The sequence below is a fragment of the Mycobacterium sp. PS03-16 genome (assembly GCF_004570325.1).
In the GTDB taxonomy this organism is placed as follows: domain Bacteria; phylum Actinomycetota; class Actinomycetes; order Mycobacteriales; family Mycobacteriaceae; genus Mycobacterium.
Window position 1 is genome coordinate 165,562 of the sequence record NZ_SPQO01000001.1, and the last position, 57,671, is coordinate 223,232.

Below are 57,671 nucleotides of genomic sequence, written 5' to 3' on the forward strand. Positions count from 1 at the left end.
CGGCGAGCGGCTGTTCCGGATTCCGGTCGGCGCCGACGGCGCGCTGGGGGAGTCGGCACCGCTGTTCGTCGGGCAGTTCGGGCGGCTGCGCACGGTCGTGGCGGCGCCGGACGGGTCGCTGTGGTTCACCACCAGCAACCGCGACGGGCGTGGGGATGCGCGGGACGGGGATGATCGGATTCTGCAGTTCCGGCCGTGATCAGTCCTCCAGCGCACGCCCCACGATCAGCGGATCCGGCTCGCCGACGACGTCGCAGTCTTTGTCGTCGTACTCAAACTTCGACAGCAGGAACCGCATCGCGTTGAGGCGGCCGCGCTTCTTGTCATTGCTCTTGACGACGATCCACGGCGCGTGGTCGGTGTCGGTGGCGAGGAACATCTGTTCCTTGGCCTCGGTGTAGTCGTCCCACCGCCGTGCCGACTCGAGGTCCATGTCGGAGAACTTCCAGTGCCGCAGCGGGTCGATCAGCCGGATCGCGAACCGGGTGCGCTGCTCGGCCGGGGACACCGAGAACCAGAACTTTGTCAGGTGGATGCCCTCGTTGACCAGCATCTGCTCGAAAAGCGGTGCCTGGCGCATGAATTCGGCGTGCTGCTCGCGGGTGGCGAAGCCCATCACCTTCTCCACACCGGCACGGTTGTACCAGGACCGGTCGAACAGCACCATCTCACCGGCGGTGGGCAGGTGCCGGACGTAGCGCTGGAAGTACCACTGCGACTTCTCCTCCTCGCTCGGCTTCTCCAGCGCCACGACGCGGGCGCCGCGCGGGTTGAGGTGTTCGGTGAAACGCCGGATCGTGCCGCCCTTGCCGGCGGCGTCGCGTCCCTCGAAAACAATGACGTGCCGGGCGCCGGTGCGTTTGCTCCAACGCTGCAGCTTGAGCAGTTCGATCTGTAGCTTGCGCTTGCACTTCTCGTACTCGACGCGCGGCATCCGCTCGTCGTACGGGTAGTGCTCGCGCCAGGTTTGGGTCGGCTGGCCGTTGTGGTCGAGCAGGACCGGGTCGTCGTCGTCATCGTCGTCGACGGTGTAGCCATGCCCGTCCACCGCCAGGGCATCAAGATCAATCTCATTCTCGCTCACAGTATTCGGTCTAGCAGACAAAAATGAGCGACCGGCTTAGATCTGCGCGGGCCACAATCACCGGGTGAGTGATCGGCCCGGCCGGGCCCGCCGACTGCTGCAGGCGATCGCGGCGATGGAGCTGGCCAGCGCGCAGGTGATCAGCGGGGCCAGCCGGCTGATCGACGGCGTCGCACAATTGGCGCTGCTGGTGTTTGGGGTCGGGCTCGGCGTGCACATCGCGGGCCGGTTGGCGCCGCAGCCGCCGTCGCCGCAATTGGGGTCGTGGTCGCTGTACGTCGCGGTGGTGGTCATCGGGGTCGGGCTCTACATCTACCTGTCGGCGCCGAAGGGGTCGCTGCTGTGGCTGGTCGCGGCGATCGGGGTGGCGCTGATCGGGCAGAAGGTGGGCGGGCTGGTGCTGTCGCCGACGCACGCCGGTGCGGTGGGCGCGTTCCTGGTCGTGCCCTTCGCGATGCTGGGGGCGCGGATCAAGACGTCGCCGCCGGCAATCGTGATGATGCTGGCGGCGTTCTGGGCGCTGGTGCCAGGCGCGCTGAGTTCCGAGTCGCTGGGGGAGGCGGCGGCCGGAACGGGAACGACATCGCGACGCCCGGGGTGACGGTCGCGGCGATCTTCTCGATTGCGCTGCGCACGCTGATCGGCTGGAGTGTGTTCGCGACGATCCGGGCGCGGATGGAGCGTTAGATCTCCGGGGTGAGCCGGATGGCGGCGATCTTGAGGCGTTTCGCGGCTTCGGTGAAGTCGGCCAGCGACGGGACGGTGTCGCCGCCGAACCGGAAGCCCATCATGCGCTGCGCCTTCTTGGCGCCGTAGCCCTGCGCGGCGCGGTGCACGAGGTCGGCGACGGTGTCCGGGTCGGAGATCAACTGGCCTTGCATGGACGCGGTCTTGCCGCGGTAGGTGATCTCGGCGGGCGCGCCGTCGCGGAAGTTGTGCTTCCACCCGGCCTCGAGGATGACGTGCAGATTGCCGTCGATCAGGTGCGCGCTGACCGGAACCGCGAAGCGGCGACCGGTCTTGCGGCCGGTGAAGCCGACGACCATGAAGTCCTTGAGCGCACCACCGAGCGGCGTGCGCAGGGCGAGGCGCAGTGTGGGGTTGATGGCGCTGAGGAGGGCTTGCGGCGGGTGGGCGACCTCGATGGTGGGCACCTATTTACGGTAGTGGAAATTGCGGGTGGACGGGTTCCGAGGCGTTGTCGAGACGGCGGCGCGCGCCGCCGAAGTCATCGAGCTGATTCACGTCGGAATGATTGACCGGTTGCCAGTATCGGAGCCGCAGATCGCAAAGTGCCCGTCCCAGCCGTCGACACAGAATCAGCGTCTTTCGAGGTTCGTGGCCTGAGTGAGAATCGAAGAGCCATCAAGAGCGCGTGAGGGAGGACGACATGCTGGTTGATCCGGAGATTCTGCGCGCGTTTGCCGCCCAGGTCGAGATCGCGGCGGGACACATCAGCGCAGCAGACCTCGAAGGAAAGACGTCGGCAGCCGGTGATGCGCTTCCGGGGTCGACCACACAGTGGGCGGTGACGGCAGTGGGCGAGCACTTCAACCGGATGGCCGATGAGCTATCGCAGAACGTCGCGAAGATGGGGACTGCTGTGCGCGGCGCAGGCGATGCCTTCGAGGTCGCGGACGATTCGTTGGCCAGCCAGTTCGACGGGCTGTTTTGAGCGATGCTTCCAGCGAGGCCCACTTTGAGGGGCTGGAACCCCGATGTGATGACCGCCGCGGCCCCGGCGGTCAAAAGTGCCGCCGACTCGGTCGCCGGTGCGGTGAACGGTGTCGACCAGGCCTGCGCGAACATGCCGGAAACCGAGGCTTGGTCCGGCCGCTCACACGACGCGGCGAGTGCGATGTTCGGACGAGCTAACCGCAACGCCTCCAACGTGCAGGCATACGCGAAGTCCGTCGCCTCAGCACTCGACACGGGAAGTGACGCCATCGGAGCTGCCCGGTCATCGCTTCTCAACAAGGCGGATCACGTCGATGCCGGTCCCCTCACTGTCACAGATCAGTGGGTTGTGTTGATCGACCCGGTGCGGATGTCGGCCGACGATCTCGCTGAGTTGAAGAAGCTGGCAGCCGCGGAACAAGCCGAGATCAATAAGCTCCTGACGGTGCTCGGCGATGCCGACGAGGACACAGCGAATGCCGTTGCCGCTGCGGGTGCCCAGTTTGGATTCGTCGAAGCCAAGCCCTCCAGTGCCCCATTTGCCATACCGGAAGGGCCGCTACGACCTCGAGATCAGGTGCCCGATCCTCGGGACCCGGTTGGCCTCCTCGACCAACAGGCGCTGCGCAACGGAGACATGGCGATCACCATCCGTGAGGTCATCGAGTCGGAGAACTCCTACGGGGAAGAGGTCACAACGGTGATCATGCAGGACGGCAGTAAGCAGGTGATCACCAAGAAAGACCCCTTCCAGTGGCCAAGCAAGCAGAATTTCGTCTCCGTGGAGCAGTACGACAAGGACGGGAATGAGATCTCACGGTCAAGCTCCTGGCACGACCTCAGTAACAACTGTGACTACACGTCGGTCACGTGGCCGGACGGTTCGAACTTCTCGATGTCGATGGACCCGACGGGGCATCGCAGCGCGGGGTTCACAACGGCGGGCGGCCGCCACCAGGCAGTACCAGTCCAGCTGATCGACAACATGTCGCTCGGCGCAGGCTCAGCGCTGTCCGGGCTGGAGAAGCATGCTGTGAACGGTGGAAGCCTGCCCATGCTGACGGCCGACTCTGTAGACAACATCGGTAAGGCTGCGAAATTCGGTGGTCCGGCGCTTGGAGTGGCCACGACGGTGTTCGACATGGTGATGGCTGAGTCCGGCAGGGATGCGTGTATTGCAGCTTTCGGTGGTGGCGGCGGTGGGCTCGGCGGATGGGCGCTCGCTGAGGGTGGGGCGGTAGCAGGAGCGGCGACGGGTCCGTTGGCGCCCGTGATGGTTCCTACGCTGGCGGCGGGCGGCGCGCTGCTCGGTGGATGGGGATTCGCGGAGCTCGGCAAGAAGATCGGAGACGTCGTTTGTCCGTACTGAAATTGCCGGAGCCTCCAGGCTGGGTGTCAGGTGACAGGCGGCTGACCTGGGTCAGCGTCGCAGGCCTTGCGCCGGCGGTGGCAGCGCTTGTCTTTGGGTTGCGGTCGTTGTTCCGGGCCAGCTACTTGACCGCGTTCGTGGCGTTGACGCTTGCAGCGAGTTTCGTACTGGTGGTGGTCGCACTTCAACTTGTTCGCCGGAGCCAAACGTCGATGCGCGCGGAGAATGACTCGGCAGGGACGACGCTCCTACCGGACCGACGGTTCGCTGTACTGGGTGTGTTGAGTCTGCTGCTGGGAATCTGCAGCATGTTGGCGATCGCTATCGCTCTGCCCTTGGGCGCACTCGATATTTCGATGTCGGGCGGTATGCGACTCTTCTCGCCCATTGTTGCGGGATTCGCGGCACTGGTGGGAATAGTCGGGTTGGTCAGAGGCTGGCGGCGTGGAGGCATTGGCTACGTCGACTTCACCGCCGATGGAATCGACATCGCGAACATCGCGTACACCGAGTCGGTCGACTGGGACGACATCGCAGACGTGCGGGACACCGCGCAATCCAAGAAAACGCGCAAAGCCATCGTGCTTGTGCTGCGAGACGGCGACGAGAAGGTCATCGACGGCGCGGACATCTACCTGCCCGGAGGGGCCGGCTTGTACTGGATGGTGCGGCACTACTGGCAGCTACCTGAGAATCGACCCGAACTGAATGACGGACGGGCTCTGAAGCGACTCCGTGAAGGGCGGTTTTCGACAACATAGGCGTCGCCGGGAATCCCCCGTGGAAATGCTCGCGCATCCTCAGCATTCCGCCCCGCGACGCAGCAGCGCCATCGCGCGGTGCATCGTGGCGCGGGTGCGCGCCTCGTCTCCCACGTGCACGTGTTCGAGCACGGCCATCGCGAAGATGCCGTAGTAGGCCTGGTCGAGGGCGGCCGCATCGGCGTCCGCGTGCAGCGAGCCGTCGGCCTCGGCGTCACGCAGGATGCGGCGCAGGCGCGCCCGCAGCTCCACCACCTCGGGGAACTTCGTCGTCGGATAGCGCAGCAGCAGAGCGTAATACGCGCCGATGTTGTCGACGTCGGCGAAGAACATCGTCAGGCAGTCGTCGTAGAACGCCTCCACCCGCCGCAGCGGCGATTCACCCTCCGACGCCCGCAGGAAGCCGTCCCACCGCGCGGCCAGCCGCTCCCCGAAGACCTGCAACAGCAGTTCGTCTTTGTTCGCCGCGTAGAGGAAGATCGTGCCCAGCGCGACCCCGGCCCGCTCGGCGACCTGCCGCATCGTGACCGCCGAGAAGCCGTCCGCCGCGACGATCTCCCACGTCGCGGCGAACACCGCCGCGCGCCGGCGTCGGCTCTCCTCCTCGCGTGCCCCCACGGTGGGTGAGCCTAGACGTGGTTGACCGGGTAGTGCGGCGCCTCCCCGCGCAGCACGCGGGCCACCTCGGCGAAGCTCTTGACCATCGTCTCGCCGAGCGACTCCCGGCTCCAGTGCGCGGCGTGCGGGGACAGCAGGATGCCGTCCACCCCGAGCAGCGGGCTGTCCGCGGGCAGCGGCTCGGTCTCGAACGTGTCCAGCCCGGCGCCGCCGAGGTGCTTGGACGCGATCGCCTCGGCCAGCGCCGCCTCGTCGATCAGCCCGCCGCGCGACACGTTCACCACGACCGCGCCGCGCTTCATCCGCGACAGCGCCGCCGCGTCGAGCAGATGGTGCGTGGTGTCGGTCAGCGGCACGTGCAGCGACAGCACGTCGGCGGCGGCGATCACCTCCTCGAGGCCCATCAGCGTCACGTCCAGCGCCGCGGCATCCTCGGCCGAGACCGCCGGGTCGTGCGCGACTACGGTGAAGCCGATCGCCCGCGCGGCGACCGCCACCCGGCGGCCGATCCGGCCCAGCCCGATCAGCCCGACCGTCTGAACATCGGGGCGATGCAACGACATTCCGAGCCGCCCGTCCCCGAACTTGCCCGCGCGCACGCCGGCGTCCCACGCGGTGAGCTTGCGGGTCAGGGCGAGGATGAACGCCATCGCGTGCGCGGCGACCTCGTGGAAGTTCGCGTCCGGGACGTTGGTGACCTGGATGCCCCTGGCCGTCGCGGCCTCGACGTCGACCACGTCGACGCCGATGCCGCAGCGGTGGATCACCTTGCAGCGGGTGAGATCGTCGATCAGCGGCGCCCGGATGGGTTCGACGGCGACGATCAGCGCGTCGGCGTCGCAGGCGTGCTCGCGCAGCGCCTCGGCGGAAGCATCGGGCACGGTGACGATCTCGGCGATCTCGCGCAGCGGCGCGGTGATCGCGTCCGGCGGCGACATCGTGGGGTTGGTGATCAGCGCCTTCACTGGCCGGCCTCCGTGATCAGTTCGTCGGTGAGCGCGCGGGCGGCCTTGGCGCCGGCGGCCAGCCACTGCCCGTCGGAGCCGTACACCTGCAGCCGCACCCCAGCGCGGGTCATCGCGCGGGCGTGGTCGGGGGTGAAGACGGCGCCGGCCAGCACCTTGTCGTGCGCGCGGGCCGCGGCGGCGATCGTGCCCACCGCCTCCAGGGTGGCGTCGGCGCCGATGCCCTTGAGCACCTTGCCGTCCGGCACGGCGCCGATTCCGAGCGCCAGGTCGATGGGCCCTATGAACAGCCCGTCGACGCCAGGGGTCGCTGCGACGGCGTCGACCTCGGCCAGCCCGCGCGCGGTCTCGATCATGACGAGCAGCAGGGGACCGTCGCCGGGGGTGAAGCCGGCGCCGGGGGTGGGCCGCACCGGGCCGTAGGAGCGTTCGCCGTGCGGGGGATAGCGCATCGCCGACGCGGCCGCGGCGGCCTCGGCCGGGGTGTTGACCATCGGGACGATCACCCCGGCCGCGCCGAGGTCGAGGGCGCGCATGATCTGCCACGGCTGGTTGGCGGGGACGCGGATGAGGACGGGCTTGTCGTGCAGGGCGGCCGCGCGCAGCATCGGCAGCACCGTGGCGAGGTCGGCCGAGCCGTGCTGGCAGTCGATGACGAGGTAGTCGAGGTCGAGGCGGGCGAGTGCCTCGACGGCGTGGGGATCGGTGAACGTGACCCACGGCCCGGTGGTGATGGGGCGCTCGGCCAGCGCGCGCCGGAGGGGCGACTTGGGTTGTGGCTCAGTGGTGGTCACGGCGCTCCTTGGGGACGGCTGCCAGCAGGCGGGCCGGGGTGTCGACGAGAATCTGATGGAGGTGGGCGTCGGAGATGCCGGCCTCGCGCATCGCGGGCGCGACGGTGGTGGGGAGGTAGGTGGGGTCCCAGTGCGGGAACCGCGCGGTGTAGTCGGCGTCGAGCCAGTCAGTGTGCAGCATCGCGTCGTGGGAGACCACGATGCGGTCGGCGTAGCCCTGGGCGCAGAGCTCGGCGATCACCGCGACGCGCTCCTGGGTGGTCGGGGCGCCGTCGATGTCGTAGCCGAACCGGTCGGAGGCCATCGTGGCGCCGGTGTCCATGAGGGCCTTGAGGTAGTCGGTGTCGGTCGTGTCGCCGCTGTGGCCGATGATCACGCGGGTGAGGTCGACGCCCTCGGCGGCGAACAAGTCGAGCTGCTCGATCCCGCCCTTGGTGTGGGGGTCGGAGTGGGTGGTGATCGGGACGCCGGTCTCCTTGGCGGCGATCGCCGAGGCGCGCAGCAGGCTCTTGGCGCCGCGGGTCAGGCCGTGGGGACCGGTGACGCACTTGATGATCCCGGCGTGGACACCGGTGGCGCCGATGCCGTCGACGATGTCGGCGACGAACACGTCGACGAAGAAGTTGCCGCCGCGCTGGCGAGCCAGACCCTGACGAATCTCGAACGTCTTGGACGGCGAGTCCTCGGTGTAGAAGCCGGTGGCGACGACGATGTTGAGGTCGACGCGGTCGTTGATCTCGACGAGGCTGGGGATGTCGCGGTCGTGGCCGAAGACGGTGACGTCGACGATCGTGTCGATGCCGGCGTCCTTGACCCGTTGCAGGCGCTCGACGGTGACGTCGATCGCGGCCGGTTTGCCGTCGGGAAAGGCGATTTCGGGGCGGTCGTTGGCCAGCGCCGCGGACACCGCGAACACGTGCTCGTGCATGAGCGTGCGCCCGAGGCCGGCTGTCCTGCGCTCGCCTTTGACGGTGGCGACGGTGCCCTCGGTCACGTCAGTCCTGCAGTTCGAGCGCGCGTTTGGGGCAGTTGCGGACGGCGTTCTCGACCGGTTCGCGCTGATCTTCGGTGGGTTCTTCCTGCAGGACGAGGAGGTTGTCGTCCTCGTCGAGGTCGAACACGTCGGGGGCGTCGGCGACGCAGATGCCGTTGCCTTCGCAGAGGTGCCAGTGCACGTTGACCTTCACAGTGCTCCTTCGGTGGCGGCGCCGGGGGCTGGGGCGCTCAGTGAGTGGATGCGGACGGGCAGGTGGTCCCAGCCCTTCTGGAAGCTGGAGGCGCTGTGCACGGCGGCGGTCTCGTCAAAGTCGAATTCGGCGACGGCGGAAAGGAACTCCTGCAGAATGACGCGGCCCTCCATCTTGGCCAGGTGCATGCCCATGCAGAAGTGGCCGCCGTGGCCGAAGGCCAGGGTGCGCTTCATGGGGCGGTCCCACTGGAAGGTGTCGGGGTCGGGGAACTCGCGCGGGTCCCGTTGGGCGGACTGGATGAGGAAGATGATGCGCTGGCCGGGGGTGAGGTGGTGGCCGAGGATGTCGACGGGGGCGGTGACGGTGCGCGAGAACCATTGGGCGGGGCCGCAGTAGCGCGACATCTCGTCGAAAGCCTTGGGAGTGTTGGCGGTGAGGTCGTCGCGGACGGCGGCGAGCTGGTAAGGGTTCTTGGTGAGTTCCCACAGGCCGTGGGAGGTGACCTTGGGGACGGTCTCGACGCCGCCGATGAGCGGGACAAGGAGCTGGGCGGCAACTTCGCGGTCGGTGAGGGAGCGGCCTTCGAAGACGGCGTTGAGGGCGCCGTCGACAAAGGGGTGGGTGCCGTCGGCGCCGGCGTCGCGGCGGCGGGCGACGGCGAGGTGGGCGGCGCGGCTGATGCGCTTGAGGCCGTCGAGGGGGTTGAGGCCGAGGCTTTCGTTGCCGATGGCGGCGGAGGATTCGTTGATGGCGTCGCGCAGGTCGGCGGCCATGTCGGCCGGGAGGCCGGCGAGGTGGCACATGGTGCGGGCGGTCCAGAGGCCGAAGAGGGCAGGGAGGTTGAATTCGCCCTGGGCGAGGGCGGTGGGGAGGTCGGCGCGGACCATGGCGCGGAACCAGTCTTCGAGCCGGGAGACGGGGCGAGGGCGGAAGGGATGGTTGACAAAGCCGCGGAGCTGGCCCTGGTGGGGCTGGTCGACGCGGGTGAAGCCGGGAACGGGGTCGAGCGGGCTGGGCGGGACGGGGCCGTCGTTGCGGGCGAGCATCTCGGCGCGGGTGGGGACGGTGCCTTCCCGGGCCTCGAACGGCAGGTCGGGGTCGCCGAGCAGGTCGTAGACGTCCTGGAAGCGCGAGACCACCCACATGTCGTAGGCCTCGACGTAGTACAGCGGGTGCTCGTCGCGCAACCAGGCGTAGTAGGGGTAGGGGTCTTCGAGGCATTCGGGCGAGAACGGGTCGTAGTGCTTGATCACTGCATCGCCTGCACGCATCGACCTGTGACCTCCGGTTCGCTGAACGTGTTCAGTGAAGTGTGGGGGATGCGTGTGAGGGAGTCAAGAGCAGGGAGCCCTCGGGCAGCGAGCGAAGCCTTCCCAAGTGAACGAGTCGTTTCAGGCATGAGGTCGATGAGTTGTGCCCGATGTCTGCCCGGGCTGCTGAATGACTGTTGACTTCGCGGGGTGTTCGGAATCTAGCGAGTCGGCTCCGGGCGGCGCAGTCCGTGAGACGGTGGCGCTGGATGTCCTTCCCGGTAGCAGTCAGTCGTCGGACTCGGCAATCTGATGATCGAGATACTTTGTCACTGAGGGATTTGCGATCGGATGTTTCGCGCCATCGGCTCCGTGAATTGTCCACCGCGACTTCGCCTGCTCGACGACGACTGTGTGTAATGCGTCGGTACCGATGAGCATGCCGCGGGTGAAGAGGAGTCGGCCGTGTGTGCGTGCTTCCTGCCGTGTCGGTGGGCGTGTCGAGGTACACGCATGGCATAGGTAGAGCCCGCTGTAAGGCTCCTGGACGCATCGCTTACATATCGGAGCGGCGCAGCAATCGCATGCAACGATGCCATCAATGCAGAGGATGCAGCACTTACCGCCGCAGTATCCGCATTCGGCGTAGCTCAACCCGAAGTGACCTTCGCGGTCGATACCGCCGTACTCGAGCAGCTGCCTGGTCACCTGGTCGAACCTGCGAGCGTCGGTTTGCCCGGGAGCCAGAAGCATCTCGTACCGCCATTCGTGCCCGTCGTCGACGGTGACCATTTCCACGATGGAAGCACCGACATCGAGCCTCTGTCGACAACCGTCGGTTTGAACAAGCCGCTGCAACTCGAGCCGCAGTTCGTGCGGAAGCACCTGAAGCTGAGGTGCCTTCACGTGAGCCTCAGGTAACCAGGCCGATAGCGCATCGAGTGCGGCGCTCTCATATGACCGCGGTCCACGCGTGATGTTGCCACGCGGTGTCACGGCGAGCGACGTCCCTGCGGCGTTCGATATGCCGGAGAGCCGAATTCGGCGAGGATCGGTGAACACTCCGACTTCGTCTGCGTCGCCCAGATTCATGCTTCTTGAGAGCGCTGTTGCAGTGGGCGCCTGTTGAGAAGCTGTGACGACGTACCAGTCGACACCTGTGGGAGCACGAGTACCAAGCGCAATCAATGAGGCCATACTGACGAGCACTACATCGACACCGGGCACTTGGGAGAAGAGCCGGACCTGTGGAGTTGGTTGCCAAGCCTCCAATACCCACTGCGGTGTCGCCTCACCCTCACGAAAAGCCGTACTGGATTCCAGTTCCATGGTTCCGTCGATCTCGAGCTCACGAAGGCCCTCCGCGGTGACCGTGACATCCCGTCCGACACGGTTCCAGTGGAGGGCCAGATCGGCGGTCGTCGGCCGATCGAGAGCGGCCAGGCGCGGCCGGAGGTGGTTGGGGATTTCCCATGCAGGCGTGGGAAACCTGCCAAGGCTCGGGAACTGTTCAGCGACCGACGACGGGAGGTCGCCGTCGGCGTTGGGAACCGCTTGGGAAACCCTTCCGGAAGCGCCGAGTGCGGAGACCGCCCAAGTGGCGGTGAAGGCGCGCTCCGTGTGCACGACAACTCGGCCTTCCGCGCGGGGCTCTTCGGGATCGAGTGGCTCGATTACCGGCACCACCTGCGTCCCGAATCGCAGGCTCGCTGACAGACGCAGCCGATACGCGGAGTCAACTTCTCTCCTGCCGAATGCAATCCAGCGGATCACGGTCCCATTGCGAACGGTCGCATGCTCGTAAGCGCCGCCGCGGTTGATCACCACGACGGAAGCGTCGTCGTCAGTACCCACAAGAAGCGTGGCGCCGTCGGTGACCAGTTCTGCCGGCAGCAACTCTCGCTGTTGCCCATTGACGGGCTCGAGCCGATTACAAGCGGGACATAGGTCGCCTTCGCGACATGAGCCGCACATAATTCGCTCGCAGACGTCGCACGCTGCCACATTGGGATCGCGACCGCAGTCGGTGCATGCATGGTCACCGCAAAGAAGGCACTGTGCCGTCGAGACGGCGTGCGTGCCCGCGAGGCAACGCGGGCAGGCAGCGCTCGAACAGCCCGGGCACGTGACCGATGCTTGCCGGCTCGTCGGGTCACAGGCGCGACAGGCCCAAGACTCACAAGCGGCGCAGAGCGCAGCCGTGCCGGCGGCGTAGAAGTGACCGTCTCGGCAGACGCCGAAGTCTGATTGGCGGATACCGATGTCGTCAGCTTTCGGCGTCAGCGGTTCGCCGTCGAAGGTCTGATAGGTGTGTTCCGCAGTTCCGTGGCCACGCCAGGTCTCCGAAACCTCCAGCCCGTTGCAGAGCGCTGCAGTGAACGGCCGCTGCGTGCTGCCGATGATCAACGACGCCAGCTCGGGTGGGAGCGTCGAAACCCTTTGTGCTGCAGACCTATCCGGCGCAATCCCAAAAGCAGCCAGTGAGGCGCCGTCTGCCGGGACGATGTCGAAGTCGGAGTCGAGCTCGACGAGGTTGACGATCGGTTTGATTGATCGTTGAATGACCTCGCACTCAGAAGGGGTCGGGAATGCTCCGGTGATCGTGAGTACTTCGTCGGTGCGCTTCCCCAATCGTCCACCGGGTGTCCCCGAAAACTTGAGGTAGTTGAAACACCCGAACTGTTCTGCGACTGAGAGGTCCTCCGGACATGCGACCCAGCTGCCGATCTGATCGCTTTCGCGGTAGGCATCGATCTGAACAGCTTCATTCCTACGTGTCACCGTGATGCGGATATCCGCTAGTTTTGCATGTCCGAGCTGCGCATCGTCGAGCGAGTGATCACGCCACTGGATATCCGCGGTGGCAGTGTCGTGGATTCTTGGGGAACCATCATCGGCGACAACCGACACTTCTCGGACGAGTCGATCTTCCTCGAGTAAGACGTCGACGAAGGTGGAACGGCGGGTGACCACGAGTGCCGGACGTGGTGGTGGAGGAACTTCTGTCCGAAGCCTTTGAAGTACTGCGCCGAGATGGAGATCCTCTTCGCGGGTGACCGGAACGTGTTCATACGCGGGCACACCGTCGAATGCAGCGACATCCATCGAGGCGTCGTTGCCCTGTTCGACGGACAGCTCTACCTCGATATCTTGTGTGCCCGCCAATCGCGCACGTGCGGTCTCGTTGAGCTCCGGTCGGCCGGTCAGGTCGCGCAGCCGCAATCCGCAGTCGAGCGGCAGGTCGTGCTGACGGGCATACGCACGCAAGCGGGCACGGTGCGGGTCGCCGGCGTCTGCGGCGCTGACCAGAACGAAAGACGAGGACGCGCCCGGTTTGATGAGGTCTGCAGCCCGTTCGCCAACCCGTAAGGTGCAACCGGCGTTGAGAGTCCACGCGACCGAGAACTCGTCGTCCAGCTCGGGCGCCCGCTGAGGCGACGCACAGAGACGGCACAACCCTCCCGTCTCACACCGGCATTCGCCACAGCTGGCGAGACCGCAGACGGCGCAGTCGGCGAAAACGGCGTCATCTCCGCAAGCCGAGCACAGATCGCGGTCGCATGAGCCGCAGTGTGAAGTCTCTGAGACGTCGACCCAATGCGCGCCGGAGCAAAGGGCGAGTACGTCGACCGGTTCCCCTGACGCGTCGCTTTCGACGATTGATGGCTCATCGGTGCCCCACTCGTAGGTCAGCATCGCCTCGTCACCACCTGGTCCTGCCCAAGTCTCTTCGACGAGCCAATCGTCTTCATCGAGCGTCACCGCAAGAACCTTCGCGCGAGCTCGTATATCGGGACGTCGGTCAAGACGACGTTCCTCCGAGCGAAGGGCTCGCCGTAGCCGCTCCCTGTCGTCTGGGTGCGCCTCGTAGATCTGGGCGCGGTATCCGCTGGTGATTCGCGCGAGTTCCTCAGCTTGTTGCGTCTCGACACGCTTCGAGCGCTCGCGCCGGAGGGACTCGAGCTGACTGCTGGCGGCGCGTTCGAATTGCGCGATCACCTTCGTTGAGTTACCGAAGGCCGGCGGCAGCGACTCACCGTCGTTCAAGGGTCGGCGTGGCAAGCGCTGGGGACTGTGGCCGTTGATGTCGGCAGTGATGAGGTGCTCGGTCGTCTCCGCTTCGCCAATGGTCGCTCGGAATGTTGCCTGCCCACTCCACGAGCCGGATGGCACCAGTCGGCGACGGACGAGACGAATGGTCGGTGAGTGCCGATACGGGGTCGGGCCGAGGTCATCGGGGACGATGGGTACGGTGGCGTGCATATCGCCGCGTACTCGCAGCAGACCCAATAGCTCGTCGAAAACCGGTGAGCCAACCGCGCACAATTCCGCGTCGGGATGATGCTCGAGCCCGAATCGGTCGAATGCGAGATGCATGAGTGTTCGGCCGCCGAGCTCTTGTTCGAACTCCTCACCCAATCTGGCGGTGATGAAGGCGCCGTCGCCGTTACCGGTATCGTGCAGGATCGCGGCGTGTAGCGCATGGAGCACACTGCGGACCCAAGCTTGGACGCGACGTTGCCGCATCCGAGCACGCTCGGCGACCTCGGGTGCCAGATCGGTGCTGCCGGCCTTCGTGAGTCCCTTGCGGTGTTCGAACGCCGAGGTCATCCAGTTACTCAGCCCGCTGTCGGCGGCGATGAGCTCCGACGCCTTTTCCCGCGCGTGCACAAGTTCGGTACCCAGCTGGCCGAGCAGTCTGTCCATTTTGGTGTCGTTCTCGGCGAACAGTGCTTCGAGCACGCGCGTTTCGAAGCTGGCAGATTTCGATTCGTCCAATTCGCCAAGGATGGTCGTGACCTGCCCGAACAACAGCTCGAACATGCGGAGTTTCTCAGCCAGAAGTCGATAGACACTCTCGTCGATGGTTCGGCGCGCGTACAGGTTTGCGACGAAGACCTCGTCCTTCGGCTGCGTCAGGCGGTCGACACGTCCGATGCGCTGCTCGATGCGCATGGGGTTCCACGGTAGGTCGTAATTGAGTACACAGTTGCAGAACTGGAGATTTTGTCCCTCGGCACCGGCGTCCGTAGAGATCATGATCGGGGCTTCACCCGATCTGAAAGCTGAGATCGTTGCGGCACGTTCACCCGCCGACATCGAGCCGTGAAACGAACGAGCCGTCAACCCTTCCAGTTCCATCCGTCGCAGCAGGCCGGTCACGGTGTCCGTGTGCTGGGTGAAGATCAGCACCCGGCCGTGCTCTCGCACCCAATCCCGCGTGATCTGAAGCGCTGTGTCCTCCCGGGCAGCGCTCTGGATGTCCATGGCGTGATGCCCGATTTCGAGGAGCACCTTCTGCACACGCGGGTTGGGATGGCGCTCCGCCATCCGGAGGGCAGTCGTACCCATGGAGAACGGACTGGCGGTGAGCCGAAGTGCGAGGCTGCGCCGACGCATTGTGTCGCCGGAGTCTCGCATCACGTTGCGGAGCAGGTGTGTAGCCAGCGCATAGAGTTCGCGTTCCTGTGTGCCGAGGTCGACGGGGACGTCGACTGCTCGACGCACGACCCGGTCTACCCCGGCTTGCGCTCGGGTGGTCCGGATCATGACGCTGCTGATCAGCCGGCGGAGGGCAGCGGGGTCGTTGGGTGTCCGGGGATCGTAGGACCGCATGAACTGGCGTTTGAAGTCGCTGACCGACGTGAACGTGCCTGGACGGAGCAACTCGACAAGCCGGTAAAGCTCGAGGAGATCGTTCTGTACCGGAGTGGCGGTGAGGAAGAACGCGTAGCGGCACGCGGTCGTCAATGACGTGATGAGCTCTCGCGTCTTGCGGGCGCCCGCACCTGCCGCGCGGTGGGCCTCGTCAAGAATGACAATGTCCCACGGCCGTTCTGTGAGTTTTTCGGCGTTGCGACTACCGAGATGCAGGCTCAAGATGAGTTTGTCCTGCTGCTTGATCTCGGGGCCGCGAGCGGCGATGTCGAAGCTGAGATCGAATTTGTGACTCATCTCTTCACGCCACTGATCACGCAAAGGGGCGGGACACAGAATGAGAACCCGCTTGGCGAGTCCACGCAACGCCAGCTCTTTGACGGCCAGGCCGGCCTCGATGGTCTTCCCGAGACCTACCTCGTCGGCGAGGACCGCACGGCCGCGCAGGCGCGACAACGCATGACGCGCTACGGCTTCCTGGTGCGGCATGCGGTCGACATTCGCCACGTCGACCGCCAACAGCTCCTCGAAGTCGTCGAGCGTGGCCAATTCCTCGCCCTGGAGGCGGAGTTCGACCAACTCGAGCGGGTCGAAACCAGCGGCTTTGAGTTGTTCTTCCAACAGCACGCGAGCTTCTTTGAGGAAGCCGATCGTCCGGTGATCAGATCGATTTCCCCAGTCGTATTCGCTATCGGCATGGAACTGGCGGTCCACTGTGGCGCGTCGGCGTTTGGCTTTCGCCACGGTGGGTTTCAGAATCGGCGGCGGTGGCGTGACCGGAATGGTGACTTGGGCCGGTGTGCCGGGCGGGAGAAGCTGTAGGCGGTACACCTGATCGACAGGGCGGAGGCGTAAGAGACCGCCATCCTGCCCGTAGTCCTGTAGCCGCTCGGCGAGCATATCGCCGGTCAGATGACGGCTGCGACCGCTCCATTGAGCTCGGAACTGCTCGCCATCGAGTTCGACGGCGATGCTCGAGGAATGCTCTGGGAGGCTGAGTGCGGCGCATTCTCTTTCGGTGAGCGCCAACTCACCGGTCTCCAGCAATTGGTGGGTGATCCGCTTCTCGATCATTGCGGCTCCGATATACCAAGGATTTGCCCGCCGACAGGGGCGAGGACGAGCGATTGATAGGGAGTTCTGGAACGTTCACGTTCGATGGTGCGCCGCTCGATCAGCCCGTTGGCGATGAGCTTCTCGACCGCCTCGTCCCAACGCTTCTCACCGTTACGGACGTGTCTCAGGGCGCCGAATTGCGGGCAGCTGAGCACTCCGGCACCAAGAGGCCTGCCTTCACCAAGTGAATCCCGACCTAGCACAGCGGCTTTGAGGCTCGCTTCGCCGTAGGATCCGCGTCGAAAGTTGGACGACCACGCAACTGCTTGGAGAACGATCAACTCGGCGTTCACGAGCAGTTCGGGGTCTGGGACCATGTGGTCGGGCAGCGTCGCCCATGGCGCGGCCTGTCCGCTGCAGACATCGCACGCCTCGACGTCTCTGCTGTGGCAGTCCGTGACCACGTCACCGAAATGCTCTGCCACGACCGTTCGCCGGCAATGAGATGCATCTGTGGCGTAGTCGATCATTGCTCCGAGGCGGCGCTTCTGCCACCACTTCCATCGAAGCGACTCTTGCTCGAGTGCGGAGCGCGGTGCATTCCTGGTCTTGAGACGCACTCGGCGGAGGCGGCGGGAACTGGAGAAGGTGACCAGCCGATCGAGTGACCAGTTGATCAACTGCTGTTCGAGCTCATCGGGATCATAGCCTCGCTCGTCCTTGAGCTGCTGAAAATCGAGTTGGATGCGAACGTTTGGACGCGCACGGTGGGCCTTGTAGAACACCTCTCGAAAGAGGCGGCGCTCTTTTTCGTCTGCCGGCTCACGGAAACCGACGTCGACTGTTCCTCGTGCCGAGCAGTCCAGTCGCTGTTCGATGGCGTTGACCCGCTCGAGCTGAGCGAGATGAACATTGATCTCGTCGTCGTCGATCCCGAGTTGCTCAGCCATCTCGTCGATGTCGAATACGCGGCAATCACCCCGTTCGGGGCATTTCCATAGCTTCTTGAGGAGGTGCTGGGTGATGTCGGCGTCAGCCTTGGTTCCGTGTGCGTCGATGAGCCGACGTCGCCGGGCGATGTCGGCGTTGGTGTACAGCAGCACGCATTCGCCGGTGATGTCGCGCGCGCGTGCTGCTCGCCCGGATTCTTGGGCGTACCCGTCGAGGGAGTCGGGGAGGTCGTAGTGCAGAACCCACCCGATGTTCGGTTTGTTGATGCCCATGCCGAACGCTTTGGTGGCGACGATGATTCGTGTAGTGTCGGAGTCGAAGTCTTCCTGCACAGCGTCGCGTTGTTCGGGAACCATGCCGGCGTGGTACGGCCTCGCTGCGTGACCTGCCCGCCGGAGGAGGGCGGCGATCTCCTCGGCCAGAGCGCGTTTGGAGACGTAGACGATGCCGGCCTTCTGACCTGACCATGTGACAAATCGCAGCAATTCGCGTGCGCGTTCTCGCTCGTTGAGGCAGTTGATCACGCGGAAGCGGAGGTTGGGGCGGTCGCTGGGTTCGCGGATCGCCACTGGCTCACTCATGTCCAACGCGCCAATGATGTCCGTCTCGACTTCGTGAGTGGCGGTCGCGGTCAGGCCGGCGCGTGGCGGTCGCGATCCAAACGTGGCGACGGAAGCGGGAACCTGGCGGAACTCCGGGCGGAAGTCGTGCCCCCACACCGAAATGCAGTGCGCCTCATCGACGACGACGCGGTTCAAGTCCTGACGGCCTAACGCGCCCCGCAGCACGGGATCCCGTGCCAGACGTTCGGGAGAGACGTACAGCAGGCGCACCTGACCATTGGCGGTGTCACGCAGGATTTCGGTCTGAACCACCCGTGATGTCGCGCCGGTGATGCCCTGGACTGGCCGGATGCCGCGCCGGCCGCGCAAATCGTTGACCTGGTCTTTGATCAGGGCGACCAGCGGCGAAACGACGACGGTGGCGCGGGCCTCGGGTGCGAGGAGTGCGGGGAGCTGAAAACACAGGGACTTGCCGAAGCCTGTGGGGAGGATGCCGACAACATCTTTACCCTCGATGATCGCCCGCATGATGTCGAGCTGTTTGGGATGAAGTTCCTTGATGCCGAAAAGCACCTCCGCGGCTTCGATGAGTTTGGCGGTGGGGTCCTCGTCCTCGATGAGGCGGAGGCGTTCGAGGAGTTGAGTGACATCGTCGCGGCCAAACGAGATAGCACTGGAGAGGTCTGGCGGTGTGCCGGTGACGAATCCGATGGCCCGCGTCCAGGCGTCGTCACGATCGACTGCTTCGTGGATCACCGGACCTGGCAGCGAGCCGAGGATCACGCGTTGCGCTTGGGTCGGGGAGTGCAGACGGCGGTCGCACACGAGTGCTGCGCCCTTGTCGGTCTCGGATCGGATGAGTCGGCCAAAACCCTGGGTGAACAGCATGGCCGTCATCGGAAGGACGTAGTCGAGGAAGGGATCGCCGCCGCGCTCGGCGATCGCTCGCTGCCGCGCCGATACGAGCGGGTCGTCGGGGTGGGGATAGGGCGGCTTCTCGAGGAACAGGTAAGACAGCGTGTCACCGGGTGCGTCGAATCCCTCCCAGTACGACTTGAGTCCGTAGAGCACCGTGCCGAGTTCGGTGCGGAACCGGTGGGCGATCTGGGATCGGCCAAGCTCGTCCTGGACGAGGAGTTCGACACCGCGAGCGGCGAGTTCGGCCGCCTTCACACGGACACCGTCCGCCACCGCCTCCATCCGCTTCCGGGCGGCGAAAAGTGTCAGAGCTTTGCCGCCGGAGATCGAGAGAAAGCCGGCCTGGTCGGCCGCCATCTCTTCGCAGAATTCCCGTTCGTTGACAGGAATCGGGATCGGTAGGTGGTTGGTCAGCACCACGACCGACTGTTCTTCGTAGTTAAACGGGGAGGCGAGCCGAAGTGCCCGGAACGCGTCATCATCGGGGTCCGGGTCGATTCGAATACCCAACCGGGAGGCGATGTAGTCAAACCGGTGCTCGACCGTCAACGTCGCGGAGCACAACACTGTGGAGTGCGTCCGGTCGACAACGTATTGCTTGAATTCGGGGAAGACGTGGATCGGTAGGCGTTCGAATTTCCAGGCAGCGGGGTCGTCCTCTTCGGAGGCGAGGCGGTATACCCACAGGTGACTGTCAGGGAGAGGGCCCAACGTGTCCAGCAGGGTGATCGCGTTGTCGAGCCGCTCCGAGAAGCCCCGTAACCGCTGACGCACCGACCCGAGTCCATCCGTGGTCGAAATCGCGTTTCGCAGTGCGGTCACGGCTTTGGCCAGTTGAATGAGCCAGTATCGCGCTGCGGAGGCGGCCTGCCGAAGTGATCGGAATTCGGGCCTGTTGTTCACCACGCCCGATTGAAGGACCACGCCGTCGGCCTTGCCAGAGTACTCGTGCAGATAGGTGAGTATCGCTTCGGAGAGCTCGTTGCCGGCGGATCGGATTTGTGTCGACGCCGACGCGATGGCGTCTACTGCGTCGCTCACGCCCTGTGCTGCGGCGGCCCGGGCTCGAATATTTCTCATCAGTTTGGATCGCTTGGCCAAGCTGTTGACGAGTATCTCCAGCTCGAGCGCGTCGATTCGCTCCGTCCACGCAGCGGTCAGTGAATCTTCGAGGGCGTGCGCCTCGTCGAAGACCAGGTCAGCACGGCCCTCGGCCAGCACATCTCCCGGTGCCCTGACGCCTTCTCGTTCCAGCTTGATCCAGCTGGCGATCAAGGCGTGGTTCACCGAGACCACACCAGGCGACTTGTCGAGCCCTTTCAGTTGTTGCATCAACGGGCAGACGCTTGCCCAGGCGCAGTTTCTGCGGTCGCAGCCGCCGGCATTGGTGCGGAGCCGTGCTCGGGTCCGGGCGTACCGTGCATCGGACCGGCGCAGCGTGAAGTCGGTGACGTCATCCCACGTCCCCGCGGGCGATGTCGCCAGTGCACGGATCGCAACCGCGATGGCAAGGCCGGACGCCTCGCTGTCGGAAAGGACGCTTTCGAGTTCGCGGGCGCAGACGTAATTGCCTACGCCTTGAATCTGACGGAACGGTGCCCTGAGCAGATCTTCGTCTTGCAGGCGTGCGGCCTCAGCGCGCAGCTGCCCTTGTAGTGCTTTTGTTGCGGTCGCGACAAGCACGGGGCGACCGGCCTGCGACGCCCGGCCAAGGGCGGGAAGCAGATATGCCAGGGATTTGCCGGTGCCGGTCGGAGCTTCGACAGCGAGCCGTCCGCCACCGTCGAAGATCTCGGACGTGGCATGGGCCATTTCCTGCTGCGCGGGACGTGGTCGAAGGCCGCGACGCTGGTACAGCGCGGGCAGATCGTCGCGCGTCGCTGACCACGCGTCCGGAGACGGGGAACCGGTCGGAAGCAGTAGGGGGTCGGGCTCTCGGGTCAACGCCGACAGGTCGGGCGACGTCGTCAGTGGCGGAAGCAATCGCGCCAACGGGTGGTCGTAGGTTTCCAGCGCCGCGGTCGCGAGTTGCCAGCTCGGCTCATCAATGTCGACATCGTCGAGGAGGGCCCTGATGACCGCCGCAGTGGCCTTAGCGTCGGCCAGCGCGCGGTGTGGGTCTTCATTGGTGATGCCGTAGGTCGACGTGAGGTCGGCGAGCTGGCGGTTGGCCATCGCCACGTCGGCCAGTAACGAGAGGTGCAGGCTATCGACGGCAGTGGGGAACTGCAGAGGTTCTGATCTGGCGCGGCTCGCGGCTTGCTGGAGAAACGGCAGGTCGAAGCCGAGCACGTTGTGGCCGACGAGGAGGTCGACGTCAGTCAATTGCGCCACGAGGGCTCGCATGGCATATCCGAAAGGCACTGGCGTACCGATCGCCTGAGCAGGGCGTTGGACGCCGTCCGGCAGCTGGACCGTCAAGTCGAGCAGGGGCGTCCCGTCGACGCGGACGAGCGCGATCTCGGAAACGAAGTCGGTCTGGCGGTCGAGGCCGGTTGTCTCGATGTCCAGGACTGCAACACGGTCCAGCGACGCGCGGTGAGGTCGAGGTACGTACCACTCGGTGCTTTCGGGTGGGCCCTCGTCTGTGTCATCGGGGTTGTCGACGATGGCGGCGGCGACGGCGAGGCGTCCGTCGGCCGTGACTTCGAAGCGGTGCGGGAACCGATCCGGGAGCTGGTGGAGTCGGTCGACGGTTTGAATGAAGCCTCCTGCCCGGAGCCGCTCGCGCAGATCCGATGCGGTGAGGGGGCCGAGCTCCGCGAGAATCTGATGAACTGACTCCGCAGCCGGCGGCAGCGGACGGTTCGACGTGCTCATAGCGTGTCGAGCAGTGGCGAGAGGGGTGCGAATTTCGATACGGGCCGAAGCGCCAGCACCGCGCGTTTCAGGACCTGTGGCAAAACAACCTACCTTCGCTCAGGTCTGATTATTGACGGTTGTTCACACTGTACTCATCCAGTGGCCATTTGGAGTGGGATTTTCTAGATCAGCTCATCTTTTAGCGTTCTTTGCTGACGATGGGCCGCCTCGATCGTGATGGGTATCCACAAAACGATAAATTACTGCGAACAAGTCGTCCTTGGGCCGTCCCTGTGCTAGGCAAGACTGGTACGCATACTTGCTCGAAGGGGGTTACGGGGCGATGCGCGATCATCGGCCGCCTCTTACTTGACCGTGAATCTGCCTAACTTGAGCGGCTGGGTCTTGACTAAGCGACGAGGCTCTTCCGGTTTGCCGCGAAGTGTTTAGCTTGATCGTCGGAGCCCTTGCCTCATGGCCCGCTTCACCTGATTCCGGGTTGGGTGTAGTCACGGAGGTCGACAGCCGAAACGTAGTCGTTCGCTTCGACGGCGAGTCGGAAGCGCGGGTGTTTAGCAAGCGCTCCGGCGCGGTCGAGCGAGTCCAACTCGCCGGCCTCGTGCGTAGGGTAAGTACCGGTGCTGTGGGCATCATCGTCGGGCCCTCGACACCCGAGCCGCCACGATGGCAGATAGTGCTGGACGGAAAGCTGGTCGTGGTCGCCGAAGCCGACCTGCGGCCACATGTTCTGGATGATCCGAAGAGCAGGCTGATCGAGGGTCGCTTAGGCAGCGCGCGCCAGTTTGCGCTGAGGGTAACAGCGCGTCGCTACGAACTGGAGAACTTAACCAACGAACTCGTTTCGCTCGGAGAGGCTCGCGTCGACGTAAAGCCTCATCAGGTGTCGGTTGTGCACCGAGTTATCTCGGCGTACCCACACAGATTCTTGCTCTGCGACGAAGTCGGCTTAGGAAAGACGATCGAAGCAGCGATGATCCTGAAGGAACTTCGCGCACGAGGGTCCGCGGCTCGAGCGCTCGTCATCGCACCCCCAAACCTGCTCCGTCAGTGGCAGTATGAACTGAAGTCGAAGTTCAACGAAGCCTTCTCGATTCTCAACAGCGATACGGTTCGTTACCTTCAAACTGTCCAGTCATACGAGGGCAATCCCTTCGACGCGTTTGACAGCGTCATCGTGTCGAGCGCGTGGGTTACTTCCGAGAAGTGGACAAAGTTGGCTACCGAATCACCATGGGACATGGTGATTGTGGACGAGGCGCATCATGCGCGGGTCCGCGGTCGAGGTCAGTATCGCAAGGAGAATCGGCTCTACAAGACAGTGCGCGCCCTGGCCTCGCCCGATGCGTTCTCTAAGCGGGCCGCCTTATTCCTCACCGCCACTCCGATGCAACTCGACTCGAGCGAGCTGTACTCACTGGTCGAGGTTCTGGACCCGGCTCTATTCCCCAATGAGGAGCGCTTCAACGCCCACCGGACGGCAGTGCCCGGATTGAGCCGGCTAGTTCACGATCTCACTATGCACGGTTACCCCGTACCAGGGGCGTCGTCCGATGAGGTCGTGAAGCGAGTCAGTGGCTGGCTTCAAATCGATCTCGAAGTCGCTAGCGCGCGTCTCAACGATGGACGTGAGTCAGTCGCCGAACTGTGTGAGGATCTCTCGGGGCGACATCTCCTGTCGCAAGTGTTGATTCGTAACAGGAAGAAAATCGTCGGTGGCTTCATGCCCCGCCAGGCGCACCGTTGGCAGGTCGACCTCACGCCCGAGGAGGTCAAAGCGCTCAACGCGGTCGAAGCGTACGTCCGCGAGGGCTATGCGAAACAAGCGCGAACCAAGGATGTTGCCCTCGGTTTTGTGATGGTCATCTTTCAGGAGCTAATGGCCAGCAGCATTCGTGCGCTACGGACATCGCTCGACCGGCGCCGAGCGAGAATCGAAGCAGGATTAGGGGTTCCTGCTTCGCGTCGAACAACACCGGCGACGGTGGCCGAACTCGGCGACCGACTCGATGACGACGAGCTGACAGACAACATCCTCGACCGACTGGCGGTAGCCGACTCTGAGGAAGCCGCGGAGCTGAAGTTGTTAGTCGCGATGCTCGACTCAGTCCCGACCGATTCGAAAGGTGACGTATTCATCGCGCAGCTCAAGGAGCTACGGCGGCATGAACCCAACCCGAAAGTACTGCTGTTTACGGAGTTCCGAGAGACGCAGGAATACCTCAGAGAGCGGCTAGAGGATATCGGGTGGGACGTTTTCGTGTTCCACGGTCGGTTGAAACCCGATGCGAAAGATGCAGCCGTCGAACGGTTCCGATCTTCGATGAATCCATCAATCCTGCTCAGCACTGAAGCCGGAGGTGAAGGCAGAAACTTCCAGTTTTGCCACCTACTGGTCAACTACGACTTGCCGTGGAATCCGATGCGGGTGGAGCAACGTATCGGCAGGATCGACCGAATCGGTCAACAGCACACCGTGCAGGTCTTCAACCTGTGGGTGAAAGGCACCGTCGAGGAACGCGTGCTAAACGTGCTGGAACACCGTATTAACATCTTCGAAGAAACAATCGGCGGCCTTGACCCCATTCTCGGCGACGCAGAGAGGGATCTCGCGCACATCCTTCGTCTCGGCGGTGAGGAACGCGATCGCGCGCTGACACAGTTTGAGAATCAACTTGAGCTCCGGTTGAAGGCGGCTCGAACCGCCGAAGAGAAGTTGCGCGACTTCATTATGGAGACTAAAAGCTACTCCAGCGCAATAGCTTCCACAGTGGCCTGCCAAGAATCTCCCATCACTCCGGCCGACCAAGAGGTATTCGTCACTCGGCTCCTGGCCGACGTCAATACGTACCTCGACGAGCAAGAGGACGGCACATTCCAGATCACGTTCAATGAGCCCCTCCTCAGTGACTACCCCCAACACACCAAGGACTCGCGGCGGCGGACAGCGGCCTTTAGACCCGACGTGCAGCCCGACAGTGAGCATGTCGAGTATCTCGCGCTCGGACATTCAGTAGTTGACGCACTGGTTCAGCGAGTCACCGATTCCAGCTATATCGGTTCTGCATCGGCGTTCGAAATCCCAGCGGCGGATGGCCTGACCGAAGGAACGGGCTGGCTGATTGTGTATGAACTTGGCGTCCCCGGATTGAAGGAGTTTCGCGAGGTCTCCGCATACTTCGTCAGAGACGATGGTGAGTGCGACCCTGCATTAGGGGAGCAGTTGTTACACCGGGCAGCACGTTTCCCGAAGGACGTCGCACTAGCCCCCTCGGAAGTCCCAAGCGAAGGCGTCGATGCGGCACTGGAGGTCAGTGAAGCAGCCGCTTATGCCCGATTACATCAGATCGAAGGGCGCGCCCACGAAGATACCCGCCGCCGGATTGCTCGTGAAAGAGAGAAGCTGGCAGCGTATTTCGACTACCGGGGGGAGGCCGCGCGCGATCGCTTAGCCAGCTCCCGGGCGGTGCTCGCCGAAGTCGAACAGTCTGATCAGCCTGAAGTCCGACGGATTATCGCAGTGTGGCGGGCAAACGTTGCGCGCGACGAGCGTCTCATCGCCGAACTGCAATCTGAGCGCGACAAGCAGTTCGCGGAGCTCGCCAACCAGGCCCAAGCTAGCGGTGACTTGTCTCTAATCGCTGTTGCCCGAATCGAAATTGTCGGAGACGAATAACGTGACAAAGCTACCGTTTCAACACCTCTCGGTCCGAGTGCCGTGGCATGACACCGGATGGACCGGCTCCATCTGTGCAGATCCCTTAGCGAATAGTTCCTGCCTAAGGCTCAGTCGCATCGCTGAGGAGCGGAACGACGCGAGAGAGCTCGAACTCGCTGGGAAGCCCTGGGGCGAGTTGACGGATGGCGAACTTCCGCCGTGTGCGGCTGAACGGGTCAGCTTCATGTCTCCGGCGGCGCGCAGGCCTCTCAAGACCCATCCGTACTCCACGTGGAACGAGACCTACAAGAAGTTCCGTCCCACAAGCTACGAATCCCCTGCGTACTCCGCCGACTGCGTGCCATTCCGCTGGATGCTCCGAAAGGAAGCTGAGGCCATTGCAGACGAGCTGCAGTTGCCATACCGAGTGGAGCTCGAGGAAGCCGTTGACCAGGACGCTGGTCTCAACAACCCGAACTGGGTTCAGCACGCCGATAACCAACGGCTGCTCCTCGACACGTTCTTCTCGGCGGTAGAGCCCCGCCGGACGCTGGTGTGGATCTACGCGAAAGAAACACCGCTCGTCGAGGACCATCGCCGAACGCTCATTGGCGTTGGCCGGGTCAACACGATCGGAACAGTAATTCCGTACCTCCAAGAGGGCGATGGGTTCGGATCTGTCCTGTGGGAGCGTGTGATCACCCACTCGATCCGACCATCAATGGAAGACGGCTTCCTCCTGCCGTATCACGAGATCCTCCGGCTCCGCACCGAGATGGATATCGATCCGGCTGAGTTCGCCGTCCAGGTGCCCGATGAGTTCACCACTCAGTTCTCCTACGCGACCGAGCATGTAACCCACGATGCAGCGCTTGCATTGCTTCTTGAGATGGATCGCGCGGTAGAGAGGATGTCGTCCGTGGCGTCGGGCTCCTGGACCGGTGTCAGGAGCTGGCTCAGCGACCGTGTCGATGAGGTATGGACTTCACGAGGTCCGTGCCCCGGCCTCGGTGCCGCGTTGGTCGCGTTCGGCATCAAGGACGGAGGGCTTCTTTCGTACGCCGTCCAAGGCAGCCTGTCGGAGAACGAGAACCCGTGGCCCCTGGTCGACAGCTGGTTGCGAGATCCGTCATCGCATGTAGAGGCGTCGGCCCGGATCGGAAAGACGCTCTCTAACGCGTGGGCTGCGCTCCCAGACGAGCGTCGAGAACTACTCAAACTTCTCTCTCGGTTCGACCTAACCCCGGAACAGGCAGTAAGGCTGTACCAACCGACCGAACGCGCCAAAGCAGGTCTTGACCTGGCCGACCGCCAGATCCTCGAAAACCCCTACGTCATCTACGAGTCTGACCGCATATCGCTGGAGCCAGTCGCTGCCACCACTGTCGACCGCGGTGTCTTCCCTGCCGACCGTATCCGTGCCGAACATCCTCTCCCCGACCTGTCTCGGATCGACGAACCCGTAGATCCCCGCAGAGTTCGCGCGCTCGTCATTAATCATCTTGAAGACCGAGCAGAGAATGGGGACTCCCTGCGCGCGCAGGAAGCGGTCATCCAAGACATTCGCGACGCGGCACTCGACCCCGGCTGCCCGCTGAGCGTCGACTTCATGGCCGTCTGCGCAGAACACCTTCCGCCTGAGATCACAACGGTGTCCATGAGCGACGGTTCCCCGGCGTATCAACTCAATCGACTCAACGACGCGCGCAAAGAAATCCGACGACAAGTACAGCGGCGACGAAAGGGTAACCCCCTTAACGTCACTGCCGACTGGGCTGCGGTCATTGATATGCAGCTCGGATCGCAGGCGCCGGACGATGACGAGGACGAGATCGCTGCACGGCGCGAGAAGGCGGCAGCATTGGAAATGCTGGCGAAGAGCCGCGTCTCGGTGCTCGTTGGCGCTGCAGGTACTGGTAAGACAACGCTGTTACGGGCGCTCGCCCGCCTTCCCGAGGTTTCGCAGGGAGGGCTTTTGCTCTTAGCGCCGACGGGTAAGGCCCGTGTCCGGATGCAGGACGCGATTGGCCAGAAGGCCATGACCCTGGCTCAGTTCCTCGTCAGAAGCGGTCGGTACCGGCCGGATGTCGCACGATACTGCAGATCCGATCAGGACCGGTACAACGGTGCCCGAACCGTGATCGTTGACGAGTCGTCGATGATGACGGAAGAAACCCTTGATGCGCTGCTCGACGGGATCGAAGGTTACGAACGGCTCATTCTCGTCGGTGATCCTCGGCAGCTTCCTCCGATCGGGGTGGGCAGGCCGTTCGTCGATATTGTTCAGTTTCTCCGAGCTGAATGCGAACCACTTGGGTTTCCACGCGTGGGGCCGTCGTATGCCGAGCTGACCATTCCCAGGCGCCAGGTCAGTGAGGACGGCGAGCGAGCGGACATCCTCCTCGCTGAGTGGTTCACCGGTGGTGAGCCGAGCCCCGGCGCCGACGAAATATGGGACGCCCTTGCTAGAGGGGACTCGTTCAATTCGGTGGCGTTCCAACGGTTTGGCACAGCGGCCGACCTCCACGAGAAGCTGCGCGCTGCGCTAGCCGAGCATCTCGGCGACATGACTCACGAAGACGACGCTCTCGGCTTCCAACAGTCTTACGGCGGGGTCGAGCGAGGCGGCTACATCTACTTCAGCCGCGACTCGGCGAAGAAGGCTGAGGCGTGGCAAATCCTCTCACCCGTGCGGGCAGAGGGCGCAGGCGTCAACGAGCTCAATCGCATGATCCACAACCACTACCGGTCTGACATGCTCGAGCTCGCGAGGAAGCAGGGATGGGGCCGCAAAGTCCCGCACCCGGGTGGGCCGCAGGAGATTGTCTACGGCGACAAGGTCATCAACGTCCGCAATAAGGGGCGGAAGTACTTCTACCCAAAGCTGGAAGACTGCCTGGCTTATGTGGCTAATGGAGAGATCGGTGTGGTCTCAGGGCCATTCGCCGGCCGGGGGAAGAAGCCTCCACTGAATCGGCTGAATGTAGCGTTCTCGACGCAGCCGGATGTCGCGTACGACTACTGGATGAACGAGCTCGGTAGTGACGACCAACCTGCAGTCCTCGAGCTGGCCTATGCGTTGACAATCCATAAGTCACAAGGCAGCGAGTTCACCACGACGTTCATTGTGATCCCAAGCCCGTGTCGCCTGCTATCGCGCGAACTTCTCTATACAGCGCTCACCCGTCATCGCGAGCGGCTTGTCATCTTCCACCAGGGTGACCTTCACGAGTTGCGGCGGATCGGTTCGGCCACCTTCTCCGAGACGGCTGCACGCGTCACCAATCTGTTCGCAGATCCGGAACCGATTGAGATTGATGGAAAGTTCCTCGAAGCGAACTTGATTCACAGGACGCGGAAGGGAATCGCTGTCCGATCCAAGTCCGAGGTCATCATTGCCGACCTTCTGTACTCGAAGAACATCGAATTCCAGTACGAACAAGTTCTCGTGGGCGACGATGGGACTGAGCGATGGCCCGACTTCACCATCTTCGACGAAACCACGGGCGACCGAATCTACTGGGAGCATCTCGGCATGCTCCATCGGCCGTCTTACCGCCGAAACTGGGAGAAGAAGCTGGCCTGGTATAGGAAAAACGGCGTGCTGCCGCACGAGGAGGGCGGCGGACCCCGGGGTGCCTTGGTCACGACCGAAGACGACGCGAACGGGTCAATCTCATCCTTCGACATCGAGGGAATGGTCGACGACCTGTTCGGTTAGACATGCCGATCTGCGAACCTGCGGGAGACTTGCGCTCGAGCGTCCAGGCCAACGGCAACGAGCTTCAGATACCTTCAGCTTGAAGGGCGGTCAAGAACGGGCTGGGCTCGCCGTTCCAGGTGATGAGCAACTCCTCCCGAGCACGCGTACACGCAACGAAGAGCAAGCATCGTTCACGCTCGAGGTCGAGCTGGTGTCTGTGCTTGTCCTCGACGACCGGGGTGATGGCGTTAGCGGCAGGCACCGTCTTCGCGTTGACACCCGCCACGCAAATGCACCGAAACTCCAGCCCCTTCATACGGTGCATCGTTCCGATGCGTACGGCATCGTCGTCGTCGGATGCTCTCGCTAGGTCGACACAGTCGATCCGTGCCGCTCGAAGCGCCTGCTCGATCTTTGACGTCAACCATTTCGCGCGCACCGCAATCCCGATCTCGGACGGCGCTACACCGTTGTTGATCCACTGGTTGACGGCGGCAGCCACCGACTTGGCCTCCGCATCGACACTTCGGTATCCGCTCATCACCGGCGGATGTCCATGGACGTAGGACTTGCAGCCCGCAATAGAGTCGAGCCCGCCTTCCATGTCATCGATGGGTTCGCCTCGGAGCAGACCCAAACTCCATCCGAGAATCTCCGCCGTTGTCCGGTAGTTGATGTTTAAGCGGGAACTTCGGCCGGCGATGTTGACGCCGACTTCACGCAGGCTGACTCGGTTGTCGTAGATGCGTTGGTGGGTGTCACCGGCGATGAAGATATCGTCGGGCGCTTCGGCGACCGCCGCGCGCAGAAGGCGCCACTGATCGGGGCTCAGATCCTGGGCTTCATCAATGATGATGTGGCGGAACGGCTTCTCTGAGGAATGCTCCAGTAGATGCGTGGCCTCGCGACGAATGGTTTCATGCGTCCACACGCCTCGGGTGGCCAGGGCACGTTCGAATTCGTCGATAACTTGCCAGACCTGGGTTCGTTGCACGGAGCCGAGAGCACGGCCGCGGCCGGTTCGCTTGGCCGCTAGGTAGGCGTCGACAGAGTTGATGCGGCGGGCTAGCACCACCTGCCTCCACTCTTCGGAGAGGAACACCGGTGTGAAGTTGAGCTTGTGCTTACCGATCAGACCGGCCCACAACCCCTTCTCTTCGTCGGCCCCGAGGATGTGGGGGGCGCCATGCGCCTTGCGGAAGACGCGATGGGCGATCCGGTCCACGTGCGTCACTTCGATCCGGCGCTCGACCATCTCATCGTCGACGAGCATTTCGAGTCCGGCTTGCAGAGTTTCGGACAGTGTCGAGGTGAAAGTGGTGACCAGGACCTTGCCGTCACCGCGTTTGGCGAGCATGTGAGCCCGGTGCAGGGCGACGACGGTCTTGCCGGTGCCAGGGCCGCCGGTGACGCGGGCCGGGCCTTTATAGCTGGCCTCGACGACGGCGCGTTGGGTGGGGTGCAGGTACACCCGCCAGGTGGCGAACGGATAGGCGAAGACGTCCATCAGTTCATCGGGGCCGGAGACCAGGACGACGCGGTCATCGCTGCGCAGAATGGCGGCGTCGATGTCCTCGGTGTCGACGGGCTCGTTGAGGATCTGCGCGCCCAGGTCAGCCCATACCTCCTCGGGCGTGTAACCGGCGGCGAGCCCGAACAGGACATCCCACTGGGTTTCGGGGAGAAAGGACTTCGCGGCATCGAGCTGGGCAGGATCGGTGACCGTGCGCGCGAACGCCAGCACCTTGTCATCGATGCCGAGCTTGGTGAGTTCACCGTCTTTGATGTGGGCGAAGATCGGGGTGCCAGCGGTCTTGGCCGCCTGTTCCATTTCAGGTATCTGGCGGTCGAGTTCGGCCTCGTCGCGGATCTCGATGCCGCCGGTGGCAGAGTTGACAGAGACATTGCTGCGTTGCGCCCAGGCGTACGCGTCGTCGTGGTGCAGCACTTTCAACAGCGTGTACACGTCCCCGGTTACGGGAGCAAGCACGATGCCGCGCCAGGCTTGGTCGATGCGGATGGACCGGAACCGCGGGTTGCGGGCGTTGGCGATCTTCTCCAGATGCAGCCCGGTGTGAGTGGCGGCGTCGAACTCGTCGAACACCTCGGCAACCCGCTTAGCGACGGGCTTCTCCAGTCTGGCTAGGTCAGTGATGAAACCCTTATCAATGGCGAGTGGCATTCTGTTCTCCCAACCGAACTAAGACCTGCTCTTCGTCGCGTTCTGTTTGGCTTGGCACAGCTTGTCGAGTTCTCCTATATGTGAGGCGAATCCGAGTTCTGACTCTTCGTTGAGGCGTCCTGAGTAGATACCGATGAGCCGCAGACGAGGTAGCCCGTCATCGGAGGTGATGTCGGTGAAGTGTCGCCTTCGCAGAAACACGGGTGAACCGGATTGGCCGGGGCGGGTTCGCGAATCCACAAGGAAGAGTGGATATTCATCCCCTTTGAAGGGGAAGTAGAGCGCTGGCTCGGATGCCACGGTGCCGCGCATCCAGATCGGCCAGAGAAAGCCGTGGTCGAGCCCGAATGGATATCCGACAGTGTAGACGTCGTCTGTTACCCAAAACCGTGGGTCAGTCCCGTATGCGGCATCCTCGGGTGTCAGTGGAAGGAAGAGGAGTTCGTCTACCGGCAGGTCATCGAGTGGGCGTGCCGCAATGTCTACTTCGAAGCCGCGAGGATGCTCGAACCATAGAGGGTTCTCCTCTTCGTCGACAAGCTTGAGGCAGTAGTTGACTACGCCAAGGTGATTGGCGTCCAAGGTTTCGGAGCGTGGCTTGGTTCGCAAAGTCATCGTTAGGTGCGTGGGAGTCGCCGGAGGTTTCAGGTAATCGTTTGTGCGCCAAGCTCGATCCGTGAAGCAGTGACGCGCTGTCACCAGATAATTTCTTTCCTCGAACCGATAGAAGAATCCGGTGCCCTGTGTGCATGGCTTGACGCCAGGTCGAAGAGTTCCGTCTTCCGGATTGACGGCCTCGTCTGGGGCGACGCCGCCGTCTGGGTGCCACAGCATGTTGATGGACACTGTATGGAAATACTCGTTCGGGAACTGAACGTCGATGTGAGGTGATCCCTGGCCCGCTTCAGTCATGCGTCGGTGGTCTCTCGGTCGGTACAAGCCCAGCTCGTGCTCGCCAGCGGGAGCATTGCGGCGTTGAACTTGGCGAAGACATCGGTGACCGGCTTCTCCAGCTTGGCGAGGTCGGTTATAAATCCCTTGTCGATGGCAAGTGTCGGCATTGTTCTGTCCGGTGCCCTTCCGTTACTTGGCTATTCGGGGTGACGTGGTCCGTGCCCGGCTGGGGGGTCGGCGAGAGGTTTCCAGCCGGTGCCGCCGTTGGCGATCGCCTCGGACATGCGGTCGTAGGCTTCCAGCACAAGGCGCTTGGTGCGGTACTCGCCGAAGTCTTGCTCGTCATACTTGCGGACGATAGGAAACGAGTCGAGGACGTGCTCGATTTCATCGCGGTTTAGGCCGTAGACGTGGAAGAAGCAAGCATCGAGGTCAGCGCGAAGTTCCGCTCTTCGTGGGGTTTCCCAGCGGAAGGGCGCTCCGTTGTCACCGAATTCTTTGGCATAGGGCTGCAGTCGCCGTGAGGTGTAGGACAGCTCAAGCACATACGCTCCTACCCATTCGCCAAGAGTTACGTGGCGTTGCCACGGTGCAGGTCGCTCAAAGAGACTTGGTGGTGGAGCGGCGAGTTGATGGACGACAGAGTACGTCATATGAGTGCCGCTCAACTTCTGGCGCGAAATATAGTCGAAGACCGTGGTTGACCAGAGCCCGTGGAGGTATCGGGCCAGAGATGCGTCCTCCGGAAATGCGAGCGGGAAAACGTGCCCGACGGCGGCTAACGGCAGTGCAGACGGAACGAATGTCCTGACTTTCTCTGTGCCAGTAATATCACGCCAGCCCAGAAGCCACTCGGCTTCCCACCTGCCGTCTAGCTTGCCGATGAGTTCGCTTGAATCAACCCAGTAACGTGCGAGCGGCTCGAGATCTGGATCGTTGTGTTCTTCGTCAGTGACGCGAGGCAGTGTTTGCATCCTTAGCTGAGCTGCCGTCGCACCTTTGTACGTCGAGAAGCGATGGTCGAAGTGCCACAACAATTTTCCTTCGTATAGCGGTACGTACTCTTTGCCGTCCCGCGTGTACGACCAGCCGTTGAACTTCGCGTCGGTGAGCTCATCGGCCGTGTGGAACAGCCAAGAATCCGACGACATGTTGAATAGCCCCTGGCTGAACGAGAGACCCCACGGGTTGCCGTCGGGGTCATCCTCGCGGATGAGCACGGGGTGGCGGGAGTAGATTCCGAGCGTGATGTCGGCGTCCTTGCGGCTGCGGAACATGGGAAGTGTCCCGGTGTTCGGGTTCAGTGTAAGAACTTCGTTAGCTGTCAACTGGAATCGTTTGTCGGGAACATCGGAAATGCGGCGGTTGAGGAACGCAAACTTGGTACGTTGAACGGTCCGCTGTACTCCGGTTATCGCTGTGACGGCAAATCGGTAGGCGTGATGCACATCTCGAAAAATTTTGGCTTCGTTCTCAAAATCATAGAACGCATAAAGCCGATGGCTGCTCAGTGTATCTGCGAAAAATTGTGCCGTATTGCTGTCGGTAGCGAGGCCGGTCGGAGTGATGACTCCGGTTAGCCCTTGGAGGCCGACGACTGTACGCATCGTTTCGGCAAACACGCTGTAAGTGTTGATCTTTCCCTGCGCAGTGAGCGGATATCGGCCGCCGCGTACCAGGTGAGTGGTTGCATCTGACTGGCGCCGAGCGCTGTTATAGAGCTGATACAGATCTGGATCGTTGTCAGCGAGCTTCGAGATCATTTTCTTTCGGGCATCGGCGTTCGGAGCGTCTTCGATGTCGGTTCGCCCAAGGTTGCCGAAGAATTGTTTGTCCTCAAGTTGAAGCGATTCCCAGGGCGGGTTGCCGACCACGCACGAGAACCCACCCGTCCAGCCGGTGACGGCGTCGGCGCTGCCGTCGTCGGGGACGGTGAAGATGCCGGGGAACTCCAAGTGCCAGTGGAAGAACCGATACTGGCGGGCCAGGGCATTGATCTGGTTGATGAGGGTGTCTGGTACGGATTCCGGGGTTTCTGACAGCGCGCGCACGGTGGCGTGGGTGATGCCCTGCCCCGAGGTGGTCGCACCGGTCTTGGGTTGGACGAAGGCTGCGCACCAGGCGTCGGCCACCAGTTTGGCGGCCACCAGGTCTGGGTCGGCTTCCAGGCGGCGCCAAGCGTCGGCGCGGGCGCGCAGGGCCGCGACGGAGGCGATGGTGCCGGTGTCGGCGTCGTGCGCGGCCTTGGTGAGCTGGCTGGTTTCGACGTTGAGGGTTTCGGCGCCGAAACTCAGCGCAAGTTGTCCTTGGTCGGCTTGGCGTTCGGCCTTGTTGCGGGCCTTGAGCTTCTTGGTCCAGTCCTTGTCGTCGTCTCCGAGGGCGACGAAGGCGGTGTCGGGAATGTTGTGCCGCAACAATTCCGGCGTGGTGCCCAGCAGCGCATTGCCGACCCGGAAGTGCGCGTCGAGGAAGGGGAAGGGACGGTCGGCGTCGAACGCTTCCAGCCAGAGCGCCACCTTGGTGATCTCGATGGCCAGATCGTTGAGGTCCACGCCGTAGACGCAGCGTTCGATCACATCGGCGGTCGCCGCCCGCAGCGCGGCGGGGGTGGGTTCGGTCTCGCCGGTGCGCACGGTGGCCAGGGCGGCGGCCATGCGCCGTGCTGCGGCGACCACGAAATGTCCGCTGCCGCAGGCGGGATCGACCACGGTGAGATCGAGAAGGGCCCCTTCGGGGTCGGCCTCGCGGATGGCCTCGTCGATCAACGGGTCGAGCGCCTCGTCGAGGACCAACGCGATGAGGTCGGAGGGGGTGTAGTAGGAGCCGGACGTCTTGCGGTCGTTGCCGGTCGCCACGTCCAGGGTGAAGGTTCGCTCGTCCGCGTGGTAGCGCGGGGTGTAGGCCAGCAGGCCCTCGTACATGCCGCCGAGTTCCTCGCTGTCGAGGTTGCGGTAGTCGACCGGGCGCGGTAACCCGGTGACCGGGTCGTCGATCTGGGCCAGTGCTCGCACCGCAGCCAGTAGGGCCCGGTTGGGCAGTTTCGCGCCATCGAGAATGCTCAGCGCGTCCCGTGAATACAGGCTCGCGCCCAGACCGCTCAGTCCGAGGGCGGGCAGCCCGTCGCCGGCCAGTGCGTCGGTGACGATCTGGTGGGCTTCCCACAGGTCGGTGTGCCAGCCGCCGATCGGTTCGGCAGCCAGCCGACGCAACCGGGCGGTCGAGAAATAGTCCGCGTACAGGGTGCGGACGCTTTCGGAGACGTCGGAGCGGTGTAGCAGATCACGATCTTCGACCACGAACAACACGATCAGCCGGTAGGCGATGCGCAGCAAGGCGCGCTGCAGGTCGCGGTCGGCGTCGGTGGCCGCGGCCAGGGTCTCTCGCAGTGTGACGTTGGCGGGGTGCGCGACGAACCCGGTTCCGAGCTCCTGCAGTGCGGCGGCGATGCCGTGCTGAAGGTTCAGCAGCGCCCGGGCACCGTCGTCGATGGCGGTGGTGCGCCAGCGCTCCAGCCAGCAGTTGTCCAGCTTGGGTTCGGCGACGTCGATGTCGGCGGCCTCGGCGGAGTCGTCGCTGTCGGCTTCGGGCTGTGTCGCCTTGGCCGCCTTGTCATCGAGGCGGGGGGCAAACCTGCTGGCATGCACCGTCAGGAACAGCACCCGGAAGTCGGCGTAGAGCTGGTCGGTGAAGATGGTGTCGAGATCGAATTCGACGAAGGACTGCCGGGTGAGGCTGGAGGCGTCGCGCAGCAGACGCAGCTGGTGGCCGTTGGACACGATCGCCCACAGGGCGCGGTCCTCGCGGTTGAGGTAGTCCTGCACCATGGCCTGCGGTGCACGTGCGGTGACCCCGGCGGTCTTGGTGTCCAGGTCCACGCCCGCACCGACCAGGTGCAGCGGCACCCAGGCTGCGGTGTTGGCCGCGTCGGGCCAGGCGACCCGATGGGAGATGGGGAAGTGCGGGGCCTCGGTCTCGCCGAGCCCGGGCGGCACGGCCAGCCCGCCGCTGATGACATCAGGTCGGCCCCAACCGAGTTCGTAGAGCAGGGGCAGCAGCCACTTGTCCCGGGTGAGCTTGGTGGCCGCATCCCCTTCGGGAAGCCGCTCCAGGGCGGCGCGCCAGGCGCGGTGCGCGGCCAGCATGGCCTCCCAGGCGCGGGCGATGGCACCGTTGACCGCCATCCCCGGCGACAGTTGATAAGCCTCGGCGGTCTGACCGGGCATCCGCAGTTCGTTGGCGCGCGGGATCGCCTCGGCGGGCAGCGCGGTGCCGACCGTACGGACAGCCTTGAAGACGTTCAGCCCGCTCATCGGGCACCCGCCTCCGGCAGGAACACGTAGACGCCGAGGACATCCGCGGGCGGTAGGAACCGCACAGTCGGGGCGCGGCCGCCGGCCTTGGAGGCGCTGCGTACCGCCTGATGCTCGGACACCAAGTCCTTCGCCGCCTCCCTACCGGTCGTGGTGAGATGCTCGGTGAGCGCGCCCAGACGGCGCAGGGCACGCCCCAACTGGATCCGCGCCAGCGAATCATCCACATTGCCAGACGGTTGCAGGGTCAACAGCGCGTCGACCTCGATCTGCGGAAGCCAGGTCAGGTCGTCCCCGGTCGCGGTGAACGCCAAGAACTTGGCTTCCTCAGCGACCTGGGTGACGGTGGTGGCCGAGCCTGGGAGGGTGATCTCCAGCCGGTGGCGCACCATCAGCAGTGTCGTCACCTTGCCGACGTCGCGGGTCCGCATCACCCCGGCGCGGCGCGCGGGCCGGGCGGCCGGATCAAGCCGGGAGTCGAGCGCGGCGTCGAGGACATACCGCGACAGCGCGTCCACCGTGGCATCGGTCCGGGTCAGCACACTGTGCCCGGTCGGCACCGGCAGCGAACGGTGGAAATGCAGCCGGCCCCCCTTGCCCGGTGGGAGTTGGTCGCGCACCGCTGCCGGCAGGGTGTCGATGACCGCGGTGAACCCGTCATCGGTGTCGCTGATCGGTGCGCCGAGTAGCGATAGTGCTGTGCGGGTGAAGGTTTCGACGTCGGCGGGTCCGCCGAGTGCGCGTCGCACCTCGGCCAGAGCCGCTTCGACGGTGTCGGGTTTGAGTCCGGCTTGGCGGAACCGCGAGCGGGACACCTTCTCCCGCTCGGCGGCATTGGTCCATTCGACCTCAACCTGGTCGGCCAGTGACTGGGAGGTGGCGGCGCCGAAGTCCAGGGTCAGCTGTTCGGCTTGTTTGCCCCGCAACAGCAGCGATTCCCAGATCGCCTTCATCACAGTGGTGGAATCCACCGGGATCGGCACCGCGACGCCGATGCTGCGCTTGATGTTCTCATGGCGCCGGATCAGGACTTCCAACACCAGGCCGTCGATGCCGTTGTCCTCGCCGTAGTAGGTCACAGTGCGCACGGTGGGTGCCTGCTGGCCGAACCGGTCGACGCGGCCCTCACGCTGTTCGTGGCGCGTCGGGTTCCACGCCAGGTCGTAGTGCACGACGGCAGTGAAACCGTCCTGCAAGTTGATGCCCTCCGACAGGCAGTCGGTCGCGATAAGCAGTCGAGGGCCGTCATGGGCGCTCAGGGCGTCGACGCGGGTCTCACGTTCCTCCGGCGGCAGCGTCCCGGTCACCGCGTCGATCCTGAGGTCCTTGATCTTCGCCAGTGCCGTGCCCAGGTGTTCGGCGAGGTAGTCGGCGGTGGGGATGTAACGACAGAAGACGATGGGGTGGTAGCCCTCGTCAATCAGTTCCTTCAGCAGCGGAATGAGGCGCTTGAGCTTGGCGTCAGAGCGTGGCCCTTTGAGAGCTGCGGCCTGTGCGGCCAACTCACGCAGGCGCTTCCGTGCCTTGGTGTCGGTCTCGTCACTGTCGCAGGTGTCGGCGCCGACGGTGACGTCCTCGGCTTCCGTCGTGTCGTCAAGGTCGGTGTCGAGCACGCGCGGTTCGGCGTAGGCGTCCACCTCACGCTCGTCGTCGGCGGCGGCGACCGCGGAGCGGTTGAGCAACGTCTGCTCGGCTGCGGCCGGACTGGACGCCAGACACCGCAGCAGTGCGATGGCTGACCACCAGCGGACGCGTTGGCGCACCGCGCTGAGCTTGGGGTCGGTGACCTGCTCGCGGACGTAATCCATCACGTCGTCGAACAGTTGGCGATATCCGGCGGTGAGCTTGTATGCGGTTTCGGTGGTCTCCCGTTCTGGGAACGGGGTGTCCTCGTTGAGGTACTCGCGGATGTCGGCGCGCTGGCGTTGGATCATGTACCTGGCGAGCAGCTTGCGGTCGTCTTCGCGGTCACGGCCGGACAGGTCGGCCGGCAGGTCGCCGAGCCTGTCGTCGAGCAGACCGATCAGCGACTGCCAGGCGGTGTCGTCGCCGCTGTGCGGCGTCGCGGTCAGCAGCACCAGGTGCCGGTCCTTGTCGTCGGCGAGTTTGCGCAGCAGGGTGTAGCGCAGATGCGCCTGGCTCGATGTGCCGACACCGGCGCCCGCCACGCAGGTGTGGGCTTCGTCGACGATCACCAACTCCGGGCAATGCAGCGCGAATTCGTCGCGCCGAGTCTTCTGTTTGATGAAGTCGGTGGAGATCACCAGATGCGGATGATGTTGGTAGAGGTTGGAGCCGAAGGGGACACTGCGCATCAGCCGGTTGACCGTGGACGGCAGCAGCAACTTCGCGTCGATGCCGAACTTGTGCCGAAGCTCGCTCTGCCATTGTGGGGCCAGCTGCGGAGAGCACAGCACCGCCAATCGCTGCGTTTCGCCGGTGGCCAGCAGCTCGGCGGCGATCAGTCCCGCCTCGACGGTCTTGCCGATGCCGACGCCGTCGGCGATCAACAGCCGGGTGACGTTCTGGTTGGCCGACATCATCAGCGGAACCAGCTGGTAGTTGCGGGGGGTGACGGCCAGGCGAGCGAATGATCGGAACGGCCCGCCGCTCGCACTGAAGGAGAGCCGCAGTGCGTCGCGCAGCAGGCGGGCCCGCCCGGCGTCGCCGCGGTCGTCGACCGTGGGCGGTTCGAAGGTGGCGGCGGCGAAGTCGTCGATGTCGGGAAGCAGCACGGTCGTTTCGTGCCCGTGCCCGCCGAGGGGCCGGACCAGCAGCGTGCCCTCGGGGGAGCCGGGCAGCACCAGCCAGTCGCGGCCACGGGCGTTGACCAGGCTGCCGGCCGGATAGTCGAGCGTCGTCATGCATTGGCCTTCGGTTCGCCGAAGACGCCGCGGTATTCGGCGATCGTGGTGAGCCAGCCCGCGTCGGCGTCCTGGTAGTGGAACCGCAGCACCAGCCAACCGGCCTCGTCTTCGAGCTTCATGCGTGCTTGTTCGTCCTTCTCCTGCTGATGGGCTGCGTCGTGATGAGGTCCATCGACAAAGATGGCGACGTCCATACCGTCGACGTGGTAGGCGAAATCGGGCCGGACGTAGAAGTCGGTGACGATCTGCTGCGCGTCATCGGGGAGTCGCAGACCGTGCTGTTCCAGCACCGCGAGGAACTTCTTCTCCAGCTCGCTGTCACAGGCCGTGGTCAGGCGCTCGAGTTGCGCTGATCGATCCTCACCGCCGGCACCGACCGCCACGTTCGAAACGGCAATCCGCCGAAGGAGATCGACCACGCTATGCCGATCCAGGTGCTGATGGTCCCATTGGTTGCTGTAGGAGAGGAGGCAGTCGTAGCAGGCCTGTGCGCAATCCTCGATCGCATGCGGCGCGCGGTGCAGGTCTTCACCGGTGTCTGGGGCGAAGTGCAAGATTTCAAGGGCTTTTCGCGCGACCTGATTGAGCTGGCCGTTCTCGGTGGCAAGCCGACGTATGACACCGGCGCCGCCTTCGGCTGCCTCGAAGAACAGCAAGCGTGACCAGGCGTGGTCACCGGTGTTGCTCGGGAGTGCCTCTACTGCTAATTCGGAGCCTTCTAGTTGGTAGACCGCCTCGATGCCGCGCTTGAGCGCATACATCGCCGCCATCCGTTGTTCGGTGCCGATTGACGGATTCAGATGCAGCAGCAGTGCATTGCGATGGTCTTCAACGTGGGGGATGACCCGTTGATACCGTGGCGCCTCGCCGTGGACGTTCTTGGCCAGGTCGGCCTCCTTGCCCCAGCGGCCATCCACGGTGTCGAGGATGTACCCGCGGACATCCTTGTCCTTGCGGCGACGCAGCCCGACGTTCATTCGGCGAATCAGTGCGGTGTCGCCGTAGGTCATTGTGCCGAGCTCGTCTCCGCTCTCGGTGATGGTGCTGGTGAGTTGTCCGGCCCGCACTCCGTGGGGTACGAACCGGATCGTCGTGACGATCTCATGACCAGCACGCTGGCGCTCCTCCTCGTCTGCGCTGATCCGGTCGCGACGACGGGTTTTGACCGACAGCAGCCGCATCAGGTTGGTCATCGTGCTGTCTTGGGCAAACGGTGCACCACAGTGCTGGCAGAGGTCTGGGTCGGTGGACTCATGGAGATACCCGCAGGCGCTACAACGCTTGATCTCGGTGATGTGGATACCGGTGCCGTCATCGCGGGCGGGCAGGCTGACGCGGTTGACCTCGTACCGGGCGCCTTCGTGGTAAATGAACGCGCCTGGGCCGAATTCGCTAATCGCCATGAATCGGGGCCGTTGGATGAAATCGCCCTCTCCGCCGCTGCGGGTGCGTCGTTCTGCCGGGATGAAAGCCGACAGTGGAAGCCGGGGGAAGGAGTAGCCAGGCAGGAAGCCTTCGGAGGCGAAGTAGCGATAGGTGTAGAAGTCGCCCTGCAACACGTCGTCGACCTGGCCCTTGAGGAGGTCGAGCGCGGCGCGGGCCTCCGAGATACGTCCGCGGGCGCGCTGTTTCGAGCTTTCGGATGCGCCGATCGTTTTCAGGGTCGTGTTGGCCTGGTCTAGTTCGGTCTGGGCCTCGTTGTAGAGCCCGCGCCACCGGTCTGCGGCACGGTTGAACCGAGTCGGTGCTTGGTCGACTGTGTCGGTGATCCACGTATCCGTCCACCACGGAGCTGACGTGACTTCGCTGGTGGCCGTCAGCACGTCGGTGATCGCGGCGATAGCGGCCTTGCGGCTCGACGGGGATTCGATGGTTGTGACGACCTCGGTGCGCAGCGGTTGGCCGGGCTGCTCGATGTTCAACAGGTCGACCATGCTGGCCTTGAGGTCGAGGCCGCATTTCACCAGCCAGATTGAGTGGGCATGTGCGCGCACGAGATCTTGATTGCCCAGTTCCAGACGCGGTGGGGCGACCGCTCCGGCCACCATGTCCTGACTGCGCCGGAAGTAGTAGGCGTCGTGCGCGTTGCCGGTCGCGCAATATGTCAGCGCGATCGCGGGCTGGCCTGACCGTCCGGCGCGCCCCGACCGCTGCGCATAGTTGGCGGGTGTTGGTGGAACATTGCGCATCCCAACGACGTTGAGGCTCTTGATGTCGACGCCAAGTTCCATAGTGGGGGAGCAGTACAGCACAGGAAGTCGCGCGTCGCTGAACTCTTCTTCTCGCTTCTGACGTTTGGACGCCTCGACCTGCGCGGTGTGTTCGCGGGCCTCCAGATTTACCAGTGCTTTCGCGGTTTCGGCATAGAGCGAACGGAAGTACGGATTGACCCGGCCTTCTGTCTGATTGCTGCGAAGGGGATCGGGTGCGCGATGCTCGCCGGTACCCGGGTGCCAAGCGATGAGGTCGGCGCGCAGCTGGTAGCCCGTCGGCCTCTTGGGCACCGGAACACGCGCCAAAATCCCGGCTTTCGCCATGACCTCCATCAAGCACTCAATCAGGGCGTCGGCATCCTTCGTCTTCAGTGTGTGTTGGAAGCCGGGGAAGCGGGTGGGACGTCGCAGCCAGCGCCCGTACGCACCGAGCCCGGACAAATGAAGGTCGGCGCCGAGTCCCGCCGCCCCCTTCGGTCTTCCGCCGGGGTAGGCGAGTCCGCTGTAGGTGCCGACGTCGTCGGAGATCGCCCAGGGGTCCTTTAGCCACTCCCTGCTGGCGCGCCGAACGGCATCGAACTTCTCGTCGGTGAGGAACTCGGTGTCAATGCAGAGGTTACGGCGAAGTTCATCGAGGAGAACGTGCATCACCTCGGCTCGTGTTTGCGTGCTGGCGCTCGCAAGCGGCTCTCCGCAGTTCGCCCACCTATCGTCCTCAGCGGCGAGCTCAGTGACTCCCTCGTAGGACAGGCGCAGCTGTCCTGTCTGCTCCAGGTTGGGCATAGTGATTCGCCAACCCCGCTTGAGATCGGCCCACAGACGGTAGGTGACGACATCCCGTAGTGCGCGGGCTATTTTCTTCCGGGGGATGTGCTCATCGGCGGTGTCCTCGTCGCGGGCGAAGAACTTGAAGCTCTTGCCGCTGAGTGCTTTGACCACTTCGGGACCGAGATTCTCGTCGGTGAGTGGTTCCCCGGGATTTTGCTCCTGGTATTCGCAGGCGGCGCGATACAGCGCTGACCGGATCAGCCCAACCAGCACGAAGTCGTTGAAGTGCCCGGCTTGCAGACTTGCGTCCTGGCGGTTATCGCTGAAAGCCAGGAACTTTCGTGCCTCCTCATCGAGCTTGGCCTCGGCCCTTAAAGCCCTGACGATTGACTGCGACAGCACTGTTACCGCGCTAGCCCGCCCCTCGGTGCCCAGGCTGGCGACGCGGGAGAACTGCGACTGGCGGGCACTCTCGTAGCTTGTCTTGCAGGACGGGCAGAACTCGAGACGTTCGAAGAACGCCACCGGCATGCCGTCATCGCTGATGGTCCCGAACTCATCGACACGCAACGAAGCTGGCAGTTTGGGAATTCGCGCCTTGTCGAGAACCTGACCACCCCCGCTCGACACAACCCAGTCCTCGGGCACGAGGTCAAGCAACGCCGGGTCCTGCGCATCGGGCCACGGCTGCTCGGTCAGAAACAGCAGGCCGTCGGCTTCAGGATTTTCGACAAGATCGGAGTTTGGGATCCGGGGACTGAAGCTTTCTCCGCCGCGATCTTTGTTAACGACCAGAAACTCCTGGCCACATTCGCGGCAGAAAGCTAGCGGGTATAGCGGCTGTCCAGACGGGCGGTTGGGCGCACTGCGCTGGTATTGCGTAGTGAGGAATCGCTTCGCCGTTGGCTCCAAGGTTGTGTAGACGGTGTCGCCCTTGCCGATGAATTGGTGCAGCTTGAAGGCGAACAAGGCGCGGCCTTGCGGGTCGCGGGCGCGCGACCCGGCGAGCAACAGCTCCTTGAGCTTCTCGCGGCACGTCGCCTCGTCGATACCGGTATCGGCGTGCAGCTTCGAAGCCGCGTCGCTGAGTTTCGATGGGGGGCGGCGGGCGATGTTGCCCTCGTCGTCGGTGTGGAGCCCAAAGTGCTGCTCGGTCCAGATGGCAAGCGGGTCGGTCTTCAGCTCTTCCCACGCTGTCGGCGTCGGCGCTTCGAGGCGTTCTGCCAGCACAGCTGTACTTGACTCGCCCGTCGTTGCGCGCCGCAGCGTTTCTCCGACGATGTTGGAGGCAGGAATCTCGATGCCGAAGATTCGGGTCGCCAACTCGGCGACCTGCTGACGTTGCTCGGCCTTCGTGCCGGGGCCGGCGAGGGTCGCGCTGGTCCCGATGCACTGGATCTCGCTCGAGTTGACGGCGCCACGCAGCCGGCGTACCAGCATTGCAACATCGGCGCCCTGCCGACCGCGATAGGTGTGCAACTCGTCGAGAACGAGGAACGACAGGTTCGCAGCACTGCTGATGAGCTTCTCACGCTCTTTCGGGCGCGTGAGCATCAGTTCCAACATGACGTAGTTGGTCAACAAGATGTCTGGCGGAGACGCCAGGGTCTTCTCGCGCTCCTCTCGATTCTCCTGACCCGTGTACCGGGCGAAGCTGACCCTGGGATTCGTCTTCCCGAGGAACTTCTCCAGTTCCTTGAGCTGACTATTGGCGAGAGCGTTCATCGGATAAACGACGATGGCCCGCACACCCTTACCCGTGCCTTCGCGCAGCACCCGGTCGACAATCGGCACGATGTAGGACATCGACTTGCCCGAGCCGGTGCCGGTGGTCAGCACATACGACTCACGCCGGTTGGCGATCTCGAAGGCGTCCGTCTGATGGCGGTGGAACGCGATCTCTTTCCCGGCGTGGTCGCGGAAGATGATCGTTGCTTCAGAGTCGAGTACGCCGTTGCCGGCCAGTTCGGTGACCGTTCCGCCTGACTCGAAGGCCGGATTCAACGCGAGCCAAGGCTCCGGCCACAGCAAGCCGTCGGCGATCTCCTGCTCGACCTTGCTGCGAATCTGGTCGTCCTTGATCTCAAGGAAGCCCTTGACGAAATTCTCGTAGTCGTCCAGGACCTCTCGAAGGACACCGAACGCGTCCATGAAACTGACCTCCGCCGCCGAGCTCGATATTGTCCGTAGTGGAAAGACGATACTTGGCGCCTCCGACACCCCGCGGCATATCAGACTGCGGCGGGTCAGTCGGTCGAAGCGATTGCTGAAACGGTCAGCTCATCGCCCTTCGATCGATCTTGACGTCACGAAGAGTGGCGCGTTGCCGCGACTCATCGCACTGCGGCGTGACGCTCTTACCGAATTAAGCGGCATGTCGGCGGGCGGAAACCGGTAAGCGCCGGTGCGGCTCCCTAGACGAGCGCGGCGTCGCATCGCTGCACGTTACATGCGTTCAATTGGATAAACTCGTCAACCTCTGGCATAGCTGAATGTGCACTGCCGGGTCTGCAATGTCAGATTGCACCTAGCCGGAATCAGATGATTTTGGAAGTGAAGGCAGTTGCGGTATTGGTCAACGGTTCCGCCAGAAGAGCCAGTGGCAAATGATGGGCAATAACGTGTCGCCTGAGGCTGGCGGGTATTCGGGCTTCCCCACGGTCAACGTTTTGTGCAGCTTACGCTTACGGTTCTGACGCATTGACGACAACACCAAATAAGGTTAAGCATTCGAAGCGGCTTGATCGACGGGGGCGAAGCGTTGATCTTGACGTGCAACAGAGTCTTAATTCGCTTCGTCGTCCGACTTGCGTCTCCTGAACAGTCTCGAGCCTTCGCGCGACGTCTTGGACAAGAAGCTGCTCACGGCCGTGTATCCCTCAGTGGCCGCAGTAAGGGCCTGCGTTGCAGTTTCTGAGGCTCTCTCGGCTGCGGCTTGTACAGCCTGTCTTGGTGTCGGCGTGTTGATTTCGGACCACTCGAGGGCTTGAGCTCGGCGGGCATGTGCGAACCGATCCAGGTCCTCTCGCAACTTGGGCAGATCTCGGGACAGTCCTTGCACTGACCAGTACCGGAAGCCGTCGATCGCCTCCGTCCTCGCCACGGCGTCCAGCACTGCCTGCGCCCGCCGGTACAGATCACCGTCCGCCGACACCTGGTGAGCCAGTAGCTCTCGTGCGTCGTCCAGCACCTTCTGGAGATGCTGTGGTTCTGTTGCTTCTACACGTGCGATACGCAGCCGCTGCCACTTGAATAGCGACTCCTCCGCGACAACTAGCAAGCTCAGCGTCTCGCCGAGCTGCTGATTCTCGACGGCGTTGACCACGAACTCTGCCCGGTCTTGAATCGGCCGATTGGGGTCGAAGGTCTTCAACGTTGCCAACGCGTGTTGGCGCAGTTGCTCGACCGTACGATTCAAGCCCGGACCAATGCTGGAGATCCAGTCCCAGTCTGCGTCCGAGAAGGAGCCGTGTCTGTCGAGGTATACCACCATGCGCTCGATAGAGAGCCGATCGCCGAGTACGTCCCCTGATCTGTTTGCCTGTGCCAGGCGTAGGACTTCTTCAACCTTGTTCTCGACCCGCTGGACGGCGTCTTCTACTTCGCTGATCGCCGTCTTGAGTGCGACTTGGACTGCGAGCATCTGTGCTGACATCAACTTCGCGGGATTGACGTCGGTCGGCTTCCACTGAAGTTGACTGACGAACTTCTTGTCAGCGCCTCGCGTAGTCATTCGGAAGAAGCCGTCAGTACCGGGAATGAGCTGCCCCTTGCGGACTGCGTTGACACTGTCCGGATGCAACTGGACGAACTTCGCGGACTGGCCGAGCAGCGACGCTGCACTCGCGGCCAAACCGGTGGCGTTACCCAGCGAAGCCTTATCGAGCCCGACGACCTGTAGGGCATAGCCAGCCTCAGCGGTGATGCGCTGCAGGTATGTGTCGACCGCGTCAGGGTCGCCCCCAACCAGCAAGCCTTCAGCTTGTGAGGAGACCACAATCTCGCCTGACTCGGTGGTCGGGGCCGGCAAGTTCTCGCTATCGCCGCCAAGGGGTCGAGCGTCGAGCTCGTCGTGTGCCATTGTTTCCTCCCACTGCCCGCCCCGAAGTCTCCCGGCGAACTGGCCGTCGTGAACCGCTGACCAGATAGTTGCCATGTCGGCGCTATCCGCAAACATCATCGCAGCCGAGATGTGGCCACTGGGCCGCTCTATGCGGATGCAACAGAATCCGCCGTCATTGTCGATGAAGTGGGCGCTGGACACTATCCGTGACTCGCCTAGGCGCGCACCAAGTGCCTGGATGTGGCAGCTTCTCGGCGCCGTCGGCTGCAAACTGTAGCGTTCGTAGCTACCGCCTGCCGAGACGTTAGCCGGCTCGATGCGCTGAGTCGCGAGTCGGTTGCCGCGCGTCGTCCGGGCCAATCGTTGGCGAACATCCCGTCGGGTCCCGCGCGCAGCCTCGGCGTCATGTGCAACGAACTCTTACGGCACACGCGCTCCGTGGTCGGATTCAGTGGAGCAGCTGCGCCATGCGCAGGTCTGTGAACTCGCAGGCCAGCTTGCGTGTTCTGCCGCGTGGCTATCTGCACGCTTGGACGGTCGAACCTGCCGACACGGGCTGCGGAGGGTTGGCTCTCGGCACCCTTCGGCGGCCCGAACTGGACGTGTGAAGCTGTGAATGGTGATACAAGGCTCTAGGAGCTCCAGCAGCCGTCGACGAAGGTTCGAGCACGCAATAGGGGATGTGAGTGGCCGCACGACTGAGTAGGGAAGAACGTCTGCAGCGGATCGTCGACAAAGCGCGTAAGCGCGTCGACGATGCCCCAGACGCTGCGCATTCCCTTCGTCACAGTCCCGATAGCCTCGTCAGCACGCTGGTGCGGGAGGCGGGATACGACCGCATGTCAGACAAGCTGCTCGCAGAACTCGGCGAGCTCCTGGAGCAGGCCGGCGTGGGGACACATCCACTACTGACAGACCCGAGCATCACGGCCAAGACGCGGGTGCACTTCTTTGATCTCGCGCGACCGGTGCCGGGCTTTCAGCAACCGCGGCAGCTGTTCGCGGAAGAGAAGGAGCTTTCGCGGTTCATCTCGATGAACTGGGCGGTGTTGCCCTACATCAAGAAGTGCGGCCTGCGATTCCGTGGCCGTGAGGTACGGCTCGCAGGCAACGCGGTGATCGACCTCCTCGCCGTCGACAAGAAGACCGACGAGCTCGTGGGTTTTGAACTGAAGGCGTCCGAGGGTGACGATCGATTGATCGGCCAAGCTGCCAAGTACATGACATCCCTGGCTGCTCAAGCGGAGAAGGAAGGCCGCACCGGGGCTCGCCTCATCATCGTTACAGGGCAGCCGGATGAGGATCTGTCCGCGCGCGTTCAAGATCTTGCCGAGCGGTACGGAGTTTCGACCCAATGGCTTCTCTACAAGGTCGAGATCGACTTGTTCGAGCGAACGTAACCTTCGGGCAGCAACGTCGAGCGCCCTCGTGGAAAGGCAGCGTCTGCCGGGCGGCTTAAGGCCAGATGCGCCGAGTCCGAACGCGCACGCGTCGTCAATAGCGGAACTCGAACGGGTCACCGGAATTGATGGGACGCCAGATGGTGAGCCTCTCGCAGCGGTACCAGAGCAGCACATCGCCTCGGCTTGAAGGGCTCTCAAATCACGGGCCCCGTGTACCCCTGCTCGTAGGCCCACCCGACCACCCCGGCCTTGGCGTCCACGCACATGTGGCTCACCGCCGACACCAGGATCAGCGACGCCTCGGCGGGCGCGAAGCCCGTACCGCTCAGCCGGCCGAGAACGACCGGCGGTGCGTCACCGCTTCGCAAGTCGTGACAGACCGCCTTGCCGATGTCGATCATGTCGATGATCGACCCGTAGCTCACCCCCTGACTGTCCAGGAACGAGATGAACTCGTACTGGTCGGCGTGCGCCGGCGGGGCCAACGCCACCGCCGCCGACACCGCGAATCCCCCTGCAATCGCCATACATCTGCGCATGATCCCCCCTTGAATCGCGCTGAAGCCACGATAAGACCGGCCACCGACACGTCGGTCAGCTCGACTCCCGGAACGCCGTCGAGAACGCTTCTGCGATGCCCGCGGCCCGCTCGCGGTACTGCGCACCGGTCAAGCCGCTGTCACGCCTGGCGAAGCGGGACGCCAACCGCGCCAGCGCGTCGGCGCCCTCGTTGAGCAGATTGCCCTGATGACCCGGCACCCACCGCGCGTCGCTTCGGTTCTGCTGCAGCCGGATCCGCCGCTGTGCCTCGACCAGCCCGGCCGACCCCTTACGCCGTTCGGTCGTGTACCCGTCGGGAAGCACGTCATCGCCGGCCGTCCACCGCCGCAGCATGGTGATCGCCGCGCGGCTGTCGGTCAACAGCGTCAACTGGCGGTACGGCAGCCTGCGCACCGCGTCGTTGATCGCCCGCAGCTCCGCGATCAGCACCACGCTGGATCCCACCTGCCAGTGGTGGTGCTCGAATCCGAGTAACCCGAAGTCCCCGGTGCTGGCCAGCCAGCCGTAGCCGGTTACCTTGCCGCGCACCGACCCGTCGGTGGCCACCACGATCGGCGACATGTCCGCCGGCGGCCGGGGGAGCAGGTCGGCGGTCAACCCCGCGGCCGCCGCCCTCATCAGCGCCTGGTCGGCGTCCGTCGGCCTCTCGAGCGACACGCCCGGCAGCAGCATCTCCACCTCGGGCCCGTGCCGGTGCAGCGCGCTCGCCGGCGGCAGCTTCACCAGGATCCGCACCCGGTCGAGCTCCGGGCTCTCCGCCCGCAGCCGCAGCACCGCGTCGAGCACCGCGGTGTCGCGGTTCGGAGAGTCGGTGCGGCCCGACCAGGACCGTTCGCCGTCGACGGCATGGAACCAGAACGCCCCGCGCGCCAACTGCACCGCGAGCGCCACCGTGGTCAACGGCCGTGGCCGGGCCGCGACGATGTCGGTGCGTCTCGGTCGAGCGTGAGGTCGCGCGGTCATGTTCTCTCCCCCCGGAATGAACGTGTGCGACGCACGGTATGCCACGGCACCGACAGACCCACCTGTCACAGCGCCCCGTTACGATCGGTGACATCGCCGTAAGGGCCAAGGGGAGGTATCGACCCGGTGAGCATCACGCCCGACGAGAGCCCGCGGCTCAACGCCTCCGAGCGCAGCACCTACCGGGCGCTGATCGACCAGCTCGAGCCCAACGACCTCGTCGTCCCCGGGCAGCGGGTCACCGATCACCTCAAGGACCACGAGGTCGACTTCGTCGTCGCGATCGAGGGCGCCGGCATCGTCTGCCTCGAGGTCAAGGGCGGCGAGGTGTGGCACGACGGCGACGGCTGGCGGCAGATCCGCGGCGGCCGCGAGTACAAGATCGAACCCGTGCGGCAGACCCGCGAGGCCTGCTACGCCCTGCGCGACTTCGTGGAGAAGGACCCGCGCTGGACGCAGAAGCGGCTGCGGTGGGACCACGTCATCGTGCTGCCGAACACCGAGCTGCCCGACGACTTCGGTCTGCCGGAGTGTCCGCGCTGGAAGGTGATCGACCGCAACGACATCGGCGATCTGGTCGCCAAACTGCGCGAGGTGTTGATCCGCCAGGAGCTGGAGCGCCCGCTGCTCTCCCGCGACGGCATCGAGCAGCTGGCGACCGCGCTGAGCGGCCGAGGCTTGCCGCAGCGCGACGTGGTGGCCCGCGCCCTGGCCAACGAGGACGCCGCCGACGCGCTCACCGAGCACCAGGCCGTCATTCTCGACGCCATCCGGATGCTCCGGCGCGTCGAGGTCCGCGGCGGCGCCGGCAGCGGCAAGACCTTCCTGGCGATGGAGCAGGCCCGCCGGCTGGCGCAACGAGGCGAGCGGGTGGCCCTGGTGTGCTACTCGCACGGCCTGGCGTCCTACCTGGAGAGGGTGACCGCGACGTGGCCGCGCCGCCAGCAGCCCGCGTATGTCGGCGAGTTCCACGCGCTCGGGGTGCAGTGGGGTGCGCCGCAGGGTCCGGACGAGTCGCTGCGCACCGAGGAGACCGTGCAGTTCTGGGAGCACGACCTGCCGCTGCAGATGGCCGAGCTGGCGGAGCAACTCAAACCCGGCCACCGGTTCGACTCCGTGGTGGTCGACGAGGCGCAGGACTTCGCCGACGCCTGGTGGGACCCGCTGCTCGCCGCGCTGCGGGATCCGGTCGAGGGCGGCCTCTACGTGTTCACCGACGAGGGGCAGCGGGTGTTCAACCGGCACGGCTCGCCGCCGGTGCCGCTCGTGCCGCTGATCCTCGACCACAATGTGCGCAACACCCGCCAGATCGCCAACGCGTTCCAACCGCTGGTCGACCATCCGATGCGCTTCCTCGGCGGCGAAGGACCGGCGGTCACGTTCGTCGCGTGCGACCGCGAGGAGGCGCTCGACGCCGGGGACGATCAGATCGAGTCGTTGCTCGAACAGGGTTGGCGCTCGGAAGATCTCGCGCTGCTGACCACCGGCAGCCGGCACCCCGAGCAGGCCGAGCGGCAGAAGGACGGGCACACGGCGTACTGGGACACGTTCTGGGACACCGACCAGGTGTTCTACGGCCACGTCCTCGGCTTCAAGGGACTCGAGCGACGCTGCGTCGTGCTCGTCGTCAACGAGACGAGCAAATTCGAACGCTCCCGCGAGCGGCTGTACGTCGGATTGTCGCGGGCGCGCGACCAGCTGGTGGTGTGCGGGGATCCCGACTTCATCCGCGAGGTCGGGGGACCGGACCTCGCGCGGCGCCTCAACGTGCCATCCAGCTAATCGGCGACGGCTCAATTTGTCATACCCGGCTGGGATAATCGTGAGGTGACGCAAATGATCCATCACCGCCTGCACGTCCTCGAGGCCACTGACTGGAAGGACGGCGTCATCACCCTGCTCGCGCCCGGCTCGCCGTACCGTCCATGGCGGTATGCGTTCGGTGAGGCCCGCCCCGGGGACTACGCGATGCTGGTGCTGGGCACCGACCCGGTGTCGGTGCTGACGGTGCTCGCCCGGGTCGGCGACGAGGGACGGCTGGGCGGCGCGCTGCTCGACGCCGACCGGTATCGCCTCGACGTCGTTGACCTGAGCACCCTGACCATGATGCTCAACCTCCGCGACAACGCCTTCACCAGTTGGCGCCTCGACGATGACGACGCCGAAGCGGTGATCCTGGCGATCCACGAGAGCCGGCTCCACGGCGACCCGTACGACCGCTGCGGTCACTCATCGCTCGTCGCCGCCCGGAACCTGCTGCGCTTCCACGGCAGCTGCCACGGATGCGGCAGCACCATCGATCTGGCCGCGGCGGATGCGCGCGACCACGTGCACGTCCACACCGTCGCGCCGTACCGCCGACCAGATCCTCATTCCCCGATCAGGCTCGGCGAGCAGGACGACCCGCGGGCGGCGTCGCAGGTCCAATCGCTGAGGAGCGTGGCCACGGACTGGCCGGCGGTCATCTGCCGACGCTGCCGCGACCGGATGCGGGACGGCGGCTACACCAGTTTCGTCGAGTTCCTGTTCGCCGAGCACCCGCAGTGTCCCCGCTGCGGCGGACGGCGAACCCAGTCGATCGCGTACGGCATGCCCGTCGACCCCCAGTCGTGGGGCCCATGGATCAGCATGGGTGGCTGCTGCGTCATGGAGGGGCAGTGGCACTGCTCGCTCTGCGAGCATGCGTGGTGAGGCTCCAGAGCCTTCCCCAATCGCCGGCATGGACGAGGAAGCACTGCGGACAGGCCTCCTCCTGCCCAGCTGCGCGATGCTCGGTTGACGCTTGGCATCATGAAGCGACTGAAATCCGAAGCGGCACGCCAGAGTAGGGGGCGCGGGAGAAAACGCCGAAAAAGAGAGACCGAAAGCCGCAACCTCTGTGGTCCCTCGGGATGACCGCACATGTGCGGGATCCGCGCCGACCTCAACGTAGCCCTGCGCCGGACACGTCCGCAAGGTCACCGCGTATTGCGCAGGGCGACCAGCGACACCAGTCCCAGCTCGCGGTACAGCACCTCCGGCGGAAGCTGTCGGAAGCCGCGCACCCCCGGGATGCCGGTCGCCGCCTGCACGATCTTGCGAGCGATCCGGTAGTCCATGTCCTTGAGCGAGCCTCGGTCGGTCGTTGCGTCGAGCAGCGCGGACAATCCGGCCACGGCGAACGGACTCGTGACGTCGAGCATGACGTTAGTGGCGGCGACGAGGTGGCGGGCCCGCTCCCGCACCGTCATCTCCGCCAGCGTGGGCGTCGACCCGTCGATACGCGCCGCGATGCGAGCGACGAACCGGCGCAACCGATGCGGGCCCAACGCGACCGTCCCGGCAGCCGTCACGGACATGCCGAGGCAGTCGATCCGGTCCCGACCGCCGTATGCGGGGTCGTCAGTGCACGGTCGGCCGGTCGCGCTCAGGGCGGTACGCAGCTCCTTGCTCAGCTTCCGCGTGACGCCCAATTCCGCGACGAGTGCGTCGATCCGGGTGTCCACCTCGTGGATCACCGCGAGATCCGGGTGGGCGATCATGAAGTCGTCGTTGTAGCGGGCGTAGAACACCCCGTCGATGTCACTGATCGCCCGGTCCATCGGGACAACGGCCAGGTTCCCGAGCAGTGGAACAAGCGGAGTTCCCATCGCGACGCCGTTGAGGCGGGTGAACTCCGTGCCATCCGCGTCGCGCACCACGGGACGCACCAGCGCGGTGATCAAGTCCCATGCCGTAGTGCTGATCTCACCGCTGGCGGCGCCCAGCGACGCCACGTCCCGAAGGGTGCGCCACAGCGCGGCGTCCGGGCCGACCGGGAGGTTGTCGCCGTACTTCTCGAAGTCGGACTGCAGCACGTACAGCGGCCCGCCCCTCGGCCCGACCCGCTGACGGTGGGCACGGATGTAGGCGGCGAACGCCCGCATCGCTCCGACGTTCGTCAATCCCGGCAGGTACGACCAGACACCGGGCAGGCCATAGCAGCGGGCATTGTGCGACAACACCTTGAACAACGCCGAGCCGACGATGTGATCGACGAAGCCTGCCAGGTGGGCGGTGCGCCGCTTCCCGCCCGTTGCGAGGAACCAGACATCGACGGGCTGCGGCCGGTACGTGCCGTCGGCGATGCTCGCGGCGATCGCGCGCGACAACGTCTTTCGATCCGCCGCCGCATCGAAATAGGTGACCCGGTCGGCTACTTCGCCGAATCCCATCCCGCGTTCGTTGCGCTTGGTGTAGATCCGCAGAATCGTGGATTCGTACGTCGCCGGGTCGATCAGGCAGCGGTCGATGTCGATTGGGTCAAGCGCCATGGCCGGGGCCCTCCCACTGGCCCAGTCGCCACGCCCGCAGGGTGCGCAGCCACCGCTGGAATCGGGCCGGCTCCGGGTCGGGTGGGAGGACGAAGATCATCCGCACCTTGTTCTCGTGGAAGATCGGCGAGAGCCAGCGACCTGCCACCGACACCACCAGCGCGTCGTCGTCGAGGCTCCTCATGGCCGTCGGCAGGATCGCCGGCACCAGGTTCTCGTCGAGCGTCCGCATGACCCGGGCGCCGGCGCGGGTGTGCAGATCGGCGACCACCCCGTCGGGGAAGATGTCGAGGAACTGCGGCCCCAGATGGTCCGGGCTCTGCGGTGCTCTGGGTACTCCCGTGATCGGTGTGATCCACTGGGCGGTGACGATGCGGTCGAGCGCGTCGCGCCCGGTCGGCGCTGGCTCGTGCCAGAACCGGCCCCGATTGGCCGCGCCGCCGGTGACGCTCTGCACCGCGAGGTGGGGCCGGCGGTCCGGGTCGCCGGCCGACGACCGCTCGTAGAAGACCAACGATGTCGCCGAATGGAACGCGAGACATCCCCTGCCCGTCAACGTCGCTCGCATCACGTCGACCGCGGCGGCCCGCTGCCGCTGCGGGATCCACTCCGGGACGGTGATCGTGCCGGCACGCACCGGGCCCGCTTCCCCGGCGAGCGCTCGAATCCAGTCGCCGAGCGGCAACTGGGTGGCAGTGGGCGGTGTGCGGTCCTCGAGGTGCTGCACGTTGATGTGCACGATCAGCAGCACGATCATCGCCGCGGTGAGTTCGACGAGGTCCGAGGCGGGATTCGCATCGATCCACACCAGGATGAACAGCACCCCCGAGAACGCGATGGTCAGGTTGAGCGCCCGGAACCGGGCCTCAGCGAACAGCCGGATCTGGTAGGTCCCGATGAAGCTGCGCACGATGAACAGGGGGAGCAGCGCCAGCAGGAAGGTGAAGGGAATGCCGGGCAGGACGAACAGCCCCAATGCCACCGCCAGTCCCCAGAAGTACAGGGTCACGACCGGCGTGACGAGCAGCAGCCGGTGAAAGAACCACAACCGGTATTCACGCAGCGCCGGAAGGCGCCGTAGGCGAACGAAATCGAAGTAGAACACCGCCGTCGCCTCATAGGCGCCGCGCAGCAGCGGCAGCGTCAGATAGAAGAACTGGAACGCGTCGATGTCGCGCCATGCTTCGAAGCCGGCCGTCAGGTCGAACGAACGCGTGCTCGTGCCGTAGATCCCCGCGATCGCCAGGACGGCGATGGCGTCGAGTCGCAGGCCGAGTCCCGCCAGCGTGGTGGCGATACCCTGCCACATCGGGATTCTCGGTAGGCGAGCACGAAGCGAGCCGGAGGCCCGACGCCGAGGCGATACGCCATTGAGCCGGTACAGCCGCAGCGTGAAGTGGATGGTGATCCAGATCGAAAGCGCATTGGAGGCGATGATCGCGATCACCACGGCGGCGGTGGGGTAGAAGAACACCCCGGCGCCGATCACCACGATCTGTACGACGGTCGGGGCGAAGAGCGTCCACAGCGGCCGGTAGATCCGGCGGGTGGCGTACATGCCCGAATGCAAGACGCGCACCGGCATTCGCAGCGCGAGCTCGACGACGACCAGGAAGGCGTACAGCAGGCCGACCGGATCGTCGTCGGCGGGAAGCAGCCACAGTGCCACCACCGCACCGGCGACCGTCACGGCCGTCGCGGCGATCAGCGACAGCACGAGCCAGCTACCGACCTCCCGCTCAACGGCGTCCCGATCGCGGGTGAGGGACAACCCGCGGAGACGTTCGCGCATCACCTCCAACAGTCCCCACCAGGCGCCGCTGACGATCAGGCTGCCGACGCGCAGGATCATCACCGTGAACGCCGCCAGACCTCCGAGAGTGGAGAGGATGATCAGGAACTCGGCGACGTGGACGACGAACGTCGCACCGTCGACGAGCAGCGCGTAGCGCAGACGATAGGTGAAGTACGCGAACATTCGGCCGGTCAGCAGGCTGGCGTACAGCGAGACCGTGCGTTGCTCGCGGCGCCCGGTGCGGTCGAACCACCGATCGATGTCGTTCACCCGGAGTTTCTCCACCACCGCGGCACGTTCGCAACACCTTTCGTCGGCGATCGCGCAACGCCGACCCCCCGTTGTGGGAGGCTGGCGCGTGCAGTGAGCGCAGAGATGTCCTGCTCCCTCGTGTGAAAGGGTGCATCATGCGGCGAGGCGACGTAGCCGTATTGTCGATTTCCTCGGCTCTGGCCGCGGTCGTGGTCGCCGCCGTCACCTACGGCGTGACCGTTCTCGACCGAACACCGAACCCGTCGGCGATGGTCTCCGACGACGGTGCCGCGAGTTGGCTGGTGCTCACCTGGGCGCCGAGCTTCTGCACCGTCGAACCGGGGAACGCGGCGTGTGAATCCGGCGAGGCCGAGAACGCGGGCCAGACGCTGGTCCTGCACGGCCTGTGGCCGCAGCCGCCCGACCGGCAGTACTGCGGTCTGCCGAAAGACCTGCGCGACCGCGAGTCCGAGCTACCGCCCGTGGAGTTGTCCGCCGACGTCCGGGATCGGTTGCGGTCGACGACCGTCGACACCGCGGCGCTGGTGCCTCACGAGTGGTACACCCACGGCACGTGTGCAGGGGTCTCGCCGGACGACTACTTCAACGACGCAGCCGCCATGACCGAGGAGATGCGCAAGGCCCTCGACCCCGTGTTTCGCGACGCGGCGGGCGGCAGGCTGACGCTGGCAGCCGTCCGTGAGCGCGTCGACGCGGCGTTCGGTGCCGGCGCGGGGGAGCGGGTCGGGCTCGGATGTCGCACGGGTGCCGGCACGGGAGCCGTCGTCGTCGACGTGCGGCTGTCGTTGCCGCCGGTGGTGGCCCTGCGCGACGCTGGCGGCGCCGTCTCGTTGGCCGATGCGCTGCACGAGGGTCCCCCGATGATCGCGCAGTGCCGGCACGGCAGTCTGCCGTGAGGGCACCGCGCCGCGTCACACGAACCCCTCCTCGGTCACCACCACACCGTCGGCGGTGATCCGATGGGCCTGACCGGACCCACCGACGACCCGGCACCAGCTCTGGACGTCCAGCCCGCCATCGCGCAGGACGATGTGGAACCCGCCGTACATCTCCGGGACCGGGAACCACAGCTTCCGACCCGGCACCTCGTGCAGGATGCCCGCCGACGGGTAGCGCAGCAGCTCGTGCGGGTCGCGCCCGTCGAACATCTTCCCGCGGATCCGGCTGTCGATCAGCTCGGCCAGATTCCGGTCGATCGCCCGAATGACCCTCGGCGGCAACGACACCGGAGGCGCCAGTAGCCGAGCGACACCCGTACCGCCGCCATGCCGTTCCACTAGCACGTCATACGGCGTTCGCCCCCGCGCGTCCGTGATCGATCGCAGCGCCCCACGCTCCAGCAGTTCCGCCACGACGTTCGCGGACGCGCCGTGCCACGCCGCCTGGTGCAGCACCGTGAACCACGCCTTGCCGCCCGGCCGCCACCAGTTGATGTCCGCCGACCGGCTTGGATCGTCGAGCAGCGCGAACACCGCCGGCCAGTCACCGGCCTTAGCGGCGTCGGCGAGCTGGTGCCCGGCCGTCACCACCGGATCCGACACCATCGTCGGATCGATCACCCCGGTCCACGCGAACGTCCCCTCTGCGGTGCGCGCCGGATGGAGGCGCGGCGGGTGCAGACGGTGAAGAGCCTTGCGGAACGCGCCGTTCGGATGCGCGGACGGCAACACCCGCGTGACGTCCGCAAGCGCCTCGTCGATATCCACACCTTTCAGTCGCGCACCGTACAGCGCACCGATCGTCGGCGTACGGCTGTGGGCGCCGACGCAGTGCACCAGCACGGTGTGCCCCTCGCCGCGCAACCGCTCGACCGCCCGCACCGCGTCCAGCAGCACGAAGTCAAGGTGCGGGTTTTCGTCGTGTGCCACCCGGTCGATCAATCGCACCTCCACGTGCGGCATCCCCTCCGGCACATCGCCATCGGCCACCCGGCACAGCGACACCACCGCCTCGACGTCGGCCGGCAGCCGGCGCAGCACGCCGATTCCGCCCAGCACCACCTGCGCGTCGTACGGGTGGCGCGCCACGGTGTCGACCGGCGAACCCGGGTAG

The 57,671-nt window shown here is 64.6% G+C and carries 32 protein-coding genes and 1 pseudogene (2 of these 33 only partly in view); 11 read left to right on the plus strand and 22 right to left on the minus strand.

What is annotated here, in order from left to right; genetic code table 11:
• Positions 1 to 199 carry the 3' portion of a sorbosone dehydrogenase family protein gene (locus E4P42_RS00905; RefSeq protein WP_135122468.1) on the plus strand. 836 nt of this gene lie to the left of the window's left edge, so only the last 199 of its 1,035 coding nucleotides appear in the window; its start codon lies off the left edge, out of view; it ends in the stop codon at positions 197 to 199.
• Here E4P42_RS00905 and ppk2 read toward each other — a convergent pair whose 3' ends face one another.
• Positions 200 to 1,084, minus strand: a complete 885-nt coding sequence (gene ppk2 / locus E4P42_RS00910; RefSeq protein WP_135122469.1) for a polyphosphate kinase 2 — start codon at positions 1,082 to 1,084, stop codon at positions 200 to 202. It lies immediately after the preceding gene.
• Between the two features lie 64 nt (positions 1,085 to 1,148).
• Between ppk2 and E4P42_RS00915 the strand changes: the two genes are divergently transcribed.
• Entirely contained in the window at positions 1,149 to 1,685 is a 537-nt protein-coding gene (locus tag E4P42_RS00915; protein ID WP_135122470.1) for a hypothetical protein, read from the plus strand.
• 82 nt (positions 1,686 to 1,767) lie between these two features.
• Here the strand turns inward: E4P42_RS00915 and E4P42_RS00920 are convergent, their stop codons facing one another.
• Entirely contained in the window at positions 1,768 to 2,238 is a 471-nt protein-coding gene (locus E4P42_RS00920) for a hypothetical protein (protein ID WP_135122471.1), read from the minus strand.
• 236 nt (positions 2,239 to 2,474) lie between these two features.
• Between E4P42_RS00920 and E4P42_RS00925 the strand changes: the two genes are divergently transcribed.
• From E4P42_RS00925 to E4P42_RS00935, 3 genes are all read left to right on the plus strand, one after another.
• Positions 2,475 to 2,759, plus strand: a complete 285-nt coding sequence (locus E4P42_RS00925) for a hypothetical protein (protein WP_135122472.1) — start codon at positions 2,475 to 2,477, stop codon at positions 2,757 to 2,759.
• 48 nt (positions 2,760 to 2,807) lie between these two features.
• Positions 2,808 to 4,130, plus strand: coding sequence for a hypothetical protein (locus E4P42_RS00930; RefSeq protein ID WP_245233827.1), 1,323 nt, complete (start codon positions 2,808 to 2,810; stop codon positions 4,128 to 4,130).
• A 281-nt stretch (positions 4,131 to 4,411) separates the two neighbouring features.
• Complete coding sequence (locus E4P42_RS00935) at positions 4,412 to 4,891, plus strand: hypothetical protein (protein WP_135122474.1); 480 nt, start codon at positions 4,412 to 4,414, stop codon at positions 4,889 to 4,891.
• Between the two features lie 39 nt (positions 4,892 to 4,930).
• On the opposite strand, the gene E4P42_RS00940 is transcribed toward E4P42_RS00935, so the two are convergent.
• The 8 genes from E4P42_RS00940 to E4P42_RS00975 form a co-directional block, all read right to left on the minus strand.
• Positions 4,931 to 5,509, minus strand: a complete 579-nt coding sequence (locus E4P42_RS00940) for a TetR/AcrR family transcriptional regulator (protein ID WP_167759307.1) — start codon at positions 5,507 to 5,509, stop codon at positions 4,931 to 4,933.
• A gap of 11 nt (positions 5,510 to 5,520) precedes the next feature.
• On the minus strand, positions 5,521 to 6,474 hold the full coding sequence (locus E4P42_RS00945) for a C-terminal binding protein (RefSeq protein ID WP_135122475.1): 954 nt from the start codon (positions 6,472 to 6,474) through the stop codon (positions 5,521 to 5,523).
• The gene (locus E4P42_RS00950) at positions 6,471 to 7,268 is read right to left on the minus strand and encodes an HpcH/HpaI aldolase/citrate lyase family protein (protein WP_167759308.1); all 798 of its coding nucleotides are present in this window, start codon (positions 7,266 to 7,268) and stop codon (positions 6,471 to 6,473) included. The genes E4P42_RS00945 and E4P42_RS00950 overlap by 4 nt, the downstream gene beginning before the upstream one ends.
• Complete coding sequence (locus E4P42_RS00955) at positions 7,255 to 8,262, minus strand: phosphotriesterase (RefSeq protein ID WP_135122477.1); 1,008 nt, start codon at positions 8,260 to 8,262, stop codon at positions 7,255 to 7,257. The genes E4P42_RS00950 and E4P42_RS00955 overlap by 14 nt, the downstream gene beginning before the upstream one ends.
• A 1-nt stretch (position 8,263) precedes the next feature.
• Complete coding sequence (locus E4P42_RS00960) at positions 8,264 to 8,455, minus strand: ferredoxin (RefSeq protein WP_135122478.1); 192 nt, start codon at positions 8,453 to 8,455, stop codon at positions 8,264 to 8,266.
• Positions 8,452 to 9,729: a cytochrome P450 gene (locus tag E4P42_RS00965; protein ID WP_135122479.1), complete on the minus strand. Its 1,278-nt coding sequence runs from the start codon at positions 9,727 to 9,729 to the stop codon at positions 8,452 to 8,454. The genes E4P42_RS00960 and E4P42_RS00965 overlap by 4 nt, the downstream gene beginning before the upstream one ends.
• 267 nt (positions 9,730 to 9,996) lie before the next feature.
• Complete coding sequence (locus E4P42_RS00970) at positions 9,997 to 16,440, minus strand: SNF2-related protein (RefSeq protein WP_135122480.1); 6,444 nt, start codon at positions 16,438 to 16,440, stop codon at positions 9,997 to 9,999.
• On the minus strand, positions 16,437 to 21,674 hold the full coding sequence (locus E4P42_RS00975) for a RecQ family ATP-dependent DNA helicase (protein ID WP_135122481.1): 5,238 nt from the start codon (positions 21,672 to 21,674) through the stop codon (positions 16,437 to 16,439). The genes E4P42_RS00970 and E4P42_RS00975 overlap by 4 nt, the downstream gene beginning before the upstream one ends.
• A gap of 676 nt (positions 21,675 to 22,350) precedes the next feature.
• On the opposite strand from E4P42_RS00975, the gene E4P42_RS00980 reads away from it, so the two are divergent.
• Both E4P42_RS00980 and E4P42_RS00985 read left to right on the plus strand, forming a co-directional pair.
• Positions 22,351 to 25,350 carry a DEAD/DEAH box helicase gene (locus E4P42_RS00980; RefSeq protein ID WP_167759309.1) on the plus strand — a complete coding sequence of 1,000 codons (3,000 nt, stop codon included), beginning with the start codon at positions 22,351 to 22,353 and terminating at the stop codon, positions 25,348 to 25,350.
• A 1-nt stretch (position 25,351) separates the two neighbouring features.
• Positions 25,352 to 29,053, plus strand: a complete 3,702-nt coding sequence (locus tag E4P42_RS00985) for an AAA family ATPase (protein WP_135122483.1) — start codon at positions 25,352 to 25,354, stop codon at positions 29,051 to 29,053.
• A 64-nt stretch (positions 29,054 to 29,117) separates the two neighbouring features.
• On the opposite strand, the gene E4P42_RS00990 is transcribed toward E4P42_RS00985, so the two are convergent.
• From E4P42_RS00990 to E4P42_RS01015, 7 genes are all read right to left on the minus strand, one after another.
• Positions 29,118 to 31,217, minus strand: a complete 2,100-nt coding sequence (locus E4P42_RS00990; protein WP_135122484.1) for a UvrD-helicase domain-containing protein — start codon at positions 31,215 to 31,217, stop codon at positions 29,118 to 29,120.
• Between the two features lie 18 nt (positions 31,218 to 31,235).
• Positions 31,236 to 32,129, minus strand: a complete 894-nt coding sequence (locus tag E4P42_RS00995) for a serine protease (RefSeq protein WP_135122485.1) — start codon at positions 32,127 to 32,129, stop codon at positions 31,236 to 31,238.
• Positions 32,126 to 32,278: a hypothetical protein gene (locus E4P42_RS26865; protein ID WP_167759310.1), complete on the minus strand. Its 153-nt coding sequence runs from the start codon at positions 32,276 to 32,278 to the stop codon at positions 32,126 to 32,128. The genes E4P42_RS00995 and E4P42_RS26865 overlap by 4 nt, the downstream gene beginning before the upstream one ends.
• 30 nt (positions 32,279 to 32,308) lie before the next feature.
• Positions 32,309 to 36,421 (minus strand): Eco57I restriction-modification methylase domain-containing protein, encoded by a 4,113-nt coding sequence (locus E4P42_RS01000; RefSeq protein ID WP_135122486.1) that lies wholly within the window; start codon positions 36,419 to 36,421, stop codon positions 32,309 to 32,311.
• Positions 36,418 to 39,285, minus strand: a complete 2,868-nt coding sequence (locus tag E4P42_RS01005; RefSeq protein ID WP_135122487.1) for a helicase-related protein — start codon at positions 39,283 to 39,285, stop codon at positions 36,418 to 36,420. The genes E4P42_RS01000 and E4P42_RS01005 overlap by 4 nt, the downstream gene beginning before the upstream one ends.
• Positions 39,282 to 44,420 (minus strand): DEAD/DEAH box helicase, encoded by a 5,139-nt coding sequence (locus E4P42_RS01010; RefSeq protein WP_135122488.1) that lies wholly within the window; start codon positions 44,418 to 44,420, stop codon positions 39,282 to 39,284. Before E4P42_RS01010 ends, E4P42_RS01005 begins: the two co-directional genes overlap by 4 nt.
• 634 nt (positions 44,421 to 45,054) lie before the next feature.
• A complete protein-coding gene (locus tag E4P42_RS01015) occupies positions 45,055 to 46,350 on the minus strand; it encodes a hypothetical protein (protein WP_245233828.1) in 1,296 nt (431 codons plus the stop codon).
• A 668-nt stretch (positions 46,351 to 47,018) separates the two neighbouring features.
• Here E4P42_RS01015 and E4P42_RS01020 point away from each other — a divergent pair.
• Positions 47,019 to 47,732 carry a hypothetical protein gene (locus E4P42_RS01020; RefSeq protein WP_135122489.1) on the plus strand — a complete coding sequence of 238 codons (714 nt, stop codon included), beginning with the start codon at positions 47,019 to 47,021 and terminating at the stop codon, positions 47,730 to 47,732.
• A 197-nt stretch (positions 47,733 to 47,929) separates the two neighbouring features.
• On the opposite strand, the gene E4P42_RS01025 is transcribed toward E4P42_RS01020, so the two are convergent.
• Both E4P42_RS01025 and E4P42_RS01030 read right to left on the minus strand, forming a co-directional pair.
• Positions 47,930 to 48,262: a DUF732 domain-containing protein gene (locus E4P42_RS01025; protein ID WP_245233829.1), complete on the minus strand. Its 333-nt coding sequence runs from the start codon at positions 48,260 to 48,262 to the stop codon at positions 47,930 to 47,932.
• Between the two features lie 67 nt (positions 48,263 to 48,329).
• Entirely contained in the window at positions 48,330 to 49,259 is a 930-nt protein-coding gene (locus tag E4P42_RS01030) for an RNase H family protein (RefSeq protein WP_135122491.1), read from the minus strand.
• 126 nt (positions 49,260 to 49,385) lie between these two features.
• Between E4P42_RS01030 and E4P42_RS01035 the strand changes: the two genes are divergently transcribed.
• Positions 49,386 to 51,041 carry an NERD domain-containing protein gene (locus tag E4P42_RS01035; RefSeq protein WP_135122492.1) on the plus strand — a complete coding sequence of 552 codons (1,656 nt, stop codon included), beginning with the start codon at positions 49,386 to 49,388 and terminating at the stop codon, positions 51,039 to 51,041.
• 54 nt (positions 51,042 to 51,095) lie between these two features.
• A complete protein-coding gene (locus E4P42_RS27280; RefSeq protein WP_245233830.1) occupies positions 51,096 to 51,950 on the plus strand; it encodes a hypothetical protein in 855 nt (284 codons plus the stop codon).
• Between the two features lie 266 nt (positions 51,951 to 52,216).
• Here E4P42_RS27280 and E4P42_RS01045 read toward each other — a convergent pair whose 3' ends face one another.
• Together E4P42_RS01045 and E4P42_RS01050 are read right to left on the minus strand one after the other, a co-directional pair.
• Positions 52,217 to 53,551 (minus strand): hypothetical protein, encoded by a 1,335-nt coding sequence (locus E4P42_RS01045; protein WP_135122493.1) that lies wholly within the window; start codon positions 53,549 to 53,551, stop codon positions 52,217 to 52,219.
• Positions 53,541 to 55,634: a hypothetical protein gene (locus E4P42_RS01050; protein ID WP_245233831.1), complete on the minus strand. Its 2,094-nt coding sequence runs from the start codon at positions 55,632 to 55,634 to the stop codon at positions 53,541 to 53,543. Before E4P42_RS01050 ends, E4P42_RS01045 begins: the two co-directional genes overlap by 11 nt.
• A 143-nt stretch (positions 55,635 to 55,777) precedes the next feature.
• Here E4P42_RS01050 and E4P42_RS01055 point away from each other — a divergent pair, with 143 nt between their 5' ends.
• Positions 55,778 to 56,515 (plus strand): ribonuclease T(2), encoded by a 738-nt coding sequence (locus E4P42_RS01055; RefSeq protein WP_245233832.1) that lies wholly within the window; start codon positions 55,778 to 55,780, stop codon positions 56,513 to 56,515.
• 720 nt (positions 56,516 to 57,235) lie between these two features.
• On the opposite strand, the pseudogene E4P42_RS01060 reads toward E4P42_RS01055, so the two are convergent.
• A pseudogene (locus E4P42_RS01060) lies at positions 57,236 to 57,671 on the minus strand (ADP-ribosylglycohydrolase family protein) (its annotated part continues 989 nt past the right edge of the window); the annotation flags it as partial.

What these genes read in the sequence shown, in the direction of transcription:
- E4P42_RS00925 (WP_135122472.1), top strand. Translation starts at nt 2,475, where the DNA reads ATGCTGGTTGATCCGGAGATTCTGCGCGCGTTTGCCGCCCAGGTCGAG.
- E4P42_RS00930 (WP_245233827.1), top strand. Translation starts at nt 2,808, where the DNA reads ATGACCGCCGCGGCCCCGGCGGTCAAAAGTGCCGCCGACTCGGTCGCC.
- E4P42_RS00965 (WP_135122479.1), bottom strand. Translation starts at nt 9,729, where the DNA reads ATGCGTGCAGGCGATGCAGTGATCAAGCACTACGACCCGTTCTCGCCC.
- E4P42_RS00970 (WP_135122480.1), bottom strand. Translation starts at nt 16,440, where the DNA reads ATGATCGAGAAGCGGATCACCCACCAATTGCTGGAGACCGGTGAGTTG.
- E4P42_RS00975 (WP_135122481.1), bottom strand. Translation starts at nt 21,674, where the DNA reads ATGAGCACGTCGAACCGTCCGCTGCCGCCGGCTGCGGAGTCAGTTCAT.
- E4P42_RS00990 (WP_135122484.1), bottom strand. Translation starts at nt 31,217, where the DNA reads ATGCCACTCGCCATTGATAAGGGTTTCATCACTGACCTAGCCAGACTG.
- E4P42_RS00995 (WP_135122485.1), bottom strand. Translation starts at nt 32,129, where the DNA reads ATGACTGAAGCGGGCCAGGGATCACCTCACATCGACGTTCAGTTCCCG.
- E4P42_RS26865 (WP_167759310.1), bottom strand. Translation starts at nt 32,278, where the DNA reads ATGCCGACACTTGCCATCGACAAGGGATTTATAACCGACCTCGCCAAG.
- E4P42_RS01000 (WP_135122486.1), bottom strand. Translation starts at nt 36,421, where the DNA reads ATGAGCGGGCTGAACGTCTTCAAGGCTGTCCGTACGGTCGGCACCGCG.
- E4P42_RS01005 (WP_135122487.1), bottom strand. Translation starts at nt 39,285, where the DNA reads ATGACGACGCTCGACTATCCGGCCGGCAGCCTGGTCAACGCCCGTGGC.
- E4P42_RS01010 (WP_135122488.1), bottom strand. Translation starts at nt 44,420, where the DNA reads ATGGACGCGTTCGGTGTCCTTCGAGAGGTCCTGGACGACTACGAGAAT.
- E4P42_RS01015 (WP_245233828.1), bottom strand. Translation starts at nt 46,350, where the DNA reads ATGGCACACGACGAGCTCGACGCTCGACCCCTTGGCGGCGATAGCGAG.
- E4P42_RS01025 (WP_245233829.1), bottom strand. Translation starts at nt 48,262, where the DNA reads ATGGCGATTGCAGGGGGATTCGCGGTGTCGGCGGCGGTGGCGTTGGCC.
- E4P42_RS01030 (WP_135122491.1), bottom strand. Translation starts at nt 49,259, where the DNA reads ATGACCGCGCGACCTCACGCTCGACCGAGACGCACCGACATCGTCGCG.
- E4P42_RS27280 (WP_245233830.1), top strand. Translation starts at nt 51,096, where the DNA reads ATGATCCATCACCGCCTGCACGTCCTCGAGGCCACTGACTGGAAGGAC.
- E4P42_RS01045 (WP_135122493.1), bottom strand. Translation starts at nt 53,551, where the DNA reads ATGGCGCTTGACCCAATCGACATCGACCGCTGCCTGATCGACCCGGCG.